This is a genomic window from Marinomonas sargassi (assembly GCF_025716875.1).
Classification (GTDB): Bacteria; Pseudomonadota; Gammaproteobacteria; order Pseudomonadales; family Marinomonadaceae; genus Marinomonas; species Marinomonas sargassi.
This window is the reverse complement of record NZ_JAOVZB010000001.1, coordinates 346,029-403,699: the sequence shown is the minus strand read 5'-3', so window position 1 is coordinate 403,699 and position 57,671 is coordinate 346,029. Positions and strand designations below refer to the sequence as shown.

Here is a 57,671-nt window from a genome sequence, read left to right as displayed (position 1 = left end):
TATTTCAACCTTGATGCTCTCTGGCATCAGGGAAATTTTAATTATTACCACACCTGATGATAAAGTGAGTTTCCAACGTCTATTAGGTGATGGAAGTCAATTTGGTATTCAGTTAACTTATGCTACACAAGATAGCCCAGATGGCCTTGCGCAAGCTTTTATTATTGGAGAAAAGTTTATAGGTGATGATGATGTTGCACTAGTCTTGGGGGATAACATATTTTTTGGACAACATTTTTCTGAGTCTTTGAGGTTGGCTTCTGCTCAATCTAGTGGGGCAACCGTATTTGGCTATCATGTAACTGATCCAGAACGTTTTGGGGTGGTTGAATTCAATGATGCTGGCAAGGCTATTAGTATTGAAGAAAAGCCTAAGACTCCTAAATCAAACTATGCGGTTACCGGACTCTATTTCTATGATAATGATGTGATAAGAATTGCCAAAGGTATTAGCCCTTCTGAGCGCGGTGAATTAGAAATTACGGATGTAAACTTGGCATATCTGAAAAGAGGGAATTTAGAAGTTGCATTATTAGGGCGTGGATTTGCTTGGTTAGATACCGGAACTCATGATTCATTATTAGAAGCGGGTCAATTTGTACAAACGGTTGAACATCGTCAAGGTCTAAAAGTAGCTTGTTTAGAAGAAATTGCATTTGGTCAAGGTTGGTTATCGAAGGAAGAGCTTATAGTGACTGGAAGAAACTTAAAGAAAACAGGTTACGGGCAATACCTTCTTAAAGTAGCTGATGGCTATAGGTAAAAAAATATGAAAGTAATCAAGACGAGAGTTGAAGGAGCTTTACTCATTGAGCCTAAGGTGTTCGGTGATGAAAGAGGCTTTTTCCTAGAAACGTTTCAGGCTGAACGTTATGCCGAAGTGGCTGGTATTGATTTACCTTTTGTTCAAGATAATCACTCACGATCATCGAGAAATGTTCTAAGAGGGCTGCACTTTCAGAAGAGTAAGCCACAAGGAAAATTAGTGAGAGTTGTACGTGGTGAAGTATTTGATGTGGCCGTAGATATTCGCAAAGATTCCCCGTCTTATGGTCAATGGGCTGGTGTAGTGTTAAGTGAAGAGAATAAACGTCAGTTTTGGGTTCCTCCAGGGTTAGCGCATGGTTTTGTCGTTTTAAGTGACATCGCTGACTTTGAGTATAAATGTACGGATTATTATGATCCTAGTGATGAGGGCTCACTAATTTGGAATGACCCTCAAGTTGCAATAGAATGGCCAGAAAATATTCAACCAATCTTATCGTCTAAGGATAAAATTGGTCTTAAATTTGAAAAGCTTTAGGTAGATAACAATGCGTGTTTTATTGACCGGAAAAAATGGACAGTTAGGTTCTTGTTTACAAGATCTAATTACTAATACTTCTCATGACCTATTTGCTTTCGATTCCTCTGAATTGGATATTACCAATCAAGAAGAAGTAGTTAAAATAACTAATGTCGTGAAACCGAATGTTATTATAAATGCAGCGGCTTATACGGCAGTGGACCAGGCTGAGTTGGAGTGCGATCAGGCGTACGCTGTTAATGAGTTTGGTGTTAAATACCTTGCGGAACAGGCTTCGGTTTTAGATATACCTTTGTTCCATGTCTCAACAGACTATGTTTTTGACGGTTTAAACGTTGAACCATATCAACCTAGTAGTAAGACTGAGCCTCAGGGTGTGTATGGTCAATCCAAATTGGCCGGTGAGAAAGTAATCGCCTCTACCTTAGATAAGTATATTATTCTTCGTACGGCATGGGTTTTCAGTGAATACGGTAATAATTTTGTTAAAACTATGTTGCGTTTAGCCAATGAAAAAGATGAATTAAGTGTAGTTTCTGATCAATATGGTAATCCGACGTATGCAAAAGATTTAGCTAGATCCATTGTTCAGTTATGTGATCAATATAATAGTAAAGGTGTCTTGGAGTGGGGGGTATATCATTACACTGGCGATATATCTACAAGTTGGCATGGGTTCGCACGAGCGATTTTATTTAAAGCAAATAAACTTAACTTGATCGATAAAATGCCGAAATTAACACCAATAAGTAGCGAGTCTTTTCCGACAGCTGTAAAACGTCCTGCATACTCAATACTAGATAATAGTGATTTGAAAAGGCTAAATATATCTAATTCTTCTTGGTTAAGTGCTTTAGATATAGTATTGAGTAAGCTCCCATAGTTTTCACTTATGCTTAAAAATCTATATGTAAGCTGTATATATTATCTTTTTCCTAAGAAGTTTAATTTTGATTTTTTAATTTAAGAAGGAACTCAATTTTCATCTAATTTTTTGGCAGTCATAATTACCAAACGGTACTACTATCGGTTATTAAAAAGATAAATCATCTACTATAAATTCCTTTTATAACGCATCAGGGTTTTATATTTATGTGAAAGGGTAATCGTTGGTAATGTGATTTTATTTATAGTGTGTTTTTTATAGATTTTATTATTGAAAAATAAAATATTTTAAATGCTTTCGGAGTTGGGTTTTATGGGGTTTAAAGATAAATATATTAGCTTAGTTTGGTTTTTTGCAGCATTGACTTTAGCTTTTTCTATTGGTATTCCGGGTGGTTATAATGTAGGTTCTTCTTTTATTTTTTTATTTAGTTTTGGCCTTCTTTTTATCAGGCCTAGATGGTCAATATTAAATAAAGAGGATCGATTATTATTTTGGGGGTTTTTGGCCTTTTCTGTAAGTATGTTTTTTGCAGTTTACCTCGATGATGGTGGAGTAAGAGGTTTAGATAGGCCTTCTCGATTTATTTTAGTTCTGCCTGTCATGGTTCTTTTACTTTGTGTTTCTAATAGAAAAGAGTGGCTTTGGTACGCTGTTGCTTTTGGTTCTACTTTAGCCTTTTTTGTCGCTCTTTATGAACGTATTGTCTTGGGTGTGGATAGAGCTAATGGGCAAATAAATGCAATTATGTTTGGTAATATTGCGATGTTGCTCGGCTTTTTAAGCTTCTCTGGCGCAGTTTATTTTTACTCTCAAAGACGGTTTGTGCTTCTTGCTGTAATGCTATGTGGTGGAGTGTGCGGTGTTGGAGCTTCTGTTTTATCTGGAACTCGTGGCGGCTGGATTGGTTTACCGCTTATTGGCTTGTTTATGTTCTGGCAATGTCGAGATCTAATGGACCGTAAAGCTTTATTTTCAGTTTGTACTCTCGTTACTATTTTTCTTGTTAGTGTTGTTGCAATACCTGAAACAGGAGTTCAAAAGCGAGTTGCAGCAGCGGTGGATGATATTGAGAACTATATAGATGGATCGAATGCTGAAACATCTGTCGGCGCTCGATTTGACATGTGGAAATCGGCCCTATATATGTTTCAGCAAGCTCCACTTTTAGGGGTAGGCCAAAGTCAAACTATCCCAATAAAAAAACAGCTTGCGTCAGAAGGAAAAATTAGTGATTACTCTGTAGGCTTCTCTCATGCTCATAATGAATATTTAGACGCTTTATCTAAAAGAGGCATAATTGGATTGGCGTTTCTGATGCTTTTGTACCTTCTACCTTTAAGGTTATTTCTTAGAAAATTAAAACAATGTGGATCTAATTGGCGTATTCGGTCATACGCTATAGCAGGTGCTTTGATTCCGATGTGCTATATGGACTTTGCCCTCACTCAAGTCATGTTTGGACATAATATAGGTGTGACAATGTACGCTTTTTTAATTGTCTATTTCTGGGCTGCTGTTCGTTGGGCTGAGCGAGAAGAGTTGAGTCAACCTTAAACGTTAGGTTGAAGTTTCTTGGTAAATGAAAAACCTACAATCCAGAAATAGAAAGATATTCTAAAGTATTAATTTCATGGATAATAATTTCATTGCTTAGTGAAATTAGAAAAGCCTAAAATGGCGATCATAGTTTTTATGATCGCCATTTTTCTTAGGGCGTTGGAGAATAGTAAATGTTTGTTCTGGTAACTGGTGGGTCTGGGTTTATAGGTAGCCATACTTGTGTCGAGCTGTTGAACCAAGGTTATGATGTTGTAGTCGTAGATAACCTGTGTAATTCCAGTGTTGAGGTTTTTCAGCGTATTGAATGTATTACGGGAAAATCAGTTTTTTTTCATCAAGTTGATTTACTTAATAAAGAATCTTTAGCTCGGGTATTTGAAACTTATTCCATTCAAGCTGTTATTCATTTTGCTGGATTGAAAGCAGTTGGTGAATCTACTCAGATACCTTTAAATTATTATCATAATAATTTAACTGGTACGCTGAACCTGTTAGATGTAATGGCGCAGAATAAAGTCTTTGACTTAGTGTTTAGTTCTTCAGCAACCGTTTATGGTGAAAATAACCCAATTCCTTATGTCGAACATTTCCCCCTCGGCTCGACTAGCCCTTATGGGCGAACGAAAGTAATGATAGAGCAATTTCTGAAAGATGCTTACGCTTCTGATAATCGTTGGAATGTGTCAGTTTTACGTTACTTTAACCCTGTTGGAGCACATCCTAGTGGGCTGATAGGTGAAGATCCTAATGGAATACCGAATAACCTAATGCCTTTTATTACTCAGGTGGCCGTGGGTAAACGTGAAAAATTGAACGTGTTTGGTGGCGATTACCCAACGCCGGATGGTACAGGTATACGGGATTATATCCATGTTGTGGATTTGGCATTAGGTCATATTAAGGCGCTAGAAAAGCTTGCATCTCAGACAGAAAAAAGTATAGACGCTTATAACTTAGGTGCAGGTGTTGGTTATAGTGTATTGGATGTCGTTAAAGCCTTTGAAAAAGCTTCGGATCAGAAGATACCTTATGACATTATGCCACGCCGTGCTGGTGATATTGCTGAGTTTTACGCTAATGCTGAGAAAGCATTAAGTGAGTTAGGTTGGCAAGTTAGTCTTTCATTAGAAGATATGTGTCGTGATGCTTGGAATTGGCAGTCGAACAACCCCGATGGGTATGCTTCAAAATTAAAGTGAGATCTTGTATGCAAAAATCCATTCTGATCACAGGTTGTTCAACAGGTATCGGTCTAGAAGCCGCTAAGATGCTACAAAAACGTCAGTATTTAGTGGTTGCAAGCTGTCGTAAAGCTGAGGACGTTGAGAAGCTGAAGGCGCAAGGGTTGAAGCACGTTGTTCAACTGGATTTGAGTGATTCTGAGTCGATTACTCAAGGCTTACAGCAAACACTGGACATCACTGGTGGTGGTTTATTTGCCTTGTTTAATAACGGCGCTTATGGGCAGCCCGGGGCGGTGGAAGATCTTCCTGTGTCGGCCCTTAAAGAACAATTTGAGTGTAACTTTTTCGGTACCCATGAGCTTACCACTAAAGTGTTGAAGCTGATGTTGGCTCAGGGGGATGGGCGAGTTGTGACGAATAGCTCGGTATTAGGTTTAGTCGCCGCTCCATTTAGAGGGGCTTATAATGCCAGTAAGTTTGCCTTAGAAGGTTTGACGGATACCTTGCGTCTTGAGCTTGCAGATACTCCTATTAAAATCAGTTTGATTGAGCCGGGGCCAATTGAAAGTCGCTTTAGAGCCAATGCCTTGGTAGCGCTCAAGACTAATATAGATATGCAGAATAGCCGACACCAAAAAGGTTATGAGGAGGCGGTAGCGAGATTGAGTAAGGAAGGACCATCTTCGTCTCAAACTTTATCTGCTAGTGCTGTAGTGAATAAGCTAATACATGCACTAGAATCTCAACGCCCAAAAGCCCATTATTATGTGACTTTACCCACTTACGGCGCTGCCTTTATGAGACGTTTCTTTCCGGTCTGTATGCTAGATTGGGTGATGCGTCGCCAAGGTGCTTAATCTTGCTCTGTTAGCCAGTCGGACATGGTTTGTAAGTAAGCTTGTTGGGCTGGCTCTTTTGATAAATATAGGTCGTGAAAGCCTTTTGGAATAACCTTGATCGTCAAGTTATCGAACGTGTTTTTTACGGCCTCCTCCATACTCTCTACATGTAATACACCATCCCCTTGTTGCATATCTCCAACGGACTTTTTACTGATGGTACTGACTTCAGAGCGGCACAATAAGGTCGGTATATTAAGTGTTTGAGTTGCTAGCCATTCTTGCGCTCGGATAATTTCATTTAACCAATGGAGGGAAAGACCAAAACCATTTTCAGGTTTCCAGTCTAGCCGGTAATCCCATTCCCCTTCGAATTGCGAGTGCAAACTTTTGGCATAAACAATAGGCTTATTCGTTTTAATGACCCCCGAAGGGAAGCTTGAAACAATGGCTTTAACTGGCTTTTTTAACCATTTAATTTGCTGTGGAGAAAAGGGTAGAGCCAGAAAGGGGCTATTAAATATCAGCCCAGTGACTGTTGATAAAGTTTGTTTGTCGTCATTGTCTAACGAAGGTGCTTGTTGTTTTTTTGCTAAATAATTCGCACTAATCAATGCCCCTGTTGAGTGAGCAAGAACAATGGTCTCTGCTATACCGTCTTGTTTGATTGTTGCGAGCGCTAGATCTAAATCGTCTATATATTCAGATATGGATTCACACCAAGTGGGTGGTCGATAAGGGCGAATAGAGCGGCCATAACCTCGCAAATCTATTGCGTAAAAGCGATAGCCAAGAGAAATAAAGTACTCAGCTAATCCTGCTTGAAAAAAGTAATCCGTGTAGCCGTGAATATAAAGAATGGCTTTGTCTGCATTGGGGTTAGCAATGTGATGGATTAAGGTAGTATGAATGACAGGGCTGGGCTGTTTAAAGGTTCGAGCAACAAAGCTATCACCCAAATGATCTTCTTTTTCTGATTCGAGCACCCAGTCCTGCATATTTTATATCCCTAAATTTTGATTTTATTAACCGAAGATCTTGTCGCCTAGCTGATCAACCGTCATTTTAGCTTTACGTACCGTAATGTTAATGCACTCATCTCGGCTGGCAATAAGGTCTGAGCGGATGAAGTTATGAACTTGCTGGTCTTCACCTTCTCCTTTGGTGATGGTCGCTCCGACTCTAAACTGTCCACCTTCTTTAATTGGTGCAGGAATAATCATAAAACCACTGTGTTCAATGGCTTCTTCTGCAGGCTCGTTATCGATTGCAGCGCCAGAAAATAGCCCTTTTAGGCCTGATAAAATCCCCATTCTTATTTCTCCTAATTGTTTGATGCTATTTTTCGGGGATTTGCCCCATTAGTCAAATTCTATTGTTGATTTGCCACTCGCCATTAAAAATCAGCTCAGTTGATATGGCTTTAGGTTATACTCTCGGCAGCATATAAGTCGTAGGAATTAAACGTATCATGAGTGAGACTCAAAAAAATAACCCATTGCACGGCATCAAGCTGGAGCAGATTTTAACAGAGTTGGTTGAACATTATGGCTGGGAAGAGTTGGCTATCCGTATCAACATTAATTGCTTTAAAAGTGACCCTTCCATTCGATCTAGTTTGAAGTTCCTGCGCACCACTCAATGGGCGAGAGACAAGGTAGAAGCATTGTTTCTTGAAACTTTCTTTGACTAGTTCTTTGAGCATTTAGGTGGAACATTGCTTCGTGTAGCTCTCCTTCTGCGTAAGAGCTTCTTTGAGGAGTTATCGAAGCAAGAGTTGCTCAGTGACAGGGATAAAGTCATCGGCGGCTTGTATTAAAGATTGTGCAGTTAGAGCCTCCACACCATAGACTTCGACTTTTGTGTTGTACTTTTCTCTCAAGGTGGAAGCGAGCAGGGCGAAGTCACCGTCTCCTGATACTAGTATTAAGGTATCGCTGTCTTTTCCGTATTCGATACCATCTATCGCGATGCCCACATCCCAATCGCCTTTCGCTGAGCCATCAGAACGTTGAATGAAAGGCTTCAGCTTTACCTCGAAACCAATCGCGCGAAGAATATTTTGGAACTGACGCTGCTTCTCATCTCCTCTATCTATAGCATAAGCGATGGCCTTCACAACATTTCTACCTTCCGTGGCTTGTTGCCAAAAAGCATTGTAATCAAATGGGCGCTTATAGGTGTCTCGAGTCGTGTAATAGACATTTTGCACATCGACTAGGATGGTGACATTAGACATAAAATTTTCTCGTTTAATAACTTGCTATCGCTTGTTAGTAGGTGACGTTGTCAGAGACATATTAGCGCCTTGAAACAGTTGATTATCATAGGCGAACAAAGCCATATCTTTTAGAGTGATTGGTGATACAGGAGATATATCCAGCATCAGGCTTTTACCCTCGCTTTGTAAAAAGTCTTGCGTAGTTTGCGATATCTTGAACAACTCGGCTGAGCCATATTCTGCGAATCCTAACTGATTAATGCTTCTTTGGATTGTGCTTAAGCTAAAAGGCTGGGGGAGTGTATTTTTTGCTAGTCCCATGTCTTCATATTGGATTTGAGCCGAACGCATTTCAATAGCATCACCATGGATAATGAATACGCCAGCAGGTTGCCCCATCGCCATAGAAACCAGTAGGTCATTGCGTAACTCGAATAAAGAGATGTTCTGGTTAAGCATTTTGATATCGCTAGTGATTGTGGTTCTTCCTGCATCTTTGATATCTAGATGAAGCTGCGATGTGATCTGTTTGTCTTCTATGTTGGCAGACAAACTGCCTTTGCCTAATAGACTATTGATTCCTACTTTTCGCATCCAATATTGTGTATCTCTCGATAAGGTCTCTGCCGGGCTGTGTTGAATCCAGAATTCAATATCGAGATGTGTGGGCTGGGTAGGGTGATAGTCCAGAGTGATGCGAGACAGTCTTAGCCAAGGAGTGTCTTTTAAACCCAGACTTACATTGTCTAGGGAGGCTTCGAGTTCAAAAGGGTTGAAATGCAAACTCTCGTAATGGACGAAAGGGGATAAGCCAGAGGCTTCTAGACGCTCTCGTACTTTGTCTTCTGCGTATTGTGTCCCAAAGTGTTTGGCGAGATAAATTAATAAGGTTGCCACACAGATAACCATGAGTACTTTAATGAAAAAAGTGCCCGCTTTGAAGTCTAGTGTATTGGTGTTATTCAATGGATGACTCTCATGGTGTGGATTAGCGCCTTGTTACGCACTTATGCAGCAAGACCTGAAAAGAAGTTAGGTTAAAGGGCTTGTTATGCAGATGCAAACGAAACCCCCTTTACAGATTACTTTCATTGAAAATAGGCCAATCCATAGGTCGGCTTACATTAGGTATGGTATAAATAGTGAACTGGATTACTTAAATTGAACAAGCTAAATAAAACAAGACTAAACGGAACAAGGACATATGCATTACCTGACGGTTATTTTAGTGGCATTGGTCGCAATAGAACACTTTTATATATTGTACTTAGAAATGTTTCGTTGGACTCATCCGAGAACGCTAAAGGCGTTTGGCATGGAGAAGGGGTTAGCAGAAAAAACCGTTCACATGGCGGCTAACCAAGGTCTATATAATGGTTTTCTTGGAGCGGGCTTGGTGTTTGGTCTTATCCATACTCACTATGAATTTGCACAGGAAATACAAGTCTTTTTCTTGGCTTGTGTTTTGATAGCCGCACTTTACGGTAGTGCCACAGTAAAAAAATCGATCTTCTTTATGCAAGGTGTGCCAGCTATTTTGGCTTTATTGAGTATTTTCTTACTCGGCTAAAAGCGCTATATAGCGCTTCTATTGACTCAAAAATAGCTGCCTTTCCAAAATTTAATTTTCTAAGAATTTCTAAACAAGGAGCGTTATATTTCATCTCTAATCCCAACCCGTGATGATTTATGGTTTCTACCATTAGGTGGAACGGGTGAGATCGGCATGAACATGAATCTATATGGTCATGATGGGCAATGGTTAATGGTGGACTGTGGGGTCTCGTTTAATGAGCCTTTGACGCCCGATGAAATACGTACAGCCGATGTTGTCTGTGCCGATCCACGTTTTATATCTGAGCAAAAAGAACGCCTTTCAGGTATTGTTATTACCCATGCCCATGAAGATCATGTAGGCGCTCTGCCATTTTTATGGCGCCGTTTTAAATGCCCTGTTTATACCACAGCCTTTACCGCGGAAGTGTTACGCCGAAAACTGGTACAGGTAGGCTTGGCGGATGAAGTTCCTGTGGTCGTAGTAAAAGAAAATCAAAGCGTACAAATTGGTGTGTTTACCGTGTCTTGGTTGTCACTAACGCACTCCATTCCAGAACCTTTTGCCATGACTATAGATACCCCTGCAGGCAAAATATTTCATACGGGTGATTGGAAAATTGATAAGAAACCTATCCTTGGTGAAGGTTTTTCCCCTGAAGCTTTTAAAGCCTTAGCCAAACAAAATATTCTCGCCATGATGTGTGACTCTACTAACGCCATGCAACCCGGTCATTCGATTTCTGAAACCACCTGCTACAAAGCCTTATTAGAGGTAATAAAACCAGAAAAAGGCCGAGTGGTGGTTGGGTGCTTCAGTAGTAATGTGGCGCGGCTGGTGGCTTTGGGGCGTGTTGCGCAAGAGACAGGTCGTTACTTTGCTCTAATTGGTCGATCATTAACAAATATGGTGGGTGCGGCGAAAGCAACGGGATACTGGCCAGATGACCTTCCTCTTGTTGATGCAGCACATCTTGGTTATTTACCGAGAGAAGAGGTGTTAGCCGTTGTCACAGGTAGCCAAGGTGAGCCTAGAGCAACCTTGAATCGTTTAGCCTCTGGCAGCTGTTATGACCTGACATTAGACCCTGACGATCTTGTGATCTTCTCTGCCATGATGATACCGGGGAATGAAGATGCCATTATGCGTTTGGTTGAACAGTTCAAAGGGCAAAAAGTACGTACGTTACAACAACAGGATACAGAGCTGCCTATTCATGTGAGTGGTCACCCTTGTCAAGATGAACTAAAGCAGCTTTATTCATGGGTTCAGCCCCATGTGGCCATACCTGTTCATGGAGAAGCCAAACACCTTGATGCTAATGCTAAAGTGGCGAGGAACAGTTTTGTGCCAAGGCAACTGGTTGGCGAGAATGGCGACCTTTTTCAATTGGCTCCTAGCCTTCGAGTACGTCGAAAACAGGTTGAAACTGGACGTATCGCGCTTTCCCGTTAGTGAATAGTTAGAGAGTGGCTAGCTATTAGCCGAGCTTAATGTCGGGGCGAATACACTCTTAGCGGTTTTTCCCGGTATTTCCTTGGCGAGTTTGGGCATCAAATAACCGGGCAGTTCAGCGGCGACTTTGCCCATCAATTGTTGGGCACTTTCAATACTAATATCAAAATGTGCCGCACCTTCCACTGGATCTAAAGTGAACATGTAGTAAGGCATAATTCCCGCATCAAATAATGTTTCGCTTAAGTTCACTTGTGCTTCTACCGAGTCATTTATTCCTTTTAATATCACACCCTGATTTAATAGCGTGACTTTGGCATCTCTTAACTTTTTGGCGGCATTTTTAACTTCTGCATCGATTTCATTGGCATGGTTGATGTGCCACACCATGACGATATCTAATCGGCTAGCCGATACCCAAGCAAGCAGTTCATCGCAGACTCTGTCTGGTATGACCACAGGTAAGCGGGAATGTATGCGTAAACGCTTAATTTGAGGAAGCGCTTCAATCTGCTGTACTCGTCTCGCTAATAAGCTGTCTTTCATCATCAAGGGATCGCCGCCACTCAAAATGACTTCGTTAATAGCAGGATGAGCGATTAAATAATCGATAACAGACTGCCACTCTGCTTGCGCTAATTGATTCTCACCATAGGGAAAATGGCGGCGGAAACAGTAACGGCAATTTACTGCACAGGTGCCTGTGGCAATCACTAATAATCGGCGTTTATATTTATGGACTATGGCTTTTTGAGGGTTGTGATCCGCTTCTTCTAGAGGGTCTTTTGAATAACCTGTTACCGCATGCATTTCGGCCGAGTCAGGAAGCACTTGCAGTAATAGCGGGTCATTTGGGTTGCCGTATTCTATTCGTGAAAGATAAGGTCTGGGTACTAATAGGCGAAAGCTTTGGTGGGCTGCTTGGCCTTGTGTGGCTAATTTTTTTGCTAGACCAAGAGCAGACACCAGCTCAGGCAAAGAGGTAATGGCCTCGGACAACTGCTGTTTCCATGATGCACCTGTGGTTGGCGTATTTTCTTTTAAGTCGCGGTGTAGAGTTTGAATAGGAATCACGTCAAATGTCTGCAAAATTATCTTCAATTAGGGTATGATTGCGCCAACTATTTTACTGGTTAAATTGACCAGTGGCTCGTAGAGGCTTTTGCAAACTGACTTTTATTGCTCAAAATAGATGAGTGAAATTCCGTTCGCTGAGGCCTTAAGACTGACATGATACGCCAGTCCGAGTTTTTTCTCTAAAAAATACGGTGAGGATTTATGGCTATTTCTGCTAGCGATATGCGCAACGGCGCAAAAGTAATGATTGATGGTGATCCATGTGCGGTTCTAGACAATGAGCACGTTAAGCCAGGTAAAGGCCAAGCCTTTAACCGTTTGAAATTACGTAACCTTCGTTCTGGTCGTGTTTGGGAGCGTACTTTTAAGTCTGGTGATAGCTTAGAGTCAGCGGATGTTATGGAAACAGACATGGAGTACTTATACACAGACGGTGAATTCTGGCACTTCATGGCAACAGACGGTTCTTTTGAGCAGCACGCAGCAGACGAAAACGCTGTAGCTGACACGGTTAAGTGGCTGAAAGAACAAGAAAAATACATTGTCACGCTATATAACGGTGCGCCTTTAGCAGTGACTCCGCCAAACTTCATCGAGCTTGAAGTAAAAGACACAGATCCAGGTGTAAAAGGCGACACAGCCAATGGTGGCTCTAAACCGGCTTACCTAGTAACAGGTGCTATGGTTCGTGTACCACTTTTCATCAACATTGGTGAAGTACTACGAATTGATACTCGCTCTGGGGAATACGTTTCTCGCGCAACGGGTAAATAATTCCTTTTACCGCGAAATAACAATTTTAAAACCCCAGTGGCTATGTCATTGGGGTTTTTTTATCGCTATTGTAAGACGCAATATTAAAGCTTCGGTCGATATAAAAATAATAAAGGAAAGTTAACCTATGAAGAGTGCATGTTTGGTACGCCGTTCCTATTTGCTAAGCATTTTATTATCAGTCTTTTTAAGCTTAGCAATGAGCTCCCATCTTGTCGCTGAGCAAGTCACGCTAGATTCAGTGATGACAATCGATGAAACAGGCCGCTTGCATTATGTACCAGATGATAAGGGCAATATTCTTCCTGACTTTTCATACTCTGGTTATCAGAAAAGTAATGTTCCTATCCCTCATATAGAAGCGGTAATGACCCTTGAAGCCATCGAAGGTGACAACACTCAACATATTCAAAATGCCATTGACCAGCTTGCCCAACTACCTTTGCAAAGTAACGGTTTTCGAGGAGCGTTATTGTTAAAGGCTGGTCGTTATGAAGTAGCTGGCCAATTAGTAATTCGAGAAAGTGGCCTAGTGTTAAGAGGGGAAGGACAGGGTAAAAAGGGGACTCTATTATTTGCATCAGGGCAGGATAAACGCAGCCTAATACATGTGGAAGGAAAATTAAAAGCCAAGAAAAATAAAGGCAAACAAACAATCCTCAATCCTTATGTACCTGTTGGTAGCGACTCCGTACAAGTGGCAAATACCTCACATTATTCCATTGGCCAAAGTGTTGTCATTGTGCGCCCTAGCACTAAAGAATGGATAAGCGACCTAGGTATGGATGTGTTACCAAAAACGAAAGATGGACGTCCTGTAAAACAATGGCAAGTAGGAAAATTCAATCTTAAATATGAACGTACAGTCACTAAAATTGAAGGGAAAACGATATATCTTGATATTCCATTAGTGCAAATGATGGAAGATAAATATGGTGGCGGCGTGATTTATCCAGTGACCAATACAGGGCGTATTAATCATATTGGTATTGAAAACATGCGGATAGTTTCGGAATACAAAAAGGGTTGGCATAACACGGATGAAGACCACTCTTGGATAGCCATCGAAATTACAGGTGCTGAACATGTATGGGTCTCTGATGTTGCTAGTTACCATTTTGCTTTCTCCGCAGTGAAAGTAGGCCGTACTTCGCGCTTTGTCACAGTAAGAGATTCTTCGATGATAGACGCCGTATCAGAGATTAGTGGTGGCCGCCGTTATTCTTTCTTCATTGAAGGATCTCAAGTGCTATTTTTACGCTGTACGGCTCGCAATGGGCGACATGATTTTATTACCTCATCAAGAGTCGCTGGCCCCAATGCATTTGTGTATAGCAAGGCGACCAAAACGCATTCTGACATAGGCCCTCACCACCGTTGGGCAACGGGCACTCTATACGATAATGTGTCAGGAGGAGATATGAATGTGCAAGATAGACTGAGCTTAGGGACAGGCCATGGTTGGGCTGGTGCTCAGCAAGTATTGTGGAACACAAAGAGCTCAGGGAAAACCTCAGTACAGTCTCCGCCCGGTGCAATTAACTGGAGTATTGGTCATATCGGAGAGCGTTGGGGTGGCCGACATGAAAGACCCCAAGGTGTTTGGATTTCTCAGGGTAAAAACGTGCAACCTGAAAGTTTATTTGTACAACAGTTAATAGACAGAATAGGTGAAGAACAAGCTGATAGAGTGCTAGCACGATAAGTTATTAAGCTGACATCATGAAAATAGAAACCTTATATTACGGAAGTACTAGAATAGGTGAAAACAAAGCGGCTGAGACAAAGTACAATACAATAAATGATTACCCACTTTGGGTGCCCGAGCAGATTTTATAGATTAAGTGAGAAAAATTATGTCAAACCGAGTGTATGTATTAGCCCAATTCAAGCCAAAAGCAGGCCAAGAAGAAGCCTTGTTTGAGGTATTAAAAGCATTAGAACCTGATTCATTACGAGAAGAAGGCTGCGTGCAATATATGCTGACTCGACAAATTGATCACCCTAGTGCATCTCGAAATGAATTCCCTATTGTTTTTAACGAAATTTGGCAGAGTGCTGAAGCTTGGTCTGCCCACGGGCGACGTGCACAAATTCAAGCGTTTTTTGCCACACATGTTGAGGCAGACACTGGGCTGGTGGATGACGTGATGGTAACGGCATACACAGATGAAGGTCATCAATACGACAAACCTATTTATTAATTCTTAATTGTTATGGTTTCTAACGATTAATCGAAAGGGCAACAGAGTGTACGAACATATTGAGTTAAAGGAATATCTCGTTTCAAGCGAATATATTGATTGGCAGACTCCAGTAGTATTAGAAAAGGCGAAAGCTTTAGCGGAAGGTTTGTCTCAACCAGAAGATATTATTCGTAAGTGCTTTGCGTTTGTACGTGATGAGATTAAGCACAGTTGGGACTACAAGCTTAACCCAGTGACCTGTAAAGCTTCAGACGTTCTTTTACATGGCACAGGGTATTGTTATGCCAAAAGCCATCTACTAGCGGCTTTGCTACGAGCAAATAACATTCCTACAGGTTTATGCTACCAGCGCTTAACCATTCATGACGATCAGCCACCATTTTGCTTACATGGCTTAAATGCAGTTTTCTTGGAGGGTATGGGTTGGTATCGCATCGACCCTAGAGGTAACAAACAAGGCGTTGATGCACAATTCTGTCCGCCGGTTGAAAAGCTCGCATTTCCCATTATTTCGCAAGGTGAAGCTGATTTGCCAGAAGTATGGGCGGAGCCTCTACCACAAGTGGTGATGGTATTGGCTCAGTATCAAACTGTAGAAGAAGTTGCAGAAAACCTTCCTGACATTGTGCTGCTAAACGAAAGGAATTGATTGGTTTATAGAAGGATGAAAAAAATACCAGCTAATAGAGGCATTAGCTGGCATAAAAAGCATCATCTTTACTTTCCATAAAGGAGATGCAGGAGGATGTTTACACTATAAAGATGAGTCAGATCGGAAACGCAGGTTTTCCCTTGATAATTGATCTATAGACGTCTTACCCATCAGCTTCATATCTCGTTCAAGTTCTGACTTCATTAGTCCCAAGGCGCGTTCAACGCCCGGTTGGCCTGCAGCCGCAAGTGGGTAAAGGTACATTCTACCAATGCCAACGGCTTTGGCACCAAGAGATAAGGCTTTTAAAACATGGGTGCCACGCTGCACACCGCTATCGAAGATGACGTCTATTTCATCGCCCACTTCATCAACAATTTCTGCTAATTGATCGAATGAACTGCGAGAGCCATCCAACTGACGACCGCCGTGGTTAGAGATAATAATGCCAGTACAACCAATCTCTACGGCTTTACGGGCGTCTTCTCTACTCATAACGCCTTTTAAGCAGAACTGACCGTCCCAGAATTTCACTATTTCAGCCACATCATCCCAATCCATAGAAGGGTCTAACATGTTGGTAAAGTAGTCGCCAATGGAGGTGGCGCCAGATCCCATATCAACGTGGGCATCAAGTTGAGGCAGGCTGAATTTCTCGTGGGTAACGTAGTTGATTCCCCACATAGGTTTTAATGCAAACTGTAATAGGCCACTTAGGTTCAAGCGGAAAGGAATGGAAAAACCAGTGCGTAGATCTCGCTCACGGTTACCGCCTGTAATGGAATCTACAGTCAACATCATGACCTCGATACCTGCTTCCTTTGCACGGGTCATCATCGCTCGGTTCAATGCATGATCTTTATGGAAGTAAAACTGGTAGACCTGAGGTGTGCTGGTTTGTTTGGCAATCTCTTCCATACTAACGGTGCCAAGGGAAGATACGCCAAACATGGTGCCGTACTTTTCAGCTGCGTTAGCAACCGCTCTCTCGCCTTGATGATGGAATAGACGTTGTAAAGCGGTTGGTGAACAGTACACAGGCATGTCGAGCTTTTGCCCCATAACTGTCACAGAAAGATCAACATCCTTCACGCCCGCCAAAACACTAGGGACTAGGTCACAAGTTTCAAAAGCGGTAGTGTTGCGTCGGTAAGTAGATTCGTCATCAGAACCACCGTCGATATAGTTAAAAATAGGGCCGGGTAAACGCTTTTTAGCCAAGATTCGAAAATCATGGAAGTTGTGGCAATCTTTTAACCGCATTCTTCATACCTGCTTTTTTGTTGTTTGATGGAGCCACTATAGACTGTGATTGATTTGTGATAAATATGACATAAACTAATAAACTATTTCTTAAAAAGGTGTAATCAAGTTGAATTCAGCCGATCTGACATTGTTTGTGTATGTGGCCGAGACTGGTGCTTTTAATAAGGCTGCTCAGCTGGCGGATCTTTCTACACCAGCATTAAGTAAACGAATCAGTAAACTGGAGCAAGATTTAGGTGTACAGCTTATTCACCGCACCACTCGACGATTGAGCCTTACTGAAGCGGGTGAGAGCTTATATGTCCATGCGAAAAACATAGAAGGCCAAGTGAATGATGCCGTGGCGTCGGTATCGGCCTTCAGCCAAGGGCTAACGGGTCATATTAAGATTTCCGTTCCTACCATTTCTGGTGAGCTGTTGCTATCTGAAGCCATCGCTAGTTTCTGTGATACTTATCCGAATATTAGTGTGGATATGCGCCTTGAAAATGGCTTTGTGAATTTGGTTGAAGAAGGATTAGATCTTGCGGTTCGCACGGGCCAGTTAGAGGATTCTAGCCTCATTGCTAAACCTCTCATTCAATCCAGCTGGGTCGTGTGTTGTGCGCCGAGCTATATAGAAAAATACGCTGAGCCTAGCCAGCTTGAAGAGCTTAAATCTCACAATTGTCTTGCGTATACCTATCAGGCACAGGGCTCATTCGATTGGCGTTTTACCAAGCATGAAAGTGGTCAGGAAGCTCAAGAAGAGAGTGTTCGCATTAGCGGCAGTTTAGCGACTAATAATGCGCAGGCACTACGAAAAGCAGCATTAGCAGGTTTTGGTATTGTTTATGTACCCCGCTGTTGTGTTTATGAGGATCTGCAAAAGGGCGATCTCAAAGAAATCTTAATAGATTACAAGCCAAGGCAATTAGGCGTATATGCAATTTACCCAGTAACTAAGTACTTACCAACTAAGTTAAAGTTGCTGATAGAACACATCAAACAAGCTTACCAAGATAAAAAAGAATACTTCTAGTCGGTTGGGTTTATAAAAAGGTGAGCGTTAGCGCAGTTTTTGGAAAGGTCACCCTTTAGTGCATTGATCAAATTATCTATCGCACACTCAATCATTTTTAAGCGGGTTTCGGCGGTTGCTGAACCTATGTGAGGGAAGAGTACGGCATTGTTGAGCTGACACAATGGCGAATCTGCAGGTAGTGGCTCGACTTCAAACACATCTAATCCAGCAGCTCGAATCTCGCCTCGTTCTAATGCCTCAATGAGTGCCGTTTCGTCGATGACTTTACCGCGAGAGGCATTAATGAAAATGGCGCTTTTCTTCATCTTAGCGAATTCATTCGCCCCGATTAGCTTGTGTGTATCAGGTGTGAGCGGTGTCATCACACAAACAAAGTCGGAGCTGGCCAATAAGTTACCCATATCCAAATAGGTCGCGTTATAAGTGTGTTCTGCCTTCATATTGCGAGAGCGGTTGCAATATTGAATGGGCATATCAAAACCAAAGTGTGCCCGCTTGGCTAAGGCTTCGCCTATTCTCCCCATACCTATGATACCTAACGTTTTTCCGTGAACATCTGTACCGAAATGGGGCTCCTTGATACTGCTAGTCCAATTGCCTTGCTTGACCATGTTGGTCAGTTCGACAGCACGTCTCGCAGTACACATGATCAAGGTGAAAATGGTATCTGCGGTGGTTTCATTCAGCACGTTGGGGGTGTGCATTAGAGGGATTTGGTGACTTGCTAAGTAATCATGATCGAATTGATCTGTACCAACGGAAATGGTTGATATGGCTTTCAGTTTTGGGGCTTTTTTAAGAAGAGGGTGATTGATTACAGCGCTGGAGCCAATCAGGCCTTGAGCATCGGCAAGTTCACGATAAAACTCTGTAGAGTGAGGGATGCCGTCAAAGCTGACGACATCACACTGCGCTTGCAGCTTGGCAAGCGCTTGTTCAGGTATCCTTTTGTATAAAAGGACCTTTGGCTTCATGCTATTAGGCAGACTCTAGTTCGATCAGTTGTGCGCGAGTCGGTAGAGCTTCGCTGTCACCACTTACTTGAACAGTAAGGGAGCCAAACAGGTTGCCTCGTCGTGATGCTTCTTCAACGGTTTTGCCATCAAGCAGAGCGGAAATAACGCCCGTTGCAAAACTATCACCAGCACCAACCGTATCAACCACTTTTTCTACTTTGAAGCCAGCGACGGTACCCGTCTCTCCTTCAGATGTTTTGTAGTAAGCACCTGCGCTGCCTAGCTTAACAATAACGGTTTTCGCACCGTTGTTAATGTAGAAGTCAGCAATCGTTTCAGGGTCGTCGCTGCCCACAAGGATAAGGCCTTCTTCGATGCCCGGTAAAACTACATCACTAGCAAAGGCTAATTCATTAATGGTTTCAATCATCACTTCTTTGCTTGGCCATAATGTAGGGCGTAAGTTAGTGTCGAATGTGATGCTGCAACCTTGGGCTTTCGCATAGCTTAGAGCTTGTTTAACTGCAGAACGCATTGGCTCAGAAACCGCTGCTGCAACACCTGTTAGGTGCAAGTGTGTGCCTGCTTTGAAAAGATCTGGGCTGATGTCGTCAGCACATAACGTGGAAGCGGCAGAGTTGCGGCGGAAGTATTCAACCGATGGATCGCTGCCGTCAGTCACGTTGGCTTTCATCATAAAGCCTGTAGGGTAAGCGTCCGTTTTAGAGATGCCTTGCGTGCTGATGTTTTCTTTACTGATAGCATCGCAAATGAACTCACCAATGCAATCGTCGCCTACTTTACTTATGTAGGTTGATTCAAATCCCAAACGAGCCATACCTACAGCAACATTGACTTCAGCGCCTGCTAAAAAGCGGCTGAATTCTTCAACGGTAGACAATTTTCCAGGTGTTTTAGCAACAAACAGCCCCATTGCCTCGCCAAGTGTTACAAAAGATTGAGTTTGATTCGCTTGCATAATGATATGTCCTATCTCGTATTGTTATTTTAATAACGTATTTACTTTTTGTTGATACTAACAAAATTTGAGCAGTAAGGTATCATGGAATCGGTTCCATTGATAGTTTTTACTCACAAATCCGTTATTGTCATACTATAGAAAAAGAGTGTTTTTAGGTGGAATCTCGTACTACAAGTTCGGCAGGTAACTGAATTTGTTGCGGGGCTTCTGCATTTCCTAAAATCCTAGACAGCAATCTATTACAAGCTGTTTGACCTATATCTTGAGTAGGTTGGCGTATTACGGTTATGCCGCCTTCAAATAATTGTGCCCACTCAGGATCATCGATACCTATCAGACCTATCTCAGAACCGACTTTAATATTTAAGCTTTTCAATACTTTAGCGACCATCATGGTGGTCACACCATTGGTGGTAAAAATAGCTTTTTTACGATTCGGATGACGACCCATAAAGTCTTCAATAATCTTGGAATTAGCCTGACTGCTCATATTCTCGACTTCAACGGTTTCAAAATCGATATGAGGGTGTTGTTCTGCAAAAGAATGAATTGCTTCAATCCGTGCTCGACGAGGCTCAATCACTAATGACTCTGTAACCACTAAAATGGCTTCATAAGCTTTGCTTTGCAAATGCTCGCAAGCTGCAAAAACCGCCGCTTTGTTGTCAAGGCCGACAGAGTCGAATGCTAGCGAAGGGTGAATACGGTCAACCAATACCACAGGGCTGGTAAGTTTGGATAAATTCTCTATCTGTTTGGCTGCCATGCCAGCCACATTCATGATGATGCCATCTACTCTATGGGCTTCTAAAATAGATAAATAATTATCCTGTAAGGACTTTTCATTATCTGTATTGCAAACCATTAGCATGTAGCCTTCTTTTCGACAGACCTGCTCAATGCCTTTTAATACATCAATGGAATAGGGGTTGGTGACATCGGCAAACATGAGGCCAATTAGCTTGGAGTGCCCTGCACGTAACATGCGGGCGGAATGATTTGGTCGAAAGTCTAATTGCTCGATGGCTTTGGAAATTTTCTCTCTCAATTCTTTTGATAACTTATCTTGCTCGCCATTCAAATAGCGGGACACGCTGGTTTTGCCCACCTTAGCGTGCTTTGCAACATCTGAAATTGTCGTGAAGTGTTTGGTTTGTTTTTTTGGCAAGGTGTTATCTCAAGCTCACTCTATTATGCGAGGGAGTACTTTAAACCATGCGCCTAGTCTGAGCAATTAAGCTATTAGTCTTAGCAATTAAGTGATTAGACTCACAAATACTGATTTCTTAGAAGTCACCAATCTATAGATTTATTGTTCCAATCGAGAAAGCTTGCTTCGTTATCCATAGGTACAGTGTTCATAATGTCTAGCAACTGCTTGGCGACAAATTCAGCGGTGAAAAGTTTGCCTTTAGGAACCGAGCTTTGAAAAGGTTTGGATAAAGGGGTGTCTGTAGTGCCCGGATGAAAGGCCATTAACTTTACGTTTTTTGCTCTTCTAGCGTATTCAATGGCTGAGGTTTTGATAAGCATGTTTAATGCGGCCTTTGATGCTCTGTAACTATACCAACCACCCATATTGTTATCTGAAATACTACCAACCCGAGCACTAAATATGGCGACTTGAGTGGGCTCTTTGCCACGCAAAATAGGCATAAGCTGACTAAGCCAAAGCATAGGTGTAATGGTGTTTGCATACAGGGTGTGTTCGAGTTGTTGCTGATTGATATCTTCTAGCTTTTTCTCCGGCATCATGGTGTCGTTATGAAGTACACCATTGCAAATTAAAACCTTAGTGATTAAGACGGATTTAGAGCTAATCAGTTTACAAGCTTCTTCGATGCTACTGGCAGAATAGTCACAAGCAATCCAAACAGTTTTTCTAGTTAAACTTTCTTCACTATTCGACACTGTGCGGCTTACAGAAAACACCCCCTGACAAAGCGGGTCGTTTTCAAGCTGTTGAATAGCGGCTTTCGCAATGGTGCTGTTGGCTCCGATAACTAGGGCATGAAACGACATAGAAATCCTTAAAAGGTAGAGTGATGGAGTAAATTTTTAGCCTTTTTCCTTTTTAGGGCGAGGCTGGCAGCTGCCTGTTTCACAGCGTTTTTCATTTCTAAAAATCAGCTTGGTTATTGGGTGCCGATAACGAGCAAAACCTAAATAAATTATGTCGGCAATGGGGCGAATCAGTGGCCAGCGTAGGGCTTGCATCCACGAGTGCTTCCCTACGGTTTTCCAAGCTAAGCAAGTCACATCTAAACCATAAATCATCTCCCCGGTCGCTAATTGACCATGCAATATTTGGTCAGCGCGAGAGGGGCTTATGTCTGGAAACCTAAGTTGAAAGTCTTCTGCGTGAATATTTTCTAGAGATAAATTATTGTTTAGATCGAGCTGTTGGAGCTGATTCATTTCAGCTTTACAGAGTGGACAGTTACCATCATAAAAAATGGTTAGCATGGCTCAAGCTCCCATAAATTTTGTGACTTTTTCGAAAAGACGATAAAAAGTCGCCATATATTATGGATTACGTCCCAAAAAGGTCGCTAGATCACCATTGAGGGAAATTCAGTCAAAGAGTACAATGTGCGGCTTATGTATTTATCAAACGCAATTCTATTGCGTATTTAATCAACAAATTTTGTCTTAAGGTGTGTCTAGAAATGCCAGCTAAAACAATGGATGAACTCGTTTCCCTATGTAAGCGTCGTGGATTTATTTTCCAAGGCAGTGAAATTTACGGTGGCATGCAAGGCGCATATGACTACGGCCCATTAGGTGTTGAGTTAAAAAACAATATCAAAGCGGCTTGGTGGCGCTCAATGGTTTATGAACGTGATGATGTAGAAGGTTTAGATGCCGCTATTATTCAAAACAAAAACGTTTATAAATATTCTGGCCACGAAGACACTTTTACAGACCCTATGGTCGATTGCCACGAATGTAAGTCTCGTATGCGCGCCGACCACATGAAAGACATCAAAATCTGTGATAACTGTGGTTCAGACAAGGTAACAGAGCCTCGTGACTTTAACCTGATGTTTAAAACCAACGTCGGCCCAATGGTGGATGAAGAGTCCTACACTTACCTTCGCCCTGAAACTGCGCAAGGTATCTTTACCAATTTTAAAAACGTAGTGGACTCGACTTCCCGTGCATTGCCTTTTGGTATTGCACAAATTGGTAAGTCTTTCCGTAACGAAATTACGCCGCGTAACTTCATCTTCCGTGTTCGCGAGTTTGAACAAATGGAGTTGGAATTCTTCTGTAAGCCAGGAGAAGACGAGCAGTGGCATAAATTCTGGGTTGATACACGTAAACAGTGGTGGTTGGACCAAGGTCTATCAGAAGAAAATATTGAGTTTGAATACGTAACAGGTGACGACCTTTCTCACTACTCAAAATCAACTGTGGATATCTTGTACAAATTTCCACATGGTTTTGAAGAGCTAGAAGGTGTTGCTAACCGTACCGACTACGACTTGGGTTCTCATACTAAAGCACAAGACGAGTTTGATATTACGGCGAAAGTGAAAAAGAACGAACACTCTACAGCGAAATTAGCGGTTCGTGATCTTGAAGCGAAAAAATGGGAAGTACCTTTCTGTATTGAACCTTCTGCTGGTCTTGATCGTGGTTTACTGGCATTAATGACAGAAGCCTACACAGAAGAAGAGCTAGAGAATGGTTCTACTCGTACGGTTCTTAAATTCAAGCCACACCTAGCGCCGATCAAAGTAGCTATCATGCCACTTAAAAAGAACAAGCCTGAGATTGTTGCACTAGCGAAAGAACTAAAAGTGAAACTTCAGAAGTTAGGTCTAGGTCGTATTCTTTATGAAAACACAGGTAACGTAGGTAAAGGCTACCGTCGCCATGACGAAGTGGGTACACCTATTTGTGTAACAGTAGATTTCGATTCAATCGAACAAGAAGGTTCACCAGTAACCGTTCGTGACCGTGACACAATGGAACAAATCGTTGTGCCAGCGGCTGAATTGCCAGCTTATGTTGTTAACTACTTTATTAATCAAGATTAATATTTAGAACAGCTAAAACACATATTTTAAAATGCCGTTAGGGAAGCCTCTAACGGCATTTTTTTTTGGGGACAAGATGTTAGAAAAGTTATTTGCTGTATAGGGAATACAGGCTGTTTTTAGAAGGGTGAGATTTATTAAAACAAGGTTGTTCCACGTCGTAATTGTCGTACAATAGTTTTATTAAAGGCTTTTAGTCGATTTTACTTAGGGATGTAACCTCGAGAAGAGAGTGCGATAGTATTCTTACTAATGAGGCTTTTGAAACACTTACAAGTCACTCATAACCAAAGTGGTAAACAGTGGCCTGCTGACGCTCTGCGAAGAGCTAAAATTAAATATTTATTTTAAATAAAAATAATAAGGAACTGATTATGAAACTTAAGCATTCGTTAATTGCATTATCTGTATTAGCTTGTTCTGTGGCTAGTGCTGAAGTTGTGAAAGGTATCGATACCACAACGGGTTATGCTGCCAATTATGCTTCAACAGGCCAAGAGATGATCTTGGATTTCTCAAGCGTTTCTTGGAATGTTATTAATGTCAGCTCTTCAAAGCAACTATCAAAAGCCCTTTCCAAAGCCTCTCCTGGCGATAAAATCGTGCTTGCCCCAGGTACTTACTCTGGCAGATTCAAACTGAGTAAAAGCGGCTCTCAAAATAAGCCAATCTGGGTTGTAGGTGCAGATGCAGCGAATATGCCGATCATTGATGGTGGTGATTACAATAATAAAACAGCGTTCGCAGTTGATGGCAATGATAAGGGTATTTCTTATATCTACGTTCAAAATATCAAGGTAACGAATGCGCGAGGCGGTATCTCAGTAGATAATGCCGATTATATCACTATCGATGGTGTTGAAGCTTACAATGTTGGCCAAGCAGGTATTCACTTACGAGACGGTAGTGAATATAACATCATTAAAAACTCTTATATTTATAACACTGGCCTTTATAACGTGAAGTACGGTGAGGGTATTTATATTGGTTCAGATTATAGAAAGTGGCCTGGTGGCAGCAGCTCTTCTGAATACAACCCAAAAGTAGACCACGCACAAATAATTAATAATATTATTGGGCCAAATGTGACGGCTGAGCACATTGATATTAAGGAAGGCTCTTCTTACGCTTACATTATTGGCAACACTTTTGATGCCAAAGGCATGATAGACATTCTTAATGGTGGCTTGAGCTACATTGACTTCAAAGGTAACAATGCTGAAGCTGCCTACAATACTGGCAACCAGAATGGTAATGAATACTTCGAAAATGCTTTTGAAGTAAACACTAAATCAGAAGGTTGGGGTTTCCATAACAACATACATAATAATGTGCTGAACTTTGATGATGAGTTTGCTGGTAAAAAGTCCATCACTATGACCTTAGCACTAGGATCAAAAGGAAAAGCAAAATCTTCTAAGCAAACAAAAGAGAAGAGCCTCGATCATTGGGTTGTGAGAAACAATACCAAAGGAACGACTAAAGTATCGAATAATACAAGAGTTCCAGCGGACTCTAAAAGAATGTACAAGGGTGATATTTCTGAGTACTAGTATTTGAATGGTTAATAAATACCGTTGAGAATAAGCTCTCAACGGTATTTTTTTGTTTTGAGGTTAGGCACATATTTGTGAGCCTTGATACCGTTATAAGATTGAATCTGCTGGCTTTTCTCTAAATATAAAAAGTACCATTCAATAGCTACCTTTTTATACATTTCATTATTTCATCCATAAATACACGATCGAGATAAGATTGTGCATACTCGCTTGAGGCGATTGTTTCTATCCTCCTTTCTTCTAGAATAGCCCCCATTCTTTAGGTGTCTTTTGGCTCAGGAATTTTGTTACTACAGGGATTAGTTTTTTCATTACTTCAAGTCGTAAGACAGAAAAATATCTTTCGAAAAAATAAAGAGGTTGTATGTCTACTGTTACGGTATCGCGTGAAAAACTCTCATGGAGTTTATTTGGGTTACGACTAGGTGTGTTTGTTGTCTTTTTAATATGGACGCTGGATAAATTTGTGAATCCTGGCCATGCGGCTGTGGTGATGAAGGTTTTCTATTCTATGCCTGATGTAAGTGCCAACATGGCGTATTTACTGGGTGCGGCGCAGTTAGTACTAACAATTAGTTTTCTGGTGGGCTTTCAAAAACGTTGGGTCACTCTGTTGATTTTGTTGATGCATCTGAGCTCCACACTGGTTTCATATGGTCGTTATATCGACCCTTGGAGTGGTTCTAATTTACTATTTTTTGCTGCTTGGCCTATGTTGGCTGCAACGGTTGCTTTGTACCTGTTACGTGAGTACGACACTAAGTTTACCTTGGCGAAATAAGCATAACCTTATTTATCTGTATTGATCAGGTAAATTGCCTATCTAGGCATTTTGAGACTTTAACTTGCAAGTTTAGAGTTTCATTTATCAATATCCCCCTATTGAATGGTGCCTCTTTCGAGGTGCCATTTTTTTTACTTATTACCAGAAAACCCGAATTGGAAAAATGCCGTGTGAACTTGTAGACCTGTATAGAGGCGATCTCCAATATACAGTCTGATAAACTAGCGTAAATATAAAAGTCGTATCAATGATCTAGAGGAACTGGAATGCCTAAAAAATCTATTGCGATTATTGGTGGGGGAATTGGAGGGCTGTCGTCGGCCACATTTCTCGCTCGTTTAGGCTATAAAGTCACGATATACGAAAAAGCAAAAGGGCCGAGGCCTTTCGGAGCAGGGTTTCTTCTACAACCTCCTGGTCAAAAGGTATTGGCTGAATTAGGTGTCTTGGAAGAAGTCGAGCAGCTTTCAGTACCCATTGATGGGTTGGTTTCTAAAACGTCTGCTGATCGCCAGCTGTTAAATTTAAACTATAGTCACATTCAAGGTAATAGAATGCATGGCTTAGGGGTTCAGAGAAGCAGTATCTATAATGCTTTATATAACTTAGCCCTTTCTAGAGAAAGTATAGACTTTGTTTGGGGAGCAGACGTTGTATTAAACAATGCTAATGAGCAGCCTTCTATTCAGCTAGGAAGTTCGACACAGGAATATCATTTATGTGTTTTAGCTTCAGGGTCTAATAGCCATTTGGCGGATGCTATTTTTCCCGATAGGGTAAAAAAGCCTTATCAATGGAAGTGCTTATGGGCAAACATAAAACTACCTATAGACTTTTCAGAAAACAAGTTACATCAGCGATGCCATCACGCGAGTAAAATGATGGGCATATTACCTGTCTGTAGGTCTCATGATGGTGTGGATGCTGTTCTGTACTGGAGTTTGAGTGAAGAAGAAGCCGGTTGTTTCTCTGAGCAATCATTTATTGTTATTAAACAAGAAATTATGCGTTTTTGGCCTGAGGCGAGTATGTCTATTGAGCCTCTCGAGTATGCTGATTTTATTGTGGCAAATTATAATGATATTTGGACGCCAAAACCTTTCCATAAAAACTGTATATTGATAGGTGATATCTCTCATTCGACTAGCCCTCAATTAGGTCAGGGCTGCACGATGGCATTATTAGACTCATGGCTTTTAGCACAGTGTTTGGATAGTGGACAAGATACTCAAGACTCACTAAACGAGTGGTGGCGATTGAGAAAACGACAAGTGAAGTATGTGCGTTATGTCAGCAAGCTGCTTACGCCTTTATATCAATCAGATAAGAAAATATTCTGGTGGTTTCGAGATTATATAGTGGCTCCTTTAGGGAAAGTCCCTTGGCTATATAAACTGCAAATTAACACGCTCGCTTCTAATGTTTTTTTAAAGACTAAGCGTTAGCTATACATCTCACTAAGTAAAGGAAAAGGGCTTAATACCAAACGGTATTAAGCCCTTTTTTATATGCGCTAAAACTACCTCAAAGAGGTTGGTTTTTTAGTGAGTGTGAACTTGGTTAAATTGCTGTCTAAGTTCTGCGTATTTATCTTCATAAACAGCTTTCTTTTGTGGGGCGGTATAAGCACCTGTTAAATCCACTTCTGTATTTGTATCCACGCCTAAATTTTCGAGTGTCAAAGATAAAGCTTCAACGGCAGATTTGGCACTTTGTAGATCATCGTACGCGTTATCATCATTTGATGCGAAAGCCGCAGCGGATAAAGTTGAAGCAGTAATAAGAGCTAGAGTAGTTAACTTTTTCATAATGAATTTCCTTTTACATGTTTTATTGAAAATGAGACAACTAACACTTGTCCCGACTTGTTGAAATGCATGTTAAAGGAAAAAAATTAGAATAAAATAGTTTCTAGAACGCTTTCATTGTGTTTGGATAATATCGATATTTATGTGCATTATCGTGAATTTTGTTGATATTTTTGCTGATTTTTAAGTTTTTCTTCAAAAAAAGGACGAAGCGAGTAAGTAGGTTCAAAATATTACGAAATAAGATTTTTTTGAGTTGTTAGTTGCATTCTTCTGCTACTTTTTTGAGGGAAATTCCCTTGTTATCAAGTAGTTTTTAGCCATTCAGATAGCGCTTTAATGTGGCTAGGTTCAATCCCGCAACACCCTCCAATTATGTTAGCTCCTAGACACTGCCATTTTTTAGCGAAGGTTAGGTATTCTTCCGGCGTTAGATCGCGAGAGCTTTGTGTTGTTAAATTTGCTTCATGGCCTTGTGATATGGGAGTGAAGCTGTTGGCAAACACACCAATATCGATTGTTAGCTTTTTCTCTTCTAGTATGTCTGCAGTGATTTTTATCGCTTGCGCCATAACTTCTGGAATTGAACAATTAAAGAATACCCCTGCCACTGCTTCTGTTAAAACGGCTTCTACGGCATCGGCGACTAACTCGCCAGACCTAAGTTGGGCTGGGCCCTTCGTATCGTCATTCAATGTGAAGGCGTAGTAACAAGGCTTAGGTGTGTCTTTTAAAACTTGGGCGATAGCCTTGGCTTCTTCAATGCTGGATATGGTCTCAGCGAGCCATATATCCACATACTTATCTTGAGCAGAAAATAAGGTGCTTAAAATAGAGTTAGCTTGTTGGGCTTCGAATAAATCTGGTCGGTAAGAGCCTAGCGGTGGTGGTAAAGAGCCAGCAACCAATACCTTTTGATTCGCACTTTGTGCCGATTCCTTTGCTATGATCGCAGCTTGCTCAGCAAGCTTTTCCCCTTGTTGCTGGTAAAGCTCTTCACCAAGGTGGAAGGGCACACAGGCGTAACTGTTCACTGTGATGATATTAGCGCCCGCATCTATGAAATTTTGATGGGCTTGGGCAACAAAGTGGGGGGCGTCAATAAGTGCTTGAGCGCTCCATAATGGCTGTGAAAAAGGGGCACCAATACGCTTGAGCTCTCGGCCAATACCACCATCTAATATCGTTACTTTTTTCATAACTCTTCTTCAAAAATCTAGATTTCGTTAGCGCCATTCAATCATAAATAGAGAAAAAAGATAATGAAAATTAGTCACCATGAAGATGAATTTTATTGCCTCGAATAAGGTGGTTCTTATTTTGTAAATGGTCTCTGTATTGCCGAGGCGTTTTTTCCTTTATGATGTGCATCTTTACTTTTTAAACTTATGTGGAACGCTCAAATTATGAATAGCTCTTCTGAACACAAGCCACGCCCCATGGTGGATTTAGTGGTAAGTGTCATTTTACCTTCTCTTATTTTAATGAAGTTCAGTGGTGATGATGCACTAGGTGTAACAGGTGGTTTGGTGGTGGCTCTTTCGCTTCCATTAGGTTGGGGCATATTTGAGTTGGTGAAGTATAAGAAGTTTAACTTTATTGCCCTATTAGGTTTGGTGAGTGTCTTGCTTACAGGTGGAATTGGTTTATTTGAGCTAGACAATAAGTGGTTAGCAATTAAAGAAGCAGCTGTGCCTGCTTTAATTGGTATCGCTGTGTTTGTATCGACTTTCACCCCTTATCCATTGGTTCGAGCTCTGCTTCTCAACTCCTCCATCATGGATACTGAGTTAATTAAGCAAAAGTTAGAAGAGAACAACAGCACTGAGCTGTTTGAGAAAAAACTCATGACAGCAACCTATTTCGTGGTGGGTTCTTTTGCCTTCTCTGCGACGATGAATTATTTGTTAGCGAAATGGATTGTGGTGAGCCCAGCAGGGACAGAAGCTTTTAATGAAGAGCTGGGAGAAATGACTTTATACAGCTATCCAGTGATCGCCATCCCTTCCATGATTATCATGATGGGCATCTTCTTTTACTTACTCCGTACTATTCGCAAAGCAACAGGGTTAACGCTAGAAGAACTCATGGTGAAAAAATAAATATCGCCTAAGTAAAATTAGCTCATCAATGCCGTTAAGGGAACTGCCTTAGCGGCATTTTTGTGTCTGTCATAGACAATGTGATTTTATTTGAAATTAGAGGTTATCCTTTGGTCGTAGTTTGCTCGAAAAGCCTTTAGAAACATGAAAAGCTTGCGGCACGACAAAGGGGAGTAATCCATATGAACAATAAAGAATTGGTGATAGAAGCCATAAACCTTGTAAAGCCTGCGATAGATCAGCTTTTCAATAAGACCTGCCGTAAAGAGCTGCATATCGTGGTGATGAATCCACAACTCAAACCATGGGAGGCTTCTTTTGAAGAAGCTATTTTACACGAGTGCACCTTTGGCACACCTGAGAGTTGGCCAGTTCCTTTCGATGAACTAGCACGTAATAAAGCCGCACAAGCATGGCGAGATTCTGTTGCGAACATTAACCATCAAACACAACACCCTTCATCCTTACGAGAAGGCGATGTTTTGTTCTATGGGTCATTTGTTTACGGCAATATTGTGGTGGCTTGTAGTGGTGTAGAGCCTTGGTTTGATATGTTGGTAAGTGGTTGGGTTGCCGTTGCACTGGAGCAACTGACTATTAATGAATACCAAGTAACGAAAGTGAATGAGCCTAAATTAGCGCGCCGTAAATAAAGCCCAATAAGCTTAAAATGAGATTCGGTAAAAAGTGAAATCGTTATGACCTAGGTCGTAACGATTTTTTAATTATCAGCCCGATGCTAATTGTAGTTAAATCCCCATTTTTACAGATAGAGTTTTACACTCATTATCTATAAATAGAATGAGTATTAACGATTCTTAAAGTGTAAAATATATTCACTTTTTATTTAGAGTTTTAAGTCAAGGATGGAATATGAGCCTTATAAATATACAGAATGAAGTTGCCCAGTTTGATGCTTGGAGGTCTACTGTAGTGTCTAATATAGGTGGTGCGAATATTAAGGTAATGCGTATGGATGGCCGCTCTTATCCTGAGGAATCACATGATTACCCAGAAGGTTTACTGGTTATGGATGGGCAGCTTAATTTGATCGTTGGAGCGGAAGCAATAACTGTTAATGCAGGTGAGATTTATATTGTCCCAATTGGGGTGAATCATGCAGTTGCTCCCGGGAGTTCTGGAACATTAGTTATTTTTGACACCTGACTCTCAATTTAATAAATCACGAAAGGGTGAACATAACAATTTCGTGATTTAGCGCCTCTTACTTTTCTTCAAATAAGCGCTGTGCCTGCTACCTCTAAAACACTCTTCGCATCAGTACGTTCCATAATTTTAACTAGGGCAGATTGAATAACCTCATCTTCACGCACATCATCTTGGCTAGTGAAGCTTTGCTCTTGTGGCTCTGCACCTTCTTCAAATGTAAAAGTGACAACTACTTTAGTGGCTTTTTCTTCTGTTTCGCCAAAGTAAGAAAACTCAACCTGAGGGTAGCCTTTAAAGCCCATTTTTACTTTCTTTGCGATGCGTTTTTTAGATTTGTCTAAGTTCATTCTATCTGCCTAAGTAAAAGTAAATTGTATTCGTTACACTATCTTATTGCTGTGTGAAACGCGAGATAGACTTTGTCGATAAACACATCATTTGGTCGGTAGAAAAGCTCATTTTGATAAGCAATACCTCATTGTTAATTGGTTGTTAGGAGATCACTGTGAGTGATGGAGATCTGAAGCGCATTTCTCGTTTAACCGCGATGACAACTCGCTTACAAACAAAAAGTTTAGTTACTGCTACTGAACTTGCTGAACACTTCTCAGTGAGTGTAAGAACTATTTATCGAGACATCCGAGCCTTAGAAGAGGCGGGGGTGCCGATTTATGTGGAAGAGGGTAAAGGCTACAAGGTGATGTCCCATTATCGACTGCCTCCCGTTATGTTTACTGAAAGTGAGGCGAATGCCCTAATTATGGTTGAGCAGTTGGTGTTGAATAATCAGGATGCTTCTTTAGTTAAAGACTACTCGGACGCTATAGCAAAGGTTAAATCTATTTTAAGTGGAGAAGCAAAAGAGAAGGTCAATTTACTCTCTGAAAGAACGCAATTTAGTCTAATGAAGGAGCGTGACAGAAGTAGTGATAATTTATCAATCTTGCAAAATGCTTTAACAAACTTTCAGCTAATACGCATATTTTATAGTGACGAAATGAAGCAGAGAACTGAAAGGGATGTAGAGCCCTTTGCTTTATTAAGTACCAGAGAAAGCTGGATTTTAGTGGCTTGGTGCCGTTTACGGCAAAACTTCAGAAACTTTCGATTAGATAGAATACAAGACCTGATATTACTGCCTGAAACATTTCCTCCCCATGATATGACGCTGGAAGATTATTTCCAGAAGTACTCATCATAGTTCCCAACCCCTGACATAGGGCTGTCATTAGCTAGCGATACGCTAGCCCTTCCCTAGCTATAACCGCTTTATTGAAAGGAGGAAATGTAATGTCAGATTTAGATAGCTTAACGCTAACAGCAAAGGCTCAGTGTCTATGTGGTGATGTCACCATCATGGCGAATGAAATTAACCCTAAGTTTACTGTGTGCCATTGCGACTCGTGTCGTGGGTGGGGCGGCGCGCCATTTTTTGCCGTGCAATGCGGTACAGAGGTGGTTATTGAAGGGAAGCAAAGCATTAAGGAATACGACTCGTCAGCATGGGCAACACGTGGCTTTTGTGTGGAGTGTGGTACTCACTTGTTTTATAAGCTCAAAGAAACAGGCGCTTACAATATGCCAGTGGGTATCTTTTCAGGCTTAGACAATATCGAGATGGACATGCAATATTTTAGTGACCAGCGTCCCCATTACTATTGTTTTTCAAATCAAACTAAGGAAATGACCCGAGCTGAAATCATGGAGTATTTCGCTTCCGCTATTGCTGGAGATTAAAAACTTTTCATCATTGCCTTCTCTCATCACCCTTTTTATTTCTGCATAATTTAGGACTATAGAAAAATGAAAATTAATTACTTTGTACTGGGCACAAACGATATGACAGCGTCTGTTAAATTTTACGATTCACTCTTTGAACAGAAAGGGCCAAAGCAAGTGTTAGCGACTGACAGAATGACCTATTGGCAAAATGACGATATGGCATTTGCTGTGGCGCTTCCTTTTGATGGTGAATCAGCCACAAATGGTAACGGTACTATGCTGGGCTTTGGTGTGGACTCGGCAAAGGAAGTTGAGCGGTTGCATAAAAAAGCCATTGAGCTTGGAGGGAGCTGTGAAGGTGAACCAAATCAAAGGGGACCATACTTCTCAGCTTATGTTCGAGACCTAGATAAAAATAAACTGTGTTTTGGTTGTATAACTGGTGCCTAAGTTATTGTTTGGTTTATAAAATCTATAAATAGCTTATTTGCAGAAGATAAAGCACTATATTTATTGGGGAATATATCAACGTCAGCAAGGATGATGAAATGAAGGTATTTTATCTAGTATGTAGTGTTTTTGGTGTGGTTTTGCCATATGGCGCTTTTATGCCTTGGCTTTTTCATCATGGTGTCGACATAGCATTGTTTATAGAAAGTGCCTTGGTAACCCCTATTAGTGTATTTGCATGGCTAGATGTACTGGTATCAGCCATTGCTCTATTAGGTTTTATTATTATCGATGGTAAAAGAAGCCGAGTACCGTACCGATATTGGGCGGTGTTAGGCACATTAACAATTGGTGTGTCTTTTGGGTTGCCCTTTTATCTTTACCTGAAAGAGAGAAGAACGGATCTCTGATACGCCTTTTAAAAAACACTAAAGCCCCATATTTGGGGCTTTTTTATGCCAGTTTATTATTAGGGGGCATGAGATGAGTAGTTGAACTATGGAGTAAAAAAGGAGCTTGTATTGCCAAGCTTATCTTTACTGGCGTAATTGAATATTCTAATTGAAGCGTGCTTTATATAAGCGTATGTGACTCCCATTTAAGGGCGTTTTAACTTCTAATGGAATATAAATAATGAGTAATACTTCCTCCCGTCTCGGCACTGCCTTGTTGGTCGTCGCTATTATTGCTGTGTTGGCGATAGGTACTATGATGTTTGGTGCGCATTTGGACTTATGGCAACCGGTTGTTGGTTTTAGGTTGACTCGAAACTATATGAACCCGATTGCTTACGCTGTAATTTCGCTAGCTGTGGTTGGACTTATCTATCAACTTATTGTTAAAAATCCTTGCGGTGCAATTAAAGCGGGAGTGGCAGGACTTATTGGTTTAGGTTTATTGTCGCCGACAATTTATTCTCAGCTTCAACCACAAGTTCGCCTCCCTCCTATCCATGATATTTCTACTGATACAAATAACCCACCTGTATTTTTGGTATTAGATGAAACCCGTGAAGGTGCGAGAAACACCTTAGAATATGGCGGTCCAGAAGTGGCAAAACAACAAAAGAAAGCTTACCCAGATATTGTGCCTATACAGTCTAGTAAATCACCGTCTGAGGCTTTTTCTGAAGCGTTACGTGTAGCTGATGTCATGGGGTGGGAGATTATTGCACAAGATTCAAATGTGCTTCGTTTTGAGGCAACAGCCCGTACACCTGTGTATCAATTTGCAGATGATATTGTTGTGGTAGTGACACCAGAAGGCGCAGCAAGTCGTGTTGATATTCGTAGTGTATCTCGTATCGGCCGTGGTGACCGTGGAGTGAATGCTGCACGTATTAGAGAGTTTGTTGCGGCATTTCAAAACTAGCAGCGATTCATTGAATAGCTGACTAACCCAATATTTCAGACATAAAAAAGCCCCATATTTTGGGGCTTTTTTATGTCTGTATTTAATGAAAAGCAGGCAGTTAAGCGTCTTGCTTAGGCGCTGGCTTTCTGTTTTTACGGGCTGGCGCTAAGGGCTTGCTGCGCAGGCCTTGCCCCGGTGTCATCTCTGCTTTTTGGCCAGATGAACGCTGTCTGCCTTGATTATTTTTGTTTCCATTGTTTTTAGCACCATTATTGTTCCCACTATTGTTGTGAGAGCGAGGTGCTTTTGGTTTTTTAGGTTTTTTAGGCTTGATAGGTCGAGTATCTAGTGTGGTGTCTGGCAGCATATGATCTGGCATGAAGTCGTCTTCATAGCGACGCTCGATCAGTTTCTGTGTGAGACGCTCAATAGCTCTTAGTTGATCAAGTTCATCGGCTGAAACCAATGATATAGCTTGCCCTGTTGCCCCTGCACGACCAGTGCGACCGATGCGGTGAACATAGTCTTCTGCTACATCAGGTAGGTCAAAGTTGACTACATGGGGCAGTTGCTCAATATCTAAACCACGAGCTGCAATGTCAGTCGCTACTAGAATACGAATACGACCATCTTTAAAGTCCGCTAGAGCGCGTGTTCGTGCTCCTTGGCTTTTATTACCATGGATTGCACTTGCTCGAATTCCAGCTGCCTCCAGCAGTTTAGTGATCTTATTGGCACCATGCTTAGTACGGGAAAAAACCAAAGCTTGATCCCATTTTCCTTCTTTCACCAACTGAATTAATAGCTCTGTTTTACGCTTTTTATCGACAGGGTGAAGCCATTGTTCGACAGTCGTTGCTGTTGCATTACGAGGAGTTACTGAAATTTCAACAGGCTCGTTGACTAAGCCTTTTGCCAGCTGACGAATTTCTGTTGAGAAGGTTGCTGAGAAGAGTAGGTTTTGGCGCTTCTTCGGTAGTATGGCTAAAATCTTTTTGATGTCATGGATAAAGCCCATGTCCAACATGCGGTCAGCTTCATCGAGAACCAAGATTTCTAACTTATCAAAACGCACTGCCTTTTGATTGTACAAATCCATCAAACGACCCGGTGTCGCAATAAGGATGTCAGCGCCACGACGTAGTGCCATCATTTGTGGGTTGATTTTTACACCACCAAATACCACTGTCGATTTTAATGATAAATGCTTTCCATAGTCTTTTACGCTTTCAGCCACTTGAGCAGCAAGCTCACGTGTTGGAGTTAATACTAGAGCGCGAACTTGGTTATTTTGTGCAGCTTCACCTTGGCTTAAACGTTCTAACAAAGGTAGGGTAAAGCCCGCTGTTTTGCCGGTTCCTGTTTGTGCTGCCGCCATCACATCCTGGCCTTTCAGAACCGCGGGAATAGCTTGTGCTTGAACGGCAGAAGGGGTGTCGTAGCCTTGGTTTTTAATGGCTTGAAGTATAGGGGCCGAAAGGCCAAGGTCGTTGAAACTCATAGATGTTCTCGTGTTTTATCAAAGGCGGGTGCAAAGCCAATGATAGGGCTAAGCAATATTTGCGCGAAGCTTACCCTATATCCCTTCTACATACCATATCTGTCGCACTAGGGAGGCTTTTCATAACCCTGTTCGAGTCGTTTTATAGGCGCCTAACATCGACAGATACGGCTAAATCTTGCGCACCACCGCCCTCAAATATAACCCCTTGTAATGGGGTTACATCGGAATAGTCTCTGCCCCAGCCGACGACAATATGCTGATCTTTCGGCATAAGATCATTAGTTGGATCGAATTCAACCCAGCCCATATTAGGGACGAAGACAGCAAACCAAGCGTGGGAAGCATCCGCACCAACGAGCTTTTCTTGCCCCGGTGGTGGTAAGGTTTCTAAGTAGCCGCTCATATAGCGAGCTGGAATGCCTACGGAGCGTAAACAGCCAATAGCGAGATGAGCAAAGTCCTGACATACACCGCTGCGTTGCTCTAATACTTGCTCTAAAGGTGTTGCTACCGTGGTAGCATTGGGGTCAAAAGTGAACTCAGTAAAAACCTTGTGAGTGAATTCCAACGCTGCCTGCAATACCGGTTTGTCATCGGTAAAGGTGCCTTGCGCATATTCTTTCAATTCATCCGATTGACGTATTTGCGGAGAGTTAAGCAGGTACTCTTTGATCATACGCAGCTCAGGTGTATGAGGTGCATTGATTAAAGAGCGTAACTCACCACAGGTAATGGAGCTTTGGATTTGCTCTTCTGTAATCTGTAATGGCTCAATCTCAAACAGTGTTGAGACATCAATGGTGAGCTTTTTATGGGCTTCTTGTACTGAGAAATAAAAAGTCTGATTGCCGAAGTAATCTTCACCGTCGTTGCGATAAACAGGAGGTGGGCTGATATTCACTCTTTGATTTAGACAGCTTTGATTTTGGGTATTCCTAGGCAGCAAATGTGCCATGTTATAGCACAGGCTAACAGGCGCTCCGTATTGATATTCCGTTATGTGACGAACGCGGTACTTCATAAACTGCTATCCCCAATGGCGGTAATGAGTGACTGTGGTCCTGCGGTGTGATCAAAATACTTGTCGCTGATGAGCACAGTAAATTCTTCCAACTGTTCTTGTAAATCAATCATCAGCTCTTCAAGCGCTTGCCTGCTTTCACTAATCTCATCCACTTTGGCTAGCGCTTCTAGGTCAGCCAGCTGAATGCTGTTTAGTGCTTTCAAAATGACCTTGTTCTCAGGGCTTAAACCAGCCGTGCGAATCTCATTTCTTGGTAATTCTTGGATGTATTTCCCTAACAGGTTCAATTGGTAAAGTAAGGAGCGAGGGTTGGTTTCATCTATCATCAGCAAGTCGAGACCATAAGCGACACGCGCTCGATTTCGGTAGCGACGACGGAAAGAGATTAATGCTTCCACACTTAATAAAACCGATTCTAGAATTTGTTGTTGTGGTGCAGCGGGAAGAGGCTCAGTTAATGCCGAACGAAGCAGTGTGGCAGTCTGCAGAGCCCGCTCTGTACGGCGACCAATTTCTTGGAAAGTCCAGTCTAAACCACGCAACATACTTTCATTATTTAATCCTGATAAGGCTAATAATGAGGTGACCAAACTATCGAGAGAGTCCTCGGGGGCATCCGGTAAACCATTGCTATAAGCACGGTCGAGTTCATGGATATTATCGCGCAGTTCATTGATGATGATTCGGGTGTCCGCAGACAGCATTTCTTTTACTTGCTCACCACAACTTAGCATGGCTTGAAGGTTTGATTTGATTGACCCTGCGCGGTTAGCATCGGTAATAATGGATACTAACTCAGTATCTGGTTCAGCCAGCATTTCTTCGTCTGCTTCCATGAAGCCAGGTAAGCAACCAGTTTGTGTGGATACCATTTCTAATAGGGTACGCTGGCTTTCTTCTGGTAGTGGGTCAACCCCATTCATTTGTTTGAAAACAGTTCGAAGTAAGCGCATACCAACCTCGGCACGCTCGGCATATCTCCCCATCCAGAATAGGTTCTCGACCACACGGCTTGGCAGGTTAGTTTGTAATGCTTCGTTTTGTAGTAGCACTTGGTCTGCTGAGCTCTGTACCCATTGTTCTGGTTCAGAGGCAATAACCCAAGTGTCCTTACTTTTTGACTGAGATATATTGGATACGATTTCTTCATTTTGAGATTCGCCTGCACGAGATAGCCCACCCGGCATGACATTGTATCCGTTGGTCTCTGCAGTTGGATGGGACACAGTAAAAGCTCGAAGCAAGCTAGGTCTAGACTGTAATGTATTGTCTATCCAAAGGGGGGTTCTAGAACCCGGTATATAGCTTTGAGCGGTATAAAGGTGCGGTGCTTTTTTGATCTTTTCTAAAGCTTCAAGTTGCTCACTTTCATTGAGCTTGTGGCCATAAATGCTTGGACTTGTTCGGCTACGAATAGCCGGCTTAATGATCAGGTTGCTTATGTTATTGGCAACGTATTCCATGTCACTGGCATCACCACACCACCATGTTGCTACAGAAGGGAGTGATAGCGTTTGGCCAGTTAAGAATTGGCTGATTTCTGGCAAATACTTCACTAAAGCAGGACACTCTAAAATACCGCTGCCTAGCGGGTTTGCCAATGCTACATTGCCTGCACGAACCACTTCTAACAAACCCGGCACGCCTAAGTAAGAGTCCGACTTAAGTTCGGCTTGGTCACAATACACGTCTTCAACGCGACGTAAAATGACATCCACTCTGGCTAGGCCGTTAAGGGATTTCATCCATACGGCGCCATTACGAACAGTTAAGTCGCTGCCTTGTACTAATGGAAAACCAAGGTAATTTGATAAATAAGCCTGCTCGAAATAAGTACTACTTAAGGCACCGGGGCTTAACATGACGATGCGAGGTGTGTCGGTCCATTCTGCGGCAAGAGAAGACAGCATATTTTTTAATGACTGAAAGTGCGCTCTTAAACGGCGGACCTGATTGTCACGAAAGCTACCACGGATAACACGAGAGATGACCGTGCGGTTTTCGAGAGCATAACCTGCGCCGCTTGGTGCTTGAGTTCGGTCACCAATCACTTGAAACTGCCCTTGTGCATCTCGTACTAAATCAACGGCGTGTAAGAGTAAATTGTGTTCGCTTGGTAAAGTAACGCCATGACATTGGCGTAAAAATCCCGGGTGGCTGTAAATGATTTCTGCGGGAATGATGCCATTCTTTATGAGTTCTTGAGGCCCGTAAATGTCTTTTAAAATAAGGTCAAATAAATGTGAGCGCTGAGCTAAACCTTGTTCTACTGTGCTCCACTCATCGCTGGATATAATGTTTGGGATAAGGTCGAGGGACCAAACGCTGGGTGTTAACGGGTCACTGGTTAGGTTATAGGTTGCACCGTCTTCCCTAAGAATACGCTGGGCGCGACGCTGGCGGTCGAGCATTTCGTCAACCGTAAACTTACCGATACGATTTAATAGTGATTGCCAGTGCGGTCTAGGAAGTCGCTCTTCCGTGAATGCTTCATCATAAGCATTCACGGGAGCTGGGTAGGTGAAAGGTAACATCGGTTGCTCATCGATTACCGATGTTACAAAAGAACCTGTTTGAAATTGCATAATGTGCTTGTGCCTAAAAACGAATTATTAGAGAACATTATACTGCTTTCTTAGGTCGAGTGTATGTGGATATTCATCCATTGGCTCTTCCGCTGGTGGTGCCATAGGTTTTGGCTCACCGTCATGGGGGTAGAATCCACGTAATGCACTGAATGCCGGAGGCGGCGATAAAGTACCTTGCGTGAAGCCATGATCCCAGAAACGGTTAACCCTTCGGGCTTCAGCTTCGTTACTGTTCACAGGAACATTGTCGTAGGTTCGGCCACCCGGATGCGATACATGGTATGTACAACCTCCAACCGATAAACCATTCCAAGTGTCTATGATATCAAACACTAGTGGTGTGTCTGTTCCTAGTGTTGGATGCAACGCTGATGGCGGCGCCCATGCCTTGTAGCGAACAGCACCGACATATTCACCTTTGCGGCCAGTTGATCGAATCGGCACACGGCGACCGTTACAGCTGAGGACATAACGGTTATCCGTTAAGCCAGAAAGCTTGACCTGTAGACGCTCAACCGAAGAATCCACATAACGTGCAGTGCCAGAGCCTGTGATTTCTTCACCCAATACATGCCATGGCTCAATTGCCCAGCGTAGTTCGATTTCCATATCATCGATCTGTTGACGACCGTAATGGGGGAAACGGAACTCTTCAAAAGGTGCTAACCAATCTAATTTGAAAGGTAAGCCGTGGCGCTGTAAATCTTCGACCACTTCTTTAATATCCTGCCAAACAAAGTGCGGCAGCATGAATTTATCGTGCAAGCTAGTGCCCCAGCGAACCAAAGGTTTCTTATAAGGTTCTTTCCAGAAGCGAGCGACTAAACAACGTAATAGCAGCATTTGCACTAATGACATATGCGGGTGTGGCGGCATTTCAAAGCCACGGAATTCCAATAAACCTTGGCGGCCACTTGATGTACCAGCAGCATAAAGTTTATCAATACAGAATTCAGAACGATGTGTATTACCTGTGATATCCACCAGCAGGTTACGCATTAGCCTGTCTGCAAGCCAAGGCTCATCTACCAAGCCTTCCGGCATATTCTGGAAAGCAATCTCCATTTCATAGAGTGCTTCGTCGCGACCTTCATCAGGACGAGGTGCCTGACTGGTTGGGCCAATAAACATGCCTGAGAAAAGATAAGAAAGACCCGGGTGGTGTTGCCAGAATGTCACCAGACTTTGCAATAGTTCAGGACGGCGTAACAGAGGGCTGTCAGCAGGTGTGATACCACCTAGGGTAACGTGGTTACCACCACCTGTGCCTGTATGGCGGCCATCTAACATAAACTTCTCAGCGCCAAGGCGTGATAAGTAGGCTTGGTGGTAGAGAGTCTCTGTATTGTGTACGAGATCTTCCCAGCTTGCTGCAGGGTGAATGTTTACCTCAATAACACCCGGATCTGGAGTGATAAGGAACTTCTGCAAGCGAGAATCCTTCGGTGGCTCATAGCCTTCAATGACCACAGGTAGATCTAACTCTTTTGCCACACTTTCTATGTAACCAAGTACATCAACAAAGTGTTCAAGGTGTGTCATAGGCGGCATGAATATGTGTAAGCGCCCGTCACGTGGTTCAATACATAAAGTTGTGCGTACGACATTTTTCAATGTTTTTTCTGGTGCTAGAGCGGGTTGCTCAGACGCTTTGGCAAAGTGTTGTTTCGCGACACTTTCTAGTATTGGATTGTCCTTACGGGAAGCCAATGGCTGACGTGGCTCAAATGGGTCACGCTCTGGAATGCGGTCCTCTTCTGCCTGCGCAGGTAAAGAGTTAAGAGGCAAACGGTAACCCATTGGGCTATCACCGGGAATCAAGGTGATAACGTTGCTTCGCATTGGCCAAAGCGAACTGTTCCAGCTGTTGTTGCTGGCATCAAACTCAAGCGGCAGGATAAAACCTGTTGTTGTGCTTAAACCTCGGCTTAATAATTTAGCCAAACGACGACGTTCTAGATCATCTTTTAAATCGGCTTTGGTTGGGTCAGCCCCTTCCGGTAATGACTGTTCCATCCATAGATAATATAGGGTGTCTTCGTAGGTGTTTTGTAGGTATTGCGGGTTAAGCGCTAGCTTGTTACATAACAGCTCGCCGAAGGCTTGAGCGTCATCAATCGTGTGTTTGTAGTCTTTGTCAACGCGGGCTAGGTACTTAGTGTCGTTCCATAGAGCAACACCATCTGTGCGCCAGAAACAACCTAGAGCCCAACGAGGTACTTCCTCACCTGGATACCATTTACCTTGGCCATAATGTAATAAACCATTAGCACCAAACTCTTGCTTCATACGCAGCAATAAATCTTTCGCTAACTTGAGCTTATCAGCACCCAATGCGCCAGTATTCCATTGCTCAGAGTCCATATCATCTATAGAGACAAAGGTCGGCTCGCCGCCCATGGTTAGGCGAACATCGCCTTCTTCAAGCTGTTTATCTACCGCATAACCTAGGGCTTTAATGACTTCCCATTCACCTTCAGCATAAGGCTTGGTAACACGGGGGTCTTCGTGGATACGGGTAACAATATTGCTGTAACCAAATTCACATTCACACTCATCAACAAACCCTGTGATAGGTGCAGCAGAAGCAGGCTCAGGTGTACAAGCTAATGGAATATGACCTTCACCAGCAAATAAGCCTGACGTTGGGTCTAAGCCGACCCAGCCAGCGCCCGGTAGGAAGACTTCACACCATGCGTGCAAATCAGTGAAATCTTCTTCAGGGCCTGATGGCCCATCGAGTGCTTTAACATCAGCTGTGAGCTGAACTAAGTAGCCAGATGCAAAACGAGCAGCAAGACCTAGGCTACGTAGAATTTGTACTAGTAACCATGAGGTGTCTCGACAAGAGCCCTTTTCAAGAGTCAGTGTTTCTTCACAGGTTTGTACACCGGGCTCTAAACGAACCCCGTAACCGATTTCAGAGGCTAGGCGGCTATTTATCATGACTAGGAAATCATTGATCGGCTTGCTTTCACGATCAACGGTCGATAGCCATTTATCTAATAGCGCACATGATTCTGTTACTTTTAGGTAAGGCTCAAGTTCTGCTTTTAGCTCTTTGTCGTAGGCAAAAGGGTATTCTTCTGCATACTTTTCGACAAAGAAATCAAATGGATTGATGACTGTCATGTCAGCAATCACTTCCACTAAAAACTCAAGTTTGTTGGTTTTCTCTGGGAATACTAAGCGTGTCTGAAAATTACCAAAAGGATCTTGCTGAAGATTAATGAAATGCTCTTCTGGCAATACCTTTAACGAGTAGCCGTGTATTTTTGTGCGTGAATGCGCTGCGGGCTTTAGCCTTAAAACATGTGGAGCAACGTTTACGAAACGGTCAAACTCATAAGTTGTTTTATGCTGTATCGCGACTCGGATGGTCATGCAGCGTCTCCTTGCTGAAACTGGAACCAGTTCTCAGTAATTTTACCGTTAATCTCAATGATGGTGAGCTGTATGCTATTTAAATGATCATGAAAATCTTCATTCAAAGCTTCAGAGCTTGGCAATGGGTATTGGAAAGCCATGACTTTCTCTATCTGCTTGGTGATGTCATTTGATCTTGGTAACTTTTGCGCTGCACTCACTAATTGCTGGAAGCAGTACTCTAAAGAACGAGGGAAGTTAGGGTCGTTTAACAAGAAGGTTGTCGCCTTTGCACCATTAATAGAGGTTCTGACTGTACGACGGTAATCTAGATAAGCACTTTGAGATTTAAGTACTTTAGCCCAAGTAACATTACCTAATTGGATGCGGGTTTCAGGCTCTGAATTGAGCATTAGAGAAACGGCGGCGTCTAGAATACGAGTACCCATGTCAGCACGCTCTAAATAGCGGCCCATGATAATAAAGTGCCAGCCAGCATCACGACTCATAGTACCAGCCAATAAGCCGATGATTTTCTGGCAACCTTCAATGATGGTATTCAAGAAAAGGTGACGGTTGGAGCGGTTAATACCTTGTTTGATATTTTGTTGAGCGTATAAGTCTAGCTCGTTTACCAGTTCCCATGTTTCTTTCGGTACTACGTCTCTGGTGGTGCGGATGTTTTCGCGAACCATTTTCAAAGAAGACAGCATGGAGTTTGGGTTGGTGTCATCTGCCAACAAAAACTTCACGACATTACGTTCGTCTTTTACTTTATAGCGCTGCTCAAATGTGTCTTCGCCGCTTAATATCTCAATTAGGCTGTACCAAGAATCTTCAATGTTCTTTGGAAGGTCAAACATCAGGTCATCGTATACGCTGACTAAGCGGGCGGTGTTTTCAACGCGCTCTAGGTAACGGGCGCTCCAATATAAACGTTCTGCAACTCGAGATAGCATAATTATTCCCCCTCTGTTTCCACAATCCAAGTATCTTTACTACCACCACCTTGTGACGAATTGACGACAAGGGAGCCTTTCTTCATAGCAACACGGGTTAAGCCACCCGTGGTGACATAGGTGTCTTTTGCTTGAATGATGAAAGGTCTAAGATCCAAGTGGCGAGGTTCTAAGGATGTTTTGGAAATCAATGTCGCAGCAGTAGACAGTTTCAATGTCGGCTGAGCGATATAATTACGCGGGTTTTTAGTGATGAGCTCAGCAAATAGCGCTTGCTCTTTTTTAGTTGAGTGGGGCCCTACTAGCATGCCGTAACCGCCAGATTCATTGGCTGGTTTCACCACAAGCTTGTCTAGATTCTCTATAACATAGGCTCTTTGCTCTGGGTCGTCACACAAGTAAGTTTCAACGTTGTTGAGAATGGGCTCTTCATTTAGATAGTAACGAATGATTTCTGGTACATAGGCATAAACGACTTTATCGTCCGCAACGCCTGCTCCTGGTGCATTGGCAAGGGCAACGTTGCCCTTTTTCCATGCACGCATTAAACCTGCGACGCCTAAAACTGACTCTGGGTCAAAGGCTTCTGGGTCAATGAATAAGTCGTCGATACGGCGATAAATGACATCAACTCGCTCAGGGCCATTAATGGTCTTCATATAGACACAATCATCGGTATCAACGAATAAATCGCTGCCCTCAACTAGCTCCGTGCCCATTTGTTGTGCAAGGAAAGCGTGCTCAAAGTAGGCGGAGTTATAAATGCCCGGTGTTAATACAACGATTTCTGGGTTCTCTATGTCTCTAGGAGAGAGAGAAGCAAGAGAGTCAAATAATTGTGCCGTATAGCTATTAACAGGAAGAATGGAGTCGTTTTCAAATAGTTCAGGTAAAACACGTTTAGTGATGGCGCGGTTTTCTAGCATATAAGAAACACCAGATGGTACGCGTAAGTTATCTTCCAAAACAAAGAAGTCGCCATTTTCATCACGTACTAAGTCTGTACCACAGATATGTGCCCAAACACCGTAAGCAGGTGACACACCAATACACTCAGGTCGGAAATTTTTTGAATCAGTAATGATGTGCTCTGGAATGATGCCATCTTTAATCACATTTTGATCGTGATATAGGTCATCAATAAACATGTTAAGCGCTGTAAGTCTTTGTTTTAAGCCAGCTTCAGCGACTTTCCAGTCGGATGCTTTGATTGTGCGTGGGACGATATCAAAAGGCCAAGCTCTGTCTATATTTCCTTCATCTGAGTAAACAGTGAAACTGATTCCCATTTCTTTAATGGTGGCTTCTGCAGTGGTGCGTTTATGCTCAAGCTCTTCTTCGGATAGACTGTCTAAATAGCCTAATAATTGTTTGGCTGGTGGTCTTGGGTTGCCTTCATTATCGATTAATTCGTCATAAAAATCTGATGATGGATATTGGCTAGTTAATTTTTCCATGTGTACCTCGTTCTTTTTATTAAGCCGGAGGTGAGCGAATGAATTGCTCATTTCACCTACTTTAATTTTTTGCGTTGTCCCAATCAAACAGAGACGGTGTCGCGTCATATAAAGTGATATCTAGTTATATACCCGCAGTTGTATATATGTCACTGCAAATAATGTTTTCTCACTACTGACTAAATAAAGCAAGGATTGAGCCAGAGTTTTTCGATATTAGAGTGGTCTTTTCTATGGGGTTTTGTGGTCATGGCTTATTTATTTGCAGTAGAATCACTCGCAGTACAATGTGAAGTTAGTTTACGAAACGTAAGGAAGGTGCATTGGTGGGGCAGATCGAGCAAGTTGTTATTTCAGGTGCTGGCATAGGTGGTTTAACTGCGGCGTTAGCCTTTGCTAAATTTGGGATGAGGGTGACTGTCTGTGAAAAAGCTGAGAAGTTTGGTGAGGTGGGTGCTGGCCTACAAATTAGCCCCAACGCTTTCAAAGTATTACGTGCCCTAGAAATTGATAAAGAACTGCAAGCTTATGCCTTTGCCCCCCAAAATGCGTCGATACGAGATTACCAATCTGGTACTTATTACCTCAAAGTCCCTTTAGGAGATCAGGCCGTTTCTGATTATGGCGCCCCATACTGGCATTTACATCGGGCAGATCTGCATAAGGTGCTTGTTCAGCTGTGTGAAAAAGCAGGCGTAACTCTAAAACTTAATTCAGAGGTTGTGCGATACGAGCAGGTTCCCCATGGTCAAGGGGTTCGAGTGCATCTAGCAGATGGACGACAACTTGAAACTGATCTTTTGATCGGTGCGGATGGTATTCACTCTAAAATTCGTGACCTCATGTTAGGCTTGGAAAACCCCCTTTTTATGAAGCAGGTGGCGTGGCGAGGTATTGTCCCTGTCAGTAATTTAAAAGTGGATATAAAACCAGACGCTTGCGTTTGGGTTGGTCCCAATCGTCATTTTGTTACCTATTATTTACGTGGTTACGAATATGTTAATTTTGTGGCAGTGGAAGAGCGCGACGATTGGTTGTCTGAATCTTGGGTTGAAGAAGGGAATGTTAACCAGCTTAAAGCCGCTTTTTCCAACTGGCACCCTGAGGTGAAAGCCATTTTAGACTCAGTAGATGAATCCTTCCTATGGGCACTGAAAGGGCGAGACGAATTACCAACTTGGTTTGAAAATCGGGTTGTGCTTTTGGGTGACTCTTGTCATCCAATGCTACCTTTCATGGCGCAAGGTGCGGCGATGGCTATCGAGGATGCGTATGTGCTTGCTAAGCAGGTATCAAAATATCCCTTGGATGAAGCACTAATGCGTTATGAACTGGAGCGAAAGCCACGAGTCACACGTATACAAAATATGTCACAGAATAATGCTGCTTTATATCATATGCACGGCGGTGTGCTAGGGAAAATCAAGCTCAACGGTTTAAGAGCTGTCTCTTCCGTTGTGCCGGCGGTAGTGAAAAGTAAGTTAGATTTTATTTATGGCTACAACGCTACCGAGAAATGAATAGATCGCTTTGTTGATTGTGAATTGTCATTAAATCAGCGAAAATACCCCTCTTAATTTTAACCACCTTGTTACGTCGTTCTTCTGGAGTGGCGTTTTATGCACTAAATAGAAGACCACAAACCATGTCCCAAGCCTTTATTGACCAAGTTGAGCAACGTCGAACCTTTGCTATCATCTCCCACCCTGATGCCGGTAAAACAACCATTACAGAAAAACTTTTGTTGTTAGGTGAGTTGATCAAAACAGCAGGCTCAGTAAAAGGTCGCAAAGGTGACAAGCATGCCACCTCAGATTGGATGGCCATGGAGAAGCAACGTGGTATCTCTATTACCTCTTCTGTTATGCAATTTCCCTACAAAGACCGCACAGTCAACCTGCTGGACACACCGGGGCACGAAGATTTCTCCGAAGATACCTATCGTACCCTTACCGCCGTAGACTCTGTATTAATGGTGATTGATGGGGCAAAAGGTGTAGAGGATAGAACCATTAAATTAATGGATGTGTGTCGTCTACGTGATACACCAATTTTGACCTTCATTAACAAAATGGACCGAGATATTCGTGACCCAATTGAGTTGTTGGACGAAGTAGAGAGTGTTTTGAAAATCGCCGCTGCACCTATCACTTGGCCGATCGGAATGAGTGACTTCTTTAAAGGTGTGTATAACCTTTATACCGATACGATTCATGTTTTTGTTCGTGGTCGTGGCCATACCTTGATGGACGATATTCGCATTGAAGGTTTGGAATCGGATGAAGCAAAAGAGCTACTAGGTGACGACTGGGAAGCTTATGTGGAAGAAATCGAGTTAGTGCGTGGTGCAAGTTACGAGTTTGAGCATGATGCTTACTTAGCGGGTGAAATTACCCCTGTATTTTTCGGTACGGCACTGTCTAATTTTGGTATTCGCGAAATGCTGGATGGCTTTGTGGAATGGGCACCATCGCCTTTAGCACGTGAAACCAATAGCCGCTCGGTTGCTCCAGTCGAAGATAAGTTCTCTGGTTTTATCTTTAAAATTCAAGCCAATATGGACCCTAAACACCGTGACCGCATTGCCTTTATGCGAGTTTGTTCGGGTACTTATAGTCGTGGCATGAAGATGCGCCATTGTCGTATTGGCAAAGATATTAAGGTTACCGATGCCGTATCTTTTACTGCTGGTGATAGGGAAGGTGTGGAAGAAGCCTTTTCCGGCGACATTATCGGTTTGCATAACCACGGTACGATTCAAATTGGTGATACTTTCACTGCAGGTGAAGATTTAAAGTTCACTGGTATTCCTCACTTCGCACCTGAACTCTTCCGTCGCGTACGTTTGAAAGACCCAATGAAAATGAAAGCGCTACAAAAGGGACTCCAGCAATTATCAGAAGAGGGCTCTACCCAGTTGTTTATGCCGCAGCGTAATAATGACTTGATTGTAGGCGCTGTTGGTCAGCTGCAATATGAAGTGGTTGCCTACCGTCTTAAAGATGAATACAAGGTGGAATGTATTTATGAGGCGGTTAATGTCAATACGGCTCGCTGGGTTGAATGCGATGATCCGAAGAAGTTTGAAGAGTTCCAGAATAAATGTCGAGATAATTTGGCAATCGACGGTGGTGGTCACCTGACTTACCTTGCGCCAACACGAGTGAACTTGATGATGGCTGAAGAAAAATGGCCTGAAGTGCGCTTCCGCTCAACTCGCGAACACTGATCAATACTTGACTGAAATACTAGGTTAATAGCATAATTCGCCCAATTTCTAACAATGTAGTGGTATTAAAATGAGTAGTGTTGAATCAGTAGATCCTATTGAGTTTACAGAGGCGGCGGCTGCGAAGTTGAAATCTTTGGTAGAGGAAGAGGAGAATGATCGTCTTAAGTTGCGTGTCTATGTGACTGGCGGTGGTTGTTCAGGCTTTCAATATGGCTTTACCTTTGATGAAGAGTATCAAGAAGACGACACAGAAGTGAAACGAGACGGCGTAAGTTTGGTTGTTGATGCGCTAAGCTTTCAATATCTTGTCGGCTCTGAAGTGGACTATAAAGAAAACCTAGAAGGTTCTCGCTTCACTGTACAAAACCCAAATGCCACTTCTACATGTGGCTGTGGTGCCAGCTTTAGTATTTAAAGGTGGGTTAATGCAATATGCAGGGTCAGGATTAATAATATGATTCTGCATATTGATGTTTGCCAAGCTCCATTCTTGATTGAAAATACACTGAGTACTGGTGAAAAAAATAAAGCCAACGCTTTTCACTTTAAACACCTTCAAAGAAACTATATTTTCTCTCATTCCTTCAAACGTTTCATTTTATCCACGCGTTTCCCAATTTGCCGTGAAGCAGATTGGCGTTTTTTAACGCTTGAATCAGGTAAGCCATTTGTTGATTTAAAGGCTGCAAGATTTTCTAAACTAGTCCCGACTCAAATTTCTTTTAATTTAAGTCATAGTAATGACTGTGTTGTTATTGGCTCATTAGCAAGTGACTATAACTCAATAGGCATCGATGTGGAGCTCTATAAGTCTACTGAAGATTTAGGGGGTGTTCAGGATATAGCCTTTCACATAGAAGAAAAGAACTGTTTGTTAGCATGCCAAAACCAAGATGAAAGCTTTTTTAAACTATGGACAGCTAAAGAAGCGGTTTTGAAAGCAGCGGGACATGGCTTAGTAGATGGTATTACACAGCTGAATTGCTCTCAAAGCCTCAAAACAGATCAGTGCTATTTGGTGATGTGGCATGATAAAGAATATTGCGTTCAGACCTTTAGCTTTGGCTGGGGGGTGATTTCTGTCTCTTGGTTATCCTCAGTGGAGGTTTCTCTTATTGAGCTAACGGACTGGAAATCAGGGAAGCCTTATCCGTTAATAACAGGGTGAGCCACACAAACTCTAGATAAGCTTGTGTGGCAACTTAATATACCTGTGCCTTTTTAGGGCTAGGAGATAGCCGCTTCTTTAGGTTTGTTCTCTAGTGCTAATAATGCACCCACAATTTCTTGCGAACGTAATGCTAAGACTGATAATAATGTGTCACTAATTCCATGGGATGACTCGCAGCAGCCTTGTAAAAAGACATTCACACTGCAATTCTCCTTCATTGGCATACGGTAATTACGCTCGACTTTACCTTTTGTCATGAAAGGCTCTAAATTATTTAATAGGTGATTGAATTCGTCGTAGCGATAACCTGTTGCCAATACGACTGCATCATAGTTATGCCAGTTCTGCTCATTACTAAGCTGGTCTTTAAGTCGAACAGCCACTTGGTTATTTTTGACACCAACTTCTTGAATGTCATGACAGCGCAAGTATTGGTGTTTTCCTTTCCCTGTGACCCTCTGTAAATAAAGTCGCTCATAAATGGCATTAAGCTCTTCAGTATCGACAACGGAATAATTTGTTGCGCTAAAACGCTCTAGTATTGAGTCACGTTCTTGCTGCTCACTCGAGTAGACATGGTCTGTAAACTCAGGGTCGAAAATTTCATTTACAAATGGACTATCATCCGCTGGGTGTAATGCAAAACGGCGGTTGATCATATGAATTTCACCTTCTTCGCTATATTTATCAGCAAGGTCGACGAAAATTTCAGCTGCACTTTGTCCTGCGCCAACGACGGCTATTTTGGGGTTGCTTGGTAGCTCTTTATCGGTTTCTTGCCATATCTTATATTTGGAAGAATGGATAACTTTATCATGATTCAAGTTCTTGAATGCCTTAGGTAGTTTGGGCATTCCACCCATACCAACAATCAGGTTTTTTGCAATGCGAACTGTTTTATCACCATGAATGTTAGATGAAATCACTTTAACTTTAGAGACATCACCATCGTCTTCAATTGGCTCAATACTGACGACTCTTTGTCCATAATGAACATTTGGCGAAAACTGCTCAGCTACCCAAGATAAGTAATCGTTAAATTCAACGCGAGATGGATTTTGATGGCCAAGGTTAATGAATGCATTAAGTCTATTATGAGAGTGCAGATAATTAATAAAACTGTATTGGCTAGTTGGATTACGTAACGTTACTAGGTCTTTTAAATAAGAAATTTGCATGCGAGTGCCATTGAGTAGCATCCCCCCATGCCAGACGAAATTCGGCTTTTGTTCTAAGAAACAATAGCTCAGTTTTTTACTTTGAGACTGCTCTTCCAGTGCTATGGCGACGGATAAGTTCGCAGGGCCAAATCCTATGGCTAGAACGTCATACTCTTCAATCTTATTAATCATGTTAATCTCACTATTATCCATGCAAGGTGTTTATAGTTAGCCACATTAAGTGGGCTGCTTCTGAGATACGTTTTAAAACGGCAGACTGAAAAATGCATCTCGTAATTGGCTCATTAAGGCTGATCGTTTATGAGGAAAGTCAAACTCCTTTAATTTGGCAAACCCATAAGTTTGTAAGTAATGGATCATTTTCTGGTTGTCTGCTCTTGGCTCGCTAACAATTCTCTGGGTCCTAGGGTCGGACAAGTATAGGAAATGACAAACAGACGGGAGCCATGCAGCGACTTTATGGGGGCCACGATGTTTCTCTTCCCCAACCAGCATATGTATGCCCCGGTCGTAATCTCCGGCGTTATAATAAGGCGCTATACGATCTTCTTTTGCCCAGTAAGCTTCTATGTATGCAAATGGTTCGTCGTTTAAATACGCGATTAGTAGCTGGTTTTTGTTGTTTGCAAGTTGATCTTTTAAGTAGCCTCTATGTTCTTCTAAAGAATCCGCTTGATCCCAAAAAACCGCAACCCGAGCATTGTTTTGCCATTTGTGGAAAAGTTCCAAATGTTCCTCTAGTTCCAAACCATATAAAGCAATTTCTTGCTGTAGCTGAGGAATATAGCGTCGGTATAATTCGCCTTTTTGAGGCTTAGGGCGGATTGGGTGATAGCCCTGATTGCTCAATACCTGCTTGTGGGGGAAAGGGAGGCGAGTCTCTTTTTTCAGCCAGTAAGAAGGAATTTGCAGTAAAACTTCACGCCATAAGATGCTTTGCCCCTCTGAATTTAATGACACTAAATCATCAAGATCTTCGGCAATAGGGCTTTCAAGCAGTATGCATTTTAGTTCCGGATAGTACACAACTAGTGAAGCTAAGCCTTGAATCAACTCTTTAGAAGAGGTGCTTAAATGAGTCAGCTTACCTTGGCCATCGTTATTTTTATGGACTTCTACGGAGCCTGAAGGGAGGCTAATGCTGTACACATCACCTTGCACAGAAATACTCTGCCCAGAGGGCAGAGTATTTTGCAGGTTACAAGAGTTACCAGTCATAAGTCATGCTCGCAATGACGTTGCGGCGGTCACCGTAGAAGCATGTTGTATCGCTAGAACAGGTGGCTACGTACTCTTTATCTAATACGTTTTTAGCCGTTAGCTGGAATTTGTAATCGTTCCAACGATAGCTTGCAGAAGCGTCAAGAAGAGTGAAAGAGGGAACTGTGTCACTATTTGTATTTGAAGTATAGCTTTCGCCTACGTGGCGCAAACCAGCACCTAGTGTAAGGTTATTTAAAGACCCTCCAAGGAACTTATAGTTCGCCCATAAGGATGCTAAGTTTTCTGCCACTTGCACAGGCGTATTACCAATAATGCTGCTAGTCGTGTCATCTGTGATTTCTGAATCAACCACGCTTAGGTTACCAATAACCGTCAAAGAGCGGTTTAGGTTTACAACCGCTTCTAGCTCCGCACCGATATTACGAACTTCACCCACTTGTTTGAATGAGCTCGAGCCACTGGTACCTTGGGCAACATTTTCACGCGTTAGTTGGTAGGCTGCTAGAGCAACGTAACCATCAAACGATGTTGGCTGAAACTTAATACCCGCTTCATACAAAGATGCATATTCAGGTTCAGCTTGGTTACCGTCAGCATCAAACGCTATGCTAGGCGTGAAAGACTCTGCATAACGCGCGTAAGGAACGAATCCATTACCTAACTTATATGAAGCACCTAAGCTGCTGGTTAGCTCCCCATTTTCTACTTCAGTTTTTGCATTGGTAGAGGTGTTGTGGATTGTGGTTTCAGTGTCGTCGTAACGAATGCCTGCATGAAGGGATAAGTTATCTGTAACCGTAATTTGATCTTGCAGATAGAAACCAAGTTGCTTATTTTCTGTATTGGTTGTTTCCAAGTCATCATCTGTAAGCAAAGATTGAGTGGTGGCGCTGAAGAAGTAAATGTCGTCAAAAGAGTTTGATGTGCTAAGGTCAAATACTGCTCCTGTTGCTACTGAAGTTGTTGAAGCGAGAACGTCTCCATCATAAGTAGTGTCTTTGATATCGAGAAACTGGTAATCAACACCAGCTAAAACTGTGTGGTGTGTATCTGGGGTAAAGATGAATCGATTGTCTATATTAAAGGCGTTAGAACTACCATCGTTTACACTGGCACCGATCAGGGCTTGGTTATCACCACTGTAAAAAGCATTTAGATTACTGGCAGCGGCGTAGTAGTAAAACTGTCGAAGTTTTATGTCCATATGACTGAAACGAGCTGACTGCGCGAAAGTAAGGTTATCACTGAAAGCGTGTTCTAACTCATAACCTACAGAGGTTTGTTCTCGTTGATAAGTTTCCCAATCAGAGTAACCAATTAGATCAGCTAAAGATGTGCTGTCGCTGATGTAACCATAGCTTGCTTCGTCTAAGGTGCCTGTTAAAGGTAAAAACTGTAAGTATGGGTCGGAGTCGTCATTCTGGTAGCTGGCAAGGAGAGTTAAGTTAGTCTCATCACTTAATGCCCATGTTAAAGAAGGGGCGATGAAGGTACGTTCTGCTTCAAGGCCGTCTACTTGTGTGCCGTTTTCACGTACAAGGCCGACAACACGAACGGCCATGTCATCACTGATGGCTTTGTTGACATCAAAGTCGACTTCTTTACGGTCATAGGAACCAATTTTTACAGATACTTGGCCAGTGTCTTCTTCTAATTGTGCACGCTTACTAATGAGATTAATAACGCCACCTGGTGGCATTTGACCATTTAAGGTAGAAGTTGGTCCACGGGCAATTTCAACACGCTCTAAAGCGTAAGGGTCAATTTGCCAGCTGTAAAAGCCAGATGAATAAAGGCGTGTGCCGTCTTGGTACAAACCATTGTTGGCTTGCTTGAAACCACGAATGATAAACCAGTCTTGCTTGTTGTCTTCACCGTAGAAGTTCGCTTGAATACTAGGCGTGTATTTCAACGCATCTGCAATACTAATAATCTCGCGGTCATCCATTTGCTCACGCGTTACAACAGATACCGCTTGAGGTGTTTCTACTAAGGGTACATCTGTTTTTGTTGCTGTGCGGCTAACTTCACCAACATAACTGAAGTCAGGGCCAACGGCGCTTTCTTCTTGAGAACCTTCTACTTTTAATGTATCTAACTGTTGAGATGTAGTGCCTGCTTCCTCAGCGTAAAGAGCATTTATCGAAAGTGAGACGGCGATAGCGATAGAACTTAAAACAAACCTAGAATTCATTAATTTACCCTTTAGTTATAGCAATAGTAATGTTGTGAATATTGATAATCATTATCATTGGGTATTCTACTTTCTTTTAGTATGAGAAATAAACCGTTAAAGAGAAAATTTCTTTAATTTACATCTTCATACTTCATGTCTTATACGGAAAAATCTTTAGATGAGCTTATCCTGCCGAATTCGTTATCATCAGATAAAGTATTAACTAACTCTTGGATCAACAAACTATCTTGTACTATTCCTTGATGGTCTGTCTTATAGATTTTGCTGGCGGACAGCTGGTTGAGCTGCGTAAGCTTATCTTCCAGCAAGTGGCACCTTCCATCTGGCTCACCAGCCCAATAGGCATGAAGTGATGTCTTGATTTTTGGTAGTTGATATTGATGACAAAGTGCCCTCATGTGCTGCTCTACCGCCCAACTAAAGAGCATTTGCCTTGCATTCTCAGCAGTGTGTGAGTCAAAGCTTTGTTGATACAGCCAAGTATTAAAGGCCTGTGGCCAATGGTTGGGTGTGGTGCTATTAAATACGTTTAGACAAGCTTGTTTTTGGTGATCGGTAAGTTCACCCAATAGAAGTTCTAAGTGAGACATTAGTGTCTCTTTAGCCTGTGGTGAGCTCCATTGGTCTGCAGCGATTTCTGTGCCAGGGACATAGCAATCTAACAAGCCGATGAATTGGATAGCTTTGTTGTCTTTCTCTAATCTAGAAGCAACTTCTTGGCACAGAGCCCCTCCTAACGACCAGCCGAGTAAGTAGTATGGGCCATCCGGCTGTATGTCTTTAATTGTTGCTGTGTACACATCTGCCATTTGAGCGAAAGAGGTATCAAATTGGTCTGTATAGGCAAAACTTTGTGATTGAATTCCGTATACATCCCTCTTCCCTTCTAATGCTTGTGCTAACTTTTGATAGCCAAGGGTTCTGCCTGTAACAGGGTGAATGCAAAAAATAGGAGGGCGTTTTTCTTTCTCCTTAGAGGTGAAGTTATTGAGTTTTTGAATGAGTTTTAGGTCAGCAGTGACGGGGGCCTGATTCAGCTTCTCTACCTGTTCGTAAACATTTTTTGCCCATTGATTTGCAATAGCGCTTATTTCTTCTGCCTTGTAATGGGCATTCGAATACTCCCAGCTGGCGGATAATTTACCATCCACAATTTGTGAGTTAACCACGAGCGGTGTCAACATACTATTGAAAGGAGATTGGGGCTGACCACCAGCTTCTTTTAAAAGCTTACACCAATGAGAGAAACCATCATTACGGTATTGACCCAAATAGTTGAAGGTAAGAGTGATGTCGTCTGATATTGGTTTTTCTTCTGTTGCAGATAGGTATCGTAAGCCATAACTGATGCCGCCATCTTCTTTTATTAGTTTGAGGTGATTAGATACCTCGTCAATACCTTGAGAAGGAGTTAGCGTGATAGGGTATAAGCTGGTCATCCAGCCGATTAAACGAGTTAAGTCTAGGTCACCAAAAACAGACTCTTCACGACCATGGCCCTCAAGGTAAATAGACAAACTATCATGCTGGTTTTTTGCAAGCTGAGTGCCTGATAAAGCGGTTAATAATATACTTGTTGTATCTTGTTTAGTTTTTAATAGCTCACTGGTTTGCAGCTCATTAAGCTCAACGCTAACAACCTGTTTATTAGTATACAAAGCGGGAGCGTCTGCTCTGTTAGTAGAATGGCTGGTTTTGAAATACTGCTGCCAGAAAGCTTCCCTTTGTTGGCCGTAGTTTGATTGCTGCCACTCTTTAAGCTGCTCAATAGCCATGTCTAGGCTTGCGTAATTTATAGGTAATGAGATTTTCTGGTTGGCTATTATTTGCTGGTAAACCGTCCATAGATCGTCAAATAAAACCCGCCACGAAACGCCATCAATGGCCATATGATGAATGACCAGTAAAAAACGGCTAGATTGTCCCAATACATTGGCATAACCCGCTTGGAGTAGGTGCCCTTTTGTTATATCTAGACTAGTTTGTATATCATTAGCAAAGGTTTCAAATTCTGCTTCATTACTTACTTCCGTTTTTAATAAAAGATTACGTTCTTCAAAAGCAAGAAAGCGTTGCTGCCACTTTTTACTGACTTTTTCTGGCGAGCTTTGCTGCTGAGAAAAAGCCAGACGTAAACTGGGGTGGTGTTTAACTAAAGTGTTTAAAGCTTGGTTTAATGCTTCAGAGTCCATGTCTTGCTTGAGCTCAACACAAACATGCTGGTTCCAATGGTTTGGTGTAGCAAAGTTTTGTGCCATAAAGTGCGCTTGAATGGGCATGAGGTCAAAGCTTTCAGTTGGAAGCTCTTTTTGTTCAGCGGCTTGTAGTCGAGTTAGTTCTAGTGCTAACTCGCAAAGTATTGGTGTAGTAAATACTTGCTTAGGTGTCACGTTAAAACCAGAAAACTTCAACTTGCTGACCAATTGAAGGCACAAAATTGAGTCCCCACCAAGGGCAAAGAAGTGGCTGTTTCTTCCAATACTTTTACCATCAAGCCCTAATAAGCTAGACCAAATGTTAGCTAAAAGGATTTCCTGAGGTGTGCTTGGTTCTATGAAAAGTTCATTATCATTCTTAGTAGGCGTTGGTACGGGGAGCGTTTTTCGGTCAATTTTACCTGCTGGCGTTAGGGGGATGTTATCTAGCCATAATAGCTGAGAAGGCACCATATAATCAGGTAGTTCTGTTGCTAATTGGTCTAGTAACTTCGAGCTCTCACAATGTGTTAGTTCTTTTGTTTTATTTGAATCATGTAAATAGCCGATGAGTTGGCTATTGACGGAAGAAGTATCCAAATTGACTAGGCAGGTTTCTAGACCAGAAAGTT

At 42.2% G+C, this 57,671-nt stretch carries 54 protein-coding genes (2 of these 54 cut by a window edge); 30 read left to right on the top strand and 24 right to left on the bottom strand.

Going from position 1 to position 57,671, the window contains the following annotated elements; all coding sequences use genetic code 11:
- The 6 genes from rfbA to OFY17_RS01880 form a co-directional block, all read left to right on the top strand.
- Positions 1-763 carry the 3' portion of a glucose-1-phosphate thymidylyltransferase RfbA gene (gene rfbA, locus OFY17_RS01905; protein WP_263529001.1) on the top strand. 131 nt of this gene lie to the left of the window's left edge, so the window shows 763 of its 894 coding nt (coding positions 132-894); its start codon lies off the left edge, out of view; its stop codon occupies positions 761-763.
- Between the two features lie 6 nt (positions 764-769).
- Positions 770-1,303 carry a dTDP-4-dehydrorhamnose 3,5-epimerase gene (gene rfbC / locus OFY17_RS01900; RefSeq protein WP_263529000.1) on the top strand — a complete coding sequence of 178 codons (534 nt, stop codon included), beginning with the start codon at positions 770-772 and terminating at the stop codon, positions 1,301-1,303.
- A gap of 10 nt (positions 1,304-1,313) precedes the next feature.
- The gene (rfbD, locus tag OFY17_RS01895) at positions 1,314-2,189 is read left to right on the top strand and encodes a dTDP-4-dehydrorhamnose reductase (protein ID WP_263528999.1); all 876 of its coding nucleotides are present in this window, start codon (positions 1,314-1,316) and stop codon (positions 2,187-2,189) included.
- A gap of 525 nt (positions 2,190-2,714) precedes the next feature.
- Positions 2,715-3,749 carry an O-antigen ligase family protein gene (locus tag OFY17_RS01890; RefSeq protein WP_263528998.1) on the top strand — a complete coding sequence of 345 codons (1,035 nt, stop codon included), beginning with the start codon at positions 2,715-2,717 and terminating at the stop codon, positions 3,747-3,749.
- A gap of 176 nt (positions 3,750-3,925) precedes the next feature.
- Complete coding sequence (gene galE, locus OFY17_RS01885; protein WP_263528997.1) at positions 3,926-4,954, top strand: UDP-glucose 4-epimerase GalE; 1,029 nt, start codon at positions 3,926-3,928, stop codon at positions 4,952-4,954.
- Positions 4,955-4,962: 8 nt separating this feature from the next.
- Positions 4,963-5,796 (top strand): SDR family NAD(P)-dependent oxidoreductase, encoded by an 834-nt coding sequence (locus OFY17_RS01880; RefSeq protein ID WP_263528996.1) that lies wholly within the window; start codon positions 4,963-4,965, stop codon positions 5,794-5,796.
- Here OFY17_RS01880 and OFY17_RS01875 read toward each other — a convergent pair.
- On the bottom strand, positions 5,793-6,776 hold the full coding sequence (locus OFY17_RS01875; RefSeq protein WP_263528995.1) for an alpha/beta hydrolase: 984 nt from the start codon (positions 6,774-6,776) through the stop codon (positions 5,793-5,795). The two genes, OFY17_RS01880 and OFY17_RS01875, sit on opposite strands and share 4 nt — an antisense overlap.
- A gap of 27 nt (positions 6,777-6,803) precedes the next feature.
- Positions 6,804-7,091 (bottom strand): HlyU family transcriptional regulator, encoded by a 288-nt coding sequence (locus OFY17_RS01870; RefSeq protein WP_263528994.1) that lies wholly within the window; start codon positions 7,089-7,091, stop codon positions 6,804-6,806.
- A gap of 158 nt (positions 7,092-7,249) precedes the next feature.
- Here OFY17_RS01870 and OFY17_RS01865 point away from each other — a divergent pair, with 158 nt between their 5' ends.
- Entirely contained in the window at positions 7,250-7,471 is a 222-nt protein-coding gene (locus tag OFY17_RS01865) for a VF530 family protein (RefSeq protein ID WP_263528993.1), read from the top strand.
- Positions 7,472-7,540: 69 nt separating this feature from the next.
- Here the strand turns inward: OFY17_RS01865 and OFY17_RS01860 are convergent, their stop codons facing one another.
- Both OFY17_RS01860 and OFY17_RS01855 read right to left on the bottom strand, forming a co-directional pair.
- Positions 7,541-8,017, bottom strand: a complete 477-nt coding sequence (locus tag OFY17_RS01860; protein WP_263528992.1) for an NYN domain-containing protein — start codon at positions 8,015-8,017, stop codon at positions 7,541-7,543.
- A gap of 24 nt (positions 8,018-8,041) precedes the next feature.
- Complete coding sequence (locus OFY17_RS01855; protein ID WP_263528991.1) at positions 8,042-8,965, bottom strand: DUF2125 domain-containing protein; 924 nt, start codon at positions 8,963-8,965, stop codon at positions 8,042-8,044.
- A 238-nt stretch (positions 8,966-9,203) separates the two neighbouring features.
- On the opposite strand from OFY17_RS01855, the gene OFY17_RS01850 reads away from it, so the two are divergent.
- Positions 9,204-9,569, top strand: a complete 366-nt coding sequence (locus OFY17_RS01850) for a DUF1304 domain-containing protein (protein WP_263528990.1) — start codon at positions 9,204-9,206, stop codon at positions 9,567-9,569.
- Between the two features lie 156 nt (positions 9,570-9,725).
- Positions 9,726-11,009 carry a ribonuclease J gene (locus OFY17_RS01845; RefSeq protein WP_263528989.1) on the top strand — a complete coding sequence of 428 codons (1,284 nt, stop codon included), beginning with the start codon at positions 9,726-9,728 and terminating at the stop codon, positions 11,007-11,009.
- A gap of 18 nt (positions 11,010-11,027) precedes the next feature.
- Here OFY17_RS01845 and epmB read toward each other — a convergent pair whose 3' ends face one another.
- Positions 11,028-12,083 (bottom strand): EF-P beta-lysylation protein EpmB, encoded by a 1,056-nt coding sequence (epmB, locus tag OFY17_RS01840; RefSeq protein ID WP_407659355.1) that lies wholly within the window; start codon positions 12,081-12,083, stop codon positions 11,028-11,030.
- Between the two features lie 204 nt (positions 12,084-12,287).
- Between epmB and efp the strand changes: the two genes are divergently transcribed.
- From efp to OFY17_RS01820, 4 genes are all read left to right on the top strand, one after another.
- The gene (gene efp / locus OFY17_RS01835; protein WP_263528987.1) at positions 12,288-12,860 is read left to right on the top strand and encodes an elongation factor P; all 573 of its coding nucleotides are present in this window, start codon (positions 12,288-12,290) and stop codon (positions 12,858-12,860) included.
- Between the two features lie 127 nt (positions 12,861-12,987).
- The gene (locus OFY17_RS01830; protein ID WP_263528986.1) at positions 12,988-14,565 is read left to right on the top strand and encodes a hypothetical protein; all 1,578 of its coding nucleotides are present in this window, start codon (positions 12,988-12,990) and stop codon (positions 14,563-14,565) included.
- A gap of 151 nt (positions 14,566-14,716) precedes the next feature.
- Positions 14,717-15,064, top strand: coding sequence for a putative quinol monooxygenase (locus OFY17_RS01825; RefSeq protein WP_263528985.1), 348 nt, complete (start codon positions 14,717-14,719; stop codon positions 15,062-15,064).
- A 46-nt stretch (positions 15,065-15,110) separates the two neighbouring features.
- The gene (locus OFY17_RS01820; RefSeq protein WP_263528984.1) at positions 15,111-15,716 is read left to right on the top strand and encodes a transglutaminase-like domain-containing protein; all 606 of its coding nucleotides are present in this window, start codon (positions 15,111-15,113) and stop codon (positions 15,714-15,716) included.
- Positions 15,717-15,821: 105 nt separating this feature from the next.
- On the opposite strand, the gene OFY17_RS01815 is transcribed toward OFY17_RS01820, so the two are convergent.
- Positions 15,822-16,982, bottom strand: a complete 1,161-nt coding sequence (locus OFY17_RS01815) for an alpha-hydroxy acid oxidase (protein WP_263528983.1) — start codon at positions 16,980-16,982, stop codon at positions 15,822-15,824.
- A gap of 109 nt (positions 16,983-17,091) precedes the next feature.
- Between OFY17_RS01815 and OFY17_RS01810 the strand changes: the two genes are divergently transcribed.
- Complete coding sequence (locus tag OFY17_RS01810) at positions 17,092-18,006, top strand: LysR family transcriptional regulator (RefSeq protein ID WP_263528982.1); 915 nt, start codon at positions 17,092-17,094, stop codon at positions 18,004-18,006.
- Here the strand turns inward: OFY17_RS01810 and OFY17_RS01805 are convergent.
- From OFY17_RS01805 to OFY17_RS01785, 5 genes are all read right to left on the bottom strand, one after another.
- Positions 18,003-18,983, bottom strand: coding sequence for a 2-hydroxyacid dehydrogenase (locus OFY17_RS01805; protein ID WP_263528981.1), 981 nt, complete (start codon positions 18,981-18,983; stop codon positions 18,003-18,005). The two genes, OFY17_RS01810 and OFY17_RS01805, sit on opposite strands and share 4 nt — an antisense overlap.
- Positions 18,984-18,987: 4 nt before the next feature.
- The gene (locus OFY17_RS01800; RefSeq protein WP_263528980.1) at positions 18,988-19,944 is read right to left on the bottom strand and encodes a sugar kinase; all 957 of its coding nucleotides are present in this window, start codon (positions 19,942-19,944) and stop codon (positions 18,988-18,990) included.
- A gap of 154 nt (positions 19,945-20,098) precedes the next feature.
- Positions 20,099-21,115 carry a LacI family DNA-binding transcriptional regulator gene (locus OFY17_RS01795; protein ID WP_263528979.1) on the bottom strand — a complete coding sequence of 339 codons (1,017 nt, stop codon included), beginning with the start codon at positions 21,113-21,115 and terminating at the stop codon, positions 20,099-20,101.
- A gap of 125 nt (positions 21,116-21,240) precedes the next feature.
- Positions 21,241-21,969, bottom strand: a complete 729-nt coding sequence (locus OFY17_RS01790) for an SDR family NAD(P)-dependent oxidoreductase (RefSeq protein WP_263528978.1) — start codon at positions 21,967-21,969, stop codon at positions 21,241-21,243.
- A gap of 36 nt (positions 21,970-22,005) precedes the next feature.
- Positions 22,006-22,413: a thiol-disulfide oxidoreductase DCC family protein gene (locus tag OFY17_RS01785; protein ID WP_263528977.1), complete on the bottom strand. Its 408-nt coding sequence runs from the start codon at positions 22,411-22,413 to the stop codon at positions 22,006-22,008.
- Positions 22,414-22,616: 203 nt separating this feature from the next.
- On the opposite strand from OFY17_RS01785, the gene OFY17_RS01780 reads away from it, so the two are divergent.
- The 4 genes from OFY17_RS01780 (at position 22,617) to OFY17_RS01765 (ending at position 27,781) form a co-directional block, all read left to right on the top strand.
- Complete coding sequence (locus tag OFY17_RS01780; RefSeq protein WP_263528976.1) at positions 22,617-23,993, top strand: glycine--tRNA ligase; 1,377 nt, start codon at positions 22,617-22,619, stop codon at positions 23,991-23,993.
- A 374-nt stretch (positions 23,994-24,367) separates the two neighbouring features.
- Positions 24,368-25,546, top strand: a complete 1,179-nt coding sequence (locus tag OFY17_RS01775) for a right-handed parallel beta-helix repeat-containing protein (protein ID WP_263528975.1) — start codon at positions 24,368-24,370, stop codon at positions 25,544-25,546.
- 370 nt (positions 25,547-25,916) lie between these two features.
- Entirely contained in the window at positions 25,917-26,333 is a 417-nt protein-coding gene (locus tag OFY17_RS01770) for a DoxX family membrane protein (RefSeq protein WP_263528974.1), read from the top strand.
- Between the two features lie 269 nt (positions 26,334-26,602).
- Entirely contained in the window at positions 26,603-27,781 is a 1,179-nt protein-coding gene (locus OFY17_RS01765; protein WP_263528973.1) for an FAD-dependent oxidoreductase, read from the top strand.
- A 96-nt stretch (positions 27,782-27,877) separates the two neighbouring features.
- On the opposite strand, the gene OFY17_RS01760 is transcribed toward OFY17_RS01765, so the two are convergent.
- Complete coding sequence (locus OFY17_RS01760) at positions 27,878-28,144, bottom strand: porin family protein (protein WP_263528972.1); 267 nt, start codon at positions 28,142-28,144, stop codon at positions 27,878-27,880.
- A gap of 305 nt (positions 28,145-28,449) precedes the next feature.
- The gene (locus tag OFY17_RS01755) at positions 28,450-29,343 is read right to left on the bottom strand and encodes a homocysteine S-methyltransferase family protein (protein WP_263528971.1); all 894 of its coding nucleotides are present in this window, start codon (positions 29,341-29,343) and stop codon (positions 28,450-28,452) included.
- 207 nt (positions 29,344-29,550) lie between these two features.
- On the opposite strand from OFY17_RS01755, the gene OFY17_RS01750 reads away from it, so the two are divergent.
- From OFY17_RS01750 to OFY17_RS01740, 3 genes are all read left to right on the top strand, one after another.
- Positions 29,551-30,246 (top strand): VC0807 family protein, encoded by a 696-nt coding sequence (locus tag OFY17_RS01750; protein ID WP_263528970.1) that lies wholly within the window; start codon positions 29,551-29,553, stop codon positions 30,244-30,246.
- 182 nt (positions 30,247-30,428) lie between these two features.
- Entirely contained in the window at positions 30,429-30,899 is a 471-nt protein-coding gene (locus OFY17_RS01745; protein WP_263528969.1) for a hypothetical protein, read from the top strand.
- 220 nt (positions 30,900-31,119) lie between these two features.
- The gene (locus OFY17_RS01740) at positions 31,120-31,413 is read left to right on the top strand and encodes a cupin domain-containing protein (protein ID WP_263528968.1); all 294 of its coding nucleotides are present in this window, start codon (positions 31,120-31,122) and stop codon (positions 31,411-31,413) included.
- Between the two features lie 68 nt (positions 31,414-31,481).
- Here the strand turns inward: OFY17_RS01740 and OFY17_RS01735 are convergent, their stop codons facing one another.
- Entirely contained in the window at positions 31,482-31,763 is a 282-nt protein-coding gene (locus OFY17_RS01735; protein ID WP_263528967.1) for a hypothetical protein, read from the bottom strand.
- Positions 31,764-31,921: 158 nt separating this feature from the next.
- On the opposite strand from OFY17_RS01735, the gene OFY17_RS01730 reads away from it, so the two are divergent.
- The 5 genes from OFY17_RS01730 to OFY17_RS01710 all read left to right on the top strand — a co-directional run bounded on the left by OFY17_RS01730 (position 31,922) and on the right by OFY17_RS01710 (position 34,959).
- Positions 31,922-32,617, top strand: a complete 696-nt coding sequence (locus OFY17_RS01730; RefSeq protein ID WP_263528966.1) for a helix-turn-helix transcriptional regulator — start codon at positions 31,922-31,924, stop codon at positions 32,615-32,617.
- A gap of 89 nt (positions 32,618-32,706) precedes the next feature.
- Positions 32,707-33,153 carry a GFA family protein gene (locus OFY17_RS01725; protein WP_263528965.1) on the top strand — a complete coding sequence of 149 codons (447 nt, stop codon included), beginning with the start codon at positions 32,707-32,709 and terminating at the stop codon, positions 33,151-33,153.
- Between the two features lie 66 nt (positions 33,154-33,219).
- A complete protein-coding gene (locus tag OFY17_RS01720; protein ID WP_263528964.1) occupies positions 33,220-33,588 on the top strand; it encodes a VOC family protein in 369 nt (122 codons plus the stop codon).
- Positions 33,589-33,686: 98 nt separating this feature from the next.
- Complete coding sequence (locus tag OFY17_RS01715; RefSeq protein WP_263528963.1) at positions 33,687-33,998, top strand: DUF2834 domain-containing protein; 312 nt, start codon at positions 33,687-33,689, stop codon at positions 33,996-33,998.
- 223 nt (positions 33,999-34,221) lie between these two features.
- Positions 34,222-34,959 carry a DUF1499 domain-containing protein gene (locus tag OFY17_RS01710; protein WP_263528962.1) on the top strand — a complete coding sequence of 246 codons (738 nt, stop codon included), beginning with the start codon at positions 34,222-34,224 and terminating at the stop codon, positions 34,957-34,959.
- Positions 34,960-35,059: 100 nt separating this feature from the next.
- Here OFY17_RS01710 and OFY17_RS01705 read toward each other — a convergent pair whose 3' ends face one another.
- From OFY17_RS01705 to OFY17_RS01680, 6 genes are all read right to left on the bottom strand, one after another.
- Complete coding sequence (locus OFY17_RS01705; protein ID WP_263528961.1) at positions 35,060-36,442, bottom strand: DEAD/DEAH box helicase; 1,383 nt, start codon at positions 36,440-36,442, stop codon at positions 35,060-35,062.
- A gap of 142 nt (positions 36,443-36,584) precedes the next feature.
- On the bottom strand, positions 36,585-37,466 hold the full coding sequence (locus tag OFY17_RS01700) for a transglutaminase family protein (protein WP_263528960.1): 882 nt from the start codon (positions 37,464-37,466) through the stop codon (positions 36,585-36,587).
- The gene (locus OFY17_RS01695) at positions 37,463-40,054 is read right to left on the bottom strand and encodes a circularly permuted type 2 ATP-grasp protein (RefSeq protein WP_263528959.1); all 2,592 of its coding nucleotides are present in this window, start codon (positions 40,052-40,054) and stop codon (positions 37,463-37,465) included. Before OFY17_RS01695 ends, OFY17_RS01700 begins: the two co-directional genes overlap by 4 nt.
- Positions 40,055-40,081: 27 nt before the next feature.
- Positions 40,082-43,441 carry a transglutaminase family protein gene (locus tag OFY17_RS01690; protein ID WP_263528958.1) on the bottom strand — a complete coding sequence of 1,120 codons (3,360 nt, stop codon included), beginning with the start codon at positions 43,439-43,441 and terminating at the stop codon, positions 40,082-40,084.
- On the bottom strand, positions 43,438-44,382 hold the full coding sequence (locus OFY17_RS01685) for an alpha-E domain-containing protein (protein ID WP_263528957.1): 945 nt from the start codon (positions 44,380-44,382) through the stop codon (positions 43,438-43,440). Before OFY17_RS01685 ends, OFY17_RS01690 begins: the two co-directional genes overlap by 4 nt.
- A gap of 2 nt (positions 44,383-44,384) precedes the next feature.
- Positions 44,385-45,839: a circularly permuted type 2 ATP-grasp protein gene (locus OFY17_RS01680; protein WP_263528956.1), complete on the bottom strand. Its 1,455-nt coding sequence runs from the start codon at positions 45,837-45,839 to the stop codon at positions 44,385-44,387.
- A 326-nt stretch (positions 45,840-46,165) separates the two neighbouring features.
- Here OFY17_RS01680 and OFY17_RS01675 point away from each other — a divergent pair, with 326 nt between their 5' ends.
- The 4 genes from OFY17_RS01675 to OFY17_RS01660 all read left to right on the top strand — a co-directional run bounded on the left by OFY17_RS01675 (position 46,166) and on the right by OFY17_RS01660 (position 50,239).
- On the top strand, positions 46,166-47,359 hold the full coding sequence (locus OFY17_RS01675) for an FAD-dependent monooxygenase (RefSeq protein ID WP_263528955.1): 1,194 nt from the start codon (positions 46,166-46,168) through the stop codon (positions 47,357-47,359).
- Positions 47,360-47,484: 125 nt separating this feature from the next.
- Positions 47,485-49,068: a peptide chain release factor 3 gene (locus OFY17_RS01670; RefSeq protein WP_263528954.1), complete on the top strand. Its 1,584-nt coding sequence runs from the start codon at positions 47,485-47,487 to the stop codon at positions 49,066-49,068.
- Between the two features lie 70 nt (positions 49,069-49,138).
- Complete coding sequence (gene erpA, locus OFY17_RS01665; RefSeq protein ID WP_263528953.1) at positions 49,139-49,486, top strand: iron-sulfur cluster insertion protein ErpA; 348 nt, start codon at positions 49,139-49,141, stop codon at positions 49,484-49,486.
- 39 nt (positions 49,487-49,525) lie between these two features.
- The gene (locus tag OFY17_RS01660; RefSeq protein WP_263528952.1) at positions 49,526-50,239 is read left to right on the top strand and encodes a 4'-phosphopantetheinyl transferase family protein; all 714 of its coding nucleotides are present in this window, start codon (positions 49,526-49,528) and stop codon (positions 50,237-50,239) included.
- Positions 50,240-50,298: 59 nt separating this feature from the next.
- Here the strand turns inward: OFY17_RS01660 and OFY17_RS01655 are convergent, their stop codons facing one another.
- The 4 genes from OFY17_RS01655 to OFY17_RS01640 form a co-directional block, all read right to left on the bottom strand.
- Positions 50,299-51,594, bottom strand: a complete 1,296-nt coding sequence (locus OFY17_RS01655) for a lysine N(6)-hydroxylase/L-ornithine N(5)-oxygenase family protein (protein WP_263528951.1) — start codon at positions 51,592-51,594, stop codon at positions 50,299-50,301.
- Positions 51,595-51,666: 72 nt separating this feature from the next.
- Entirely contained in the window at positions 51,667-52,641 is a 975-nt protein-coding gene (locus OFY17_RS01650; protein ID WP_263528950.1) for a GNAT family N-acetyltransferase, read from the bottom strand.
- Entirely contained in the window at positions 52,631-54,841 is a 2,211-nt protein-coding gene (locus OFY17_RS01645; protein WP_263528949.1) for a TonB-dependent siderophore receptor, read from the bottom strand. Before OFY17_RS01645 ends, OFY17_RS01650 begins: the two co-directional genes overlap by 11 nt.
- A 140-nt stretch (positions 54,842-54,981) precedes the next feature.
- Positions 54,982-57,671, bottom strand: the 3' portion of a protein-coding gene (locus OFY17_RS01640) for a non-ribosomal peptide synthetase (RefSeq protein ID WP_263528948.1). The gene runs 2,941 nt beyond the window's last position; 2,690 of the gene's 5,631 nt are visible here — the last part of the coding sequence; its start codon lies off the right edge, out of view; its stop codon occupies positions 54,982-54,984.

What these genes read in the sequence shown, in the direction of transcription:
- rfbC (WP_263529000.1), top strand. Translation starts at nt 770, where the DNA reads ATGAAAGTAATCAAGACGAGAGTTGAAGGAGCTTTACTCATTGAGCCT.
- rfbD (WP_263528999.1), top strand. Translation starts at nt 1,314, where the DNA reads ATGCGTGTTTTATTGACCGGAAAAAATGGACAGTTAGGTTCTTGTTTA.
- OFY17_RS01890 (WP_263528998.1), top strand. Translation starts at nt 2,715, where the DNA reads ATGTTTTTTGCAGTTTACCTCGATGATGGTGGAGTAAGAGGTTTAGAT.
- galE (WP_263528997.1), top strand. Translation starts at nt 3,926, where the DNA reads ATGTTTGTTCTGGTAACTGGTGGGTCTGGGTTTATAGGTAGCCATACT.
- OFY17_RS01880 (WP_263528996.1), top strand. Translation starts at nt 4,963, where the DNA reads ATGCAAAAATCCATTCTGATCACAGGTTGTTCAACAGGTATCGGTCTA.
- OFY17_RS01875 (WP_263528995.1), bottom strand. Translation starts at nt 6,776, where the DNA reads ATGCAGGACTGGGTGCTCGAATCAGAAAAAGAAGATCATTTGGGTGAT.
- OFY17_RS01870 (WP_263528994.1), bottom strand. Translation starts at nt 7,091, where the DNA reads ATGGGGATTTTATCAGGCCTAAAAGGGCTATTTTCTGGCGCTGCAATC.
- OFY17_RS01865 (WP_263528993.1), top strand. Translation starts at nt 7,250, where the DNA reads ATGAGTGAGACTCAAAAAAATAACCCATTGCACGGCATCAAGCTGGAG.
- OFY17_RS01860 (WP_263528992.1), bottom strand. Translation starts at nt 8,017, where the DNA reads ATGTCTAATGTCACCATCCTAGTCGATGTGCAAAATGTCTATTACACG.
- OFY17_RS01850 (WP_263528990.1), top strand. Translation starts at nt 9,204, where the DNA reads ATGCATTACCTGACGGTTATTTTAGTGGCATTGGTCGCAATAGAACAC.
- OFY17_RS01845 (WP_263528989.1), top strand. Translation starts at nt 9,726, where the DNA reads ATGAACATGAATCTATATGGTCATGATGGGCAATGGTTAATGGTGGAC.
- efp (WP_263528987.1), top strand. Translation starts at nt 12,288, where the DNA reads ATGGCTATTTCTGCTAGCGATATGCGCAACGGCGCAAAAGTAATGATT.
- OFY17_RS01830 (WP_263528986.1), top strand. Translation starts at nt 12,988, where the DNA reads ATGAAGAGTGCATGTTTGGTACGCCGTTCCTATTTGCTAAGCATTTTA.
- OFY17_RS01825 (WP_263528985.1), top strand. Translation starts at nt 14,717, where the DNA reads ATGTCAAACCGAGTGTATGTATTAGCCCAATTCAAGCCAAAAGCAGGC.
- OFY17_RS01815 (WP_263528983.1), bottom strand. Translation starts at nt 16,982, where the DNA reads ATGCGGTTAAAAGATTGCCACAACTTCCATGATTTTCGAATCTTGGCT.
- OFY17_RS01805 (WP_263528981.1), bottom strand. Translation starts at nt 18,983, where the DNA reads ATGAAGCCAAAGGTCCTTTTATACAAAAGGATACCTGAACAAGCGCTT.
- OFY17_RS01800 (WP_263528980.1), bottom strand. Translation starts at nt 19,944, where the DNA reads ATGCAAGCGAATCAAACTCAATCTTTTGTAACACTTGGCGAGGCAATG.
- OFY17_RS01790 (WP_263528978.1), bottom strand. Translation starts at nt 21,969, where the DNA reads ATGTCGTTTCATGCCCTAGTTATCGGAGCCAACAGCACCATTGCGAAA.
- OFY17_RS01785 (WP_263528977.1), bottom strand. Translation starts at nt 22,413, where the DNA reads ATGCTAACCATTTTTTATGATGGTAACTGTCCACTCTGTAAAGCTGAA.
- OFY17_RS01780 (WP_263528976.1), top strand. Translation starts at nt 22,617, where the DNA reads ATGCCAGCTAAAACAATGGATGAACTCGTTTCCCTATGTAAGCGTCGT.
- OFY17_RS01775 (WP_263528975.1), top strand. Translation starts at nt 24,368, where the DNA reads ATGAAACTTAAGCATTCGTTAATTGCATTATCTGTATTAGCTTGTTCT.
- OFY17_RS01770 (WP_263528974.1), top strand. Translation starts at nt 25,917, where the DNA reads ATGTCTACTGTTACGGTATCGCGTGAAAAACTCTCATGGAGTTTATTT.
- OFY17_RS01765 (WP_263528973.1), top strand. Translation starts at nt 26,603, where the DNA reads ATGCCTAAAAAATCTATTGCGATTATTGGTGGGGGAATTGGAGGGCTG.
- OFY17_RS01760 (WP_263528972.1), bottom strand. Translation starts at nt 28,144, where the DNA reads ATGAAAAAGTTAACTACTCTAGCTCTTATTACTGCTTCAACTTTATCC.
- OFY17_RS01755 (WP_263528971.1), bottom strand. Translation starts at nt 29,343, where the DNA reads ATGAAAAAAGTAACGATATTAGATGGTGGTATTGGCCGAGAGCTCAAG.
- OFY17_RS01750 (WP_263528970.1), top strand. Translation starts at nt 29,551, where the DNA reads ATGAATAGCTCTTCTGAACACAAGCCACGCCCCATGGTGGATTTAGTG.
- OFY17_RS01745 (WP_263528969.1), top strand. Translation starts at nt 30,429, where the DNA reads ATGAACAATAAAGAATTGGTGATAGAAGCCATAAACCTTGTAAAGCCT.
- OFY17_RS01740 (WP_263528968.1), top strand. Translation starts at nt 31,120, where the DNA reads ATGAGCCTTATAAATATACAGAATGAAGTTGCCCAGTTTGATGCTTGG.
- OFY17_RS01735 (WP_263528967.1), bottom strand. Translation starts at nt 31,763, where the DNA reads ATGAACTTAGACAAATCTAAAAAACGCATCGCAAAGAAAGTAAAAATG.
- OFY17_RS01725 (WP_263528965.1), top strand. Translation starts at nt 32,707, where the DNA reads ATGTCAGATTTAGATAGCTTAACGCTAACAGCAAAGGCTCAGTGTCTA.
- OFY17_RS01720 (WP_263528964.1), top strand. Translation starts at nt 33,220, where the DNA reads ATGAAAATTAATTACTTTGTACTGGGCACAAACGATATGACAGCGTCT.
- OFY17_RS01715 (WP_263528963.1), top strand. Translation starts at nt 33,687, where the DNA reads ATGAAGGTATTTTATCTAGTATGTAGTGTTTTTGGTGTGGTTTTGCCA.
- OFY17_RS01710 (WP_263528962.1), top strand. Translation starts at nt 34,222, where the DNA reads ATGAGTAATACTTCCTCCCGTCTCGGCACTGCCTTGTTGGTCGTCGCT.
- OFY17_RS01705 (WP_263528961.1), bottom strand. Translation starts at nt 36,442, where the DNA reads ATGAGTTTCAACGACCTTGGCCTTTCGGCCCCTATACTTCAAGCCATT.
- OFY17_RS01700 (WP_263528960.1), bottom strand. Translation starts at nt 37,466, where the DNA reads ATGAAGTACCGCGTTCGTCACATAACGGAATATCAATACGGAGCGCCT.
- OFY17_RS01695 (WP_263528959.1), bottom strand. Translation starts at nt 40,054, where the DNA reads ATGCAATTTCAAACAGGTTCTTTTGTAACATCGGTAATCGATGAGCAA.
- OFY17_RS01690 (WP_263528958.1), bottom strand. Translation starts at nt 43,441, where the DNA reads ATGACCATCCGAGTCGCGATACAGCATAAAACAACTTATGAGTTTGAC.
- OFY17_RS01685 (WP_263528957.1), bottom strand. Translation starts at nt 44,382, where the DNA reads ATGCTATCTCGAGTTGCAGAACGTTTATATTGGAGCGCCCGTTACCTA.
- OFY17_RS01680 (WP_263528956.1), bottom strand. Translation starts at nt 45,839, where the DNA reads ATGGAAAAATTAACTAGCCAATATCCATCATCAGATTTTTATGACGAA.
- OFY17_RS01670 (WP_263528954.1), top strand. Translation starts at nt 47,485, where the DNA reads ATGTCCCAAGCCTTTATTGACCAAGTTGAGCAACGTCGAACCTTTGCT.
- erpA (WP_263528953.1), top strand. Translation starts at nt 49,139, where the DNA reads ATGAGTAGTGTTGAATCAGTAGATCCTATTGAGTTTACAGAGGCGGCG.
- OFY17_RS01660 (WP_263528952.1), top strand. Translation starts at nt 49,526, where the DNA reads ATGATTCTGCATATTGATGTTTGCCAAGCTCCATTCTTGATTGAAAAT.
- OFY17_RS01655 (WP_263528951.1), bottom strand. Translation starts at nt 51,594, where the DNA reads ATGATTAATAAGATTGAAGAGTATGACGTTCTAGCCATAGGATTTGGC.
- OFY17_RS01650 (WP_263528950.1), bottom strand. Translation starts at nt 52,641, where the DNA reads ATGACTGGTAACTCTTGTAACCTGCAAAATACTCTGCCCTCTGGGCAG.
- OFY17_RS01645 (WP_263528949.1), bottom strand. Translation starts at nt 54,841, where the DNA reads ATGAATTCTAGGTTTGTTTTAAGTTCTATCGCTATCGCCGTCTCACTT.